Origin of the sequence: Sphingobium sp. RSMS (genome assembly GCF_005406185.4) — a bacterium.
GTDB classification, from domain to species: Bacteria; Pseudomonadota; Alphaproteobacteria; order Sphingomonadales; family Sphingomonadaceae; genus Sphingobium; species Sphingobium fuliginis.
Genome location: NZ_CM191258.1, coordinates 984,188 through 1,039,896 on the forward strand (window position 1 = coordinate 984,188; position 55,709 = coordinate 1,039,896).

At 65.7% G+C, this 55,709-nt stretch carries 54 protein-coding genes (2 of these 54 running past the window's edge); 27 read left to right on the top strand and 27 right to left on the bottom strand.

What is annotated here, in order from left to right; translation table 11 throughout:
• The 6 genes from EGM87_RS22435 to EGM87_RS22460 all read left to right on the top strand — a co-directional run.
• Positions 1-2,152 carry the 3' portion of an efflux RND transporter permease subunit gene (locus EGM87_RS22435; protein WP_137708758.1) on the top strand. It extends 1,061 nt beyond the left edge of the window, so the window shows 2,152 of its 3,213 coding nt (coding positions 1,062-3,213); the start codon falls outside the window, past its left edge; the stop codon is at positions 2,150-2,152.
• 53 nt (positions 2,153-2,205) lie between these two features.
• A complete protein-coding gene (locus EGM87_RS22440) occupies positions 2,206-2,445 on the top strand; it encodes a hypothetical protein (protein WP_025549459.1) in 240 nt (79 codons plus the stop codon).
• Complete coding sequence (locus EGM87_RS22445; protein ID WP_167706776.1) at positions 2,442-2,618, top strand: hypothetical protein; 177 nt, start codon at positions 2,442-2,444, stop codon at positions 2,616-2,618. The genes EGM87_RS22440 and EGM87_RS22445 overlap by 4 nt, the downstream gene beginning before the upstream one ends.
• Before the next feature lie 58 nt (positions 2,619-2,676).
• Positions 2,677-3,150, top strand: coding sequence for a YaiI/YqxD family protein (locus EGM87_RS22450; RefSeq protein WP_099187045.1), 474 nt, complete (start codon positions 2,677-2,679; stop codon positions 3,148-3,150).
• Between the two features lie 154 nt (positions 3,151-3,304).
• Entirely contained in the window at positions 3,305-3,529 is a 225-nt protein-coding gene (locus EGM87_RS22455) for a hypothetical protein (protein WP_229742647.1), read from the top strand.
• Between the two features lie 95 nt (positions 3,530-3,624).
• Entirely contained in the window at positions 3,625-6,954 is a 3,330-nt protein-coding gene (locus EGM87_RS22460) for a PAS-domain containing protein (protein ID WP_065846469.1), read from the top strand.
• On the opposite strand, the gene EGM87_RS22465 is transcribed toward EGM87_RS22460, so the two are convergent.
• Both EGM87_RS22465 and acs read right to left on the bottom strand, forming a co-directional pair.
• Complete coding sequence (locus EGM87_RS22465; protein WP_229742670.1) at positions 6,944-7,501, bottom strand: LuxR C-terminal-related transcriptional regulator; 558 nt, start codon at positions 7,499-7,501, stop codon at positions 6,944-6,946. The two genes, EGM87_RS22460 and EGM87_RS22465, sit on opposite strands and share 11 nt — an antisense overlap.
• A 59-nt stretch (positions 7,502-7,560) precedes the next feature.
• Entirely contained in the window at positions 7,561-9,513 is a 1,953-nt protein-coding gene (acs, locus tag EGM87_RS22470; protein WP_099186592.1) for an acetate--CoA ligase, read from the bottom strand.
• Positions 9,514-9,692: 179 nt separating this feature from the next.
• Between acs and EGM87_RS22475 the strand changes: the two genes are divergently transcribed.
• The 3 genes from EGM87_RS22475 to EGM87_RS22485 all read left to right on the top strand — a co-directional run bounded on the left by EGM87_RS22475 (position 9,693) and on the right by EGM87_RS22485 (position 13,583).
• Positions 9,693-11,135, top strand: a complete 1,443-nt coding sequence (locus EGM87_RS22475) for a DcaP family trimeric outer membrane transporter (RefSeq protein WP_025550014.1) — start codon at positions 9,693-9,695, stop codon at positions 11,133-11,135.
• 14 nt (positions 11,136-11,149) lie between these two features.
• Positions 11,150-12,898: an MFS transporter gene (locus tag EGM87_RS22480; protein WP_025550013.1), complete on the top strand. Its 1,749-nt coding sequence runs from the start codon at positions 11,150-11,152 to the stop codon at positions 12,896-12,898.
• A gap of 166 nt (positions 12,899-13,064) precedes the next feature.
• Entirely contained in the window at positions 13,065-13,583 is a 519-nt protein-coding gene (locus EGM87_RS22485; protein ID WP_044661061.1) for a GNAT family N-acetyltransferase, read from the top strand.
• Positions 13,584-13,643: 60 nt separating this feature from the next.
• Here the strand turns inward: EGM87_RS22485 and EGM87_RS22490 are convergent, their stop codons facing one another.
• The gene (locus EGM87_RS22490; protein ID WP_025550011.1) at positions 13,644-14,231 is read right to left on the bottom strand and encodes an outer membrane protein; all 588 of its coding nucleotides are present in this window, start codon (positions 14,229-14,231) and stop codon (positions 13,644-13,646) included.
• 285 nt (positions 14,232-14,516) lie between these two features.
• Positions 14,517-15,197: a spermine/spermidine synthase domain-containing protein gene (locus tag EGM87_RS22495; RefSeq protein WP_025550010.1), complete on the bottom strand. Its 681-nt coding sequence runs from the start codon at positions 15,195-15,197 to the stop codon at positions 14,517-14,519.
• A gap of 72 nt (positions 15,198-15,269) precedes the next feature.
• Here EGM87_RS22495 and EGM87_RS22500 point away from each other — a divergent pair, with 72 nt between their 5' ends.
• From EGM87_RS22500 to EGM87_RS22535, 8 genes are all read left to right on the top strand, one after another.
• A complete protein-coding gene (locus EGM87_RS22500; protein WP_007686433.1) occupies positions 15,270-15,722 on the top strand; it encodes a hypothetical protein in 453 nt (150 codons plus the stop codon).
• Between the two features lie 61 nt (positions 15,723-15,783).
• Positions 15,784-16,929 carry a cupin domain-containing protein gene (locus tag EGM87_RS22505; protein WP_025550009.1) on the top strand — a complete coding sequence of 382 codons (1,146 nt, stop codon included), beginning with the start codon at positions 15,784-15,786 and terminating at the stop codon, positions 16,927-16,929.
• 6 nt (positions 16,930-16,935) lie between these two features.
• Entirely contained in the window at positions 16,936-17,511 is a 576-nt protein-coding gene (locus EGM87_RS22510) for a pseudouridine synthase (protein ID WP_025550008.1), read from the top strand.
• Positions 17,512-17,597: 86 nt separating this feature from the next.
• Positions 17,598-18,014, top strand: coding sequence for an acyltransferase family protein (locus EGM87_RS22515; RefSeq protein ID WP_084694358.1), 417 nt, complete (start codon positions 17,598-17,600; stop codon positions 18,012-18,014).
• 72 nt (positions 18,015-18,086) lie between these two features.
• Positions 18,087-18,464: an acyltransferase family protein gene (locus EGM87_RS22520; RefSeq protein WP_044661060.1), complete on the top strand. Its 378-nt coding sequence runs from the start codon at positions 18,087-18,089 to the stop codon at positions 18,462-18,464.
• 671 nt (positions 18,465-19,135) lie between these two features.
• On the top strand, positions 19,136-19,282 hold the full coding sequence (locus EGM87_RS22525; protein WP_171407208.1) for a hypothetical protein: 147 nt from the start codon (positions 19,136-19,138) through the stop codon (positions 19,280-19,282).
• A 31-nt stretch (positions 19,283-19,313) separates the two neighbouring features.
• Positions 19,314-19,661: a hypothetical protein gene (locus EGM87_RS22530; protein WP_099186595.1), complete on the top strand. Its 348-nt coding sequence runs from the start codon at positions 19,314-19,316 to the stop codon at positions 19,659-19,661.
• 173 nt (positions 19,662-19,834) lie between these two features.
• Positions 19,835-20,725 (top strand): Ros/MucR family transcriptional regulator, encoded by an 891-nt coding sequence (locus EGM87_RS22535; RefSeq protein WP_099186596.1) that lies wholly within the window; start codon positions 19,835-19,837, stop codon positions 20,723-20,725.
• 85 nt (positions 20,726-20,810) lie between these two features.
• On the opposite strand, the gene yaaA is transcribed toward EGM87_RS22535, so the two are convergent.
• Positions 20,811-21,563 (bottom strand): peroxide stress protein YaaA, encoded by a 753-nt coding sequence (gene yaaA / locus EGM87_RS22540; RefSeq protein WP_099187046.1) that lies wholly within the window; start codon positions 21,561-21,563, stop codon positions 20,811-20,813.
• Between the two features lie 253 nt (positions 21,564-21,816).
• On the opposite strand from yaaA, the gene EGM87_RS22545 reads away from it, so the two are divergent.
• Complete coding sequence (locus EGM87_RS22545; protein WP_099186597.1) at positions 21,817-23,187, top strand: FAD/NAD(P)-binding protein; 1,371 nt, start codon at positions 21,817-21,819, stop codon at positions 23,185-23,187.
• 429 nt (positions 23,188-23,616) lie between these two features.
• Here EGM87_RS22545 and EGM87_RS22550 read toward each other — a convergent pair.
• A protein-coding gene (locus tag EGM87_RS22550; protein WP_137708757.1) for an IS5 family transposase occupies positions 23,617-24,374 on the bottom strand; the annotation gives its coding sequence in 2 pieces (ribosomal slippage) (positions 23,617-24,041 and positions 24,041-24,374; 759 coding nt in all).
• Between the two features lie 148 nt (positions 24,375-24,522).
• On the opposite strand from EGM87_RS22550, the gene EGM87_RS22555 reads away from it, so the two are divergent.
• From EGM87_RS22555 to EGM87_RS22590, 8 genes are all read left to right on the top strand, one after another.
• On the top strand, positions 24,523-24,852 hold the full coding sequence (locus EGM87_RS22555) for a hypothetical protein (RefSeq protein WP_061935063.1): 330 nt from the start codon (positions 24,523-24,525) through the stop codon (positions 24,850-24,852).
• The gene (locus tag EGM87_RS22560; protein ID WP_025550001.1) at positions 24,852-25,589 is read left to right on the top strand and encodes a cellulose synthase operon protein YhjQ/BcsQ; all 738 of its coding nucleotides are present in this window, start codon (positions 24,852-24,854) and stop codon (positions 25,587-25,589) included. Before EGM87_RS22555 ends, EGM87_RS22560 begins: the two co-directional genes overlap by 1 nt.
• Positions 25,589-29,914 carry a UDP-forming cellulose synthase catalytic subunit gene (bcsA, locus tag EGM87_RS22565; RefSeq protein WP_137708756.1) on the top strand — a complete coding sequence of 1,442 codons (4,326 nt, stop codon included), beginning with the start codon at positions 25,589-25,591 and terminating at the stop codon, positions 29,912-29,914. The genes EGM87_RS22560 and bcsA overlap by 1 nt, the downstream gene beginning before the upstream one ends.
• A gap of 2 nt (positions 29,915-29,916) precedes the next feature.
• A complete protein-coding gene (locus tag EGM87_RS22570; RefSeq protein ID WP_025550000.1) occupies positions 29,917-33,309 on the top strand; it encodes a cellulose biosynthesis protein BcsC in 3,393 nt (1,130 codons plus the stop codon).
• Complete coding sequence (bcsD, locus tag EGM87_RS22575) at positions 33,309-33,785, top strand: cellulose biosynthesis protein BcsD (protein ID WP_137708755.1); 477 nt, start codon at positions 33,309-33,311, stop codon at positions 33,783-33,785. The genes EGM87_RS22570 and bcsD overlap by 1 nt, the downstream gene beginning before the upstream one ends.
• Entirely contained in the window at positions 33,775-34,797 is a 1,023-nt protein-coding gene (locus EGM87_RS22580; protein ID WP_025549998.1) for a family 8 glycosyl hydrolase, read from the top strand. The genes bcsD and EGM87_RS22580 overlap by 11 nt, the downstream gene beginning before the upstream one ends.
• 203 nt (positions 34,798-35,000) lie before the next feature.
• Positions 35,001-35,390, top strand: a complete 390-nt coding sequence (locus tag EGM87_RS22585) for a nuclear transport factor 2 family protein (protein ID WP_137708754.1) — start codon at positions 35,001-35,003, stop codon at positions 35,388-35,390.
• Positions 35,391-35,474: 84 nt separating this feature from the next.
• Entirely contained in the window at positions 35,475-37,511 is a 2,037-nt protein-coding gene (locus EGM87_RS22590; RefSeq protein WP_103001545.1) for a M3 family metallopeptidase, read from the top strand.
• A 6-nt stretch (positions 37,512-37,517) separates the two neighbouring features.
• Here EGM87_RS22590 and EGM87_RS22595 read toward each other — a convergent pair whose 3' ends face one another.
• From EGM87_RS22595 to EGM87_RS22610, 4 genes are all read right to left on the bottom strand, one after another.
• Entirely contained in the window at positions 37,518-38,249 is a 732-nt protein-coding gene (locus EGM87_RS22595) for an SDR family oxidoreductase (RefSeq protein WP_137708753.1), read from the bottom strand.
• A 22-nt stretch (positions 38,250-38,271) separates the two neighbouring features.
• Positions 38,272-39,561, bottom strand: coding sequence for an MFS transporter (locus EGM87_RS22600; protein WP_025551318.1), 1,290 nt, complete (start codon positions 39,559-39,561; stop codon positions 38,272-38,274).
• A 120-nt stretch (positions 39,562-39,681) separates the two neighbouring features.
• Complete coding sequence (locus EGM87_RS22605) at positions 39,682-40,638, bottom strand: cation diffusion facilitator family transporter (protein WP_025551316.1); 957 nt, start codon at positions 40,636-40,638, stop codon at positions 39,682-39,684.
• Between the two features lie 6 nt (positions 40,639-40,644).
• On the bottom strand, positions 40,645-41,253 hold the full coding sequence (locus EGM87_RS22610) for a flavodoxin family protein (protein WP_025551314.1): 609 nt from the start codon (positions 41,251-41,253) through the stop codon (positions 40,645-40,647).
• Between the two features lie 96 nt (positions 41,254-41,349).
• On the opposite strand from EGM87_RS22610, the gene EGM87_RS22615 reads away from it, so the two are divergent.
• On the top strand, positions 41,350-42,201 hold the full coding sequence (locus EGM87_RS22615) for a glucose 1-dehydrogenase (protein WP_044661049.1): 852 nt from the start codon (positions 41,350-41,352) through the stop codon (positions 42,199-42,201).
• Positions 42,202-42,391: 190 nt separating this feature from the next.
• Here the strand turns inward: EGM87_RS22615 and EGM87_RS22620 are convergent, their stop codons facing one another.
• The 17 genes from EGM87_RS22620 to EGM87_RS22700 all read right to left on the bottom strand — a co-directional run.
• A complete protein-coding gene (locus EGM87_RS22620; RefSeq protein ID WP_025551311.1) occupies positions 42,392-44,509 on the bottom strand; it encodes a putative bifunctional diguanylate cyclase/phosphodiesterase in 2,118 nt (705 codons plus the stop codon).
• Between the two features lie 171 nt (positions 44,510-44,680).
• Entirely contained in the window at positions 44,681-46,873 is a 2,193-nt protein-coding gene (locus tag EGM87_RS22625; RefSeq protein WP_065846771.1) for a TonB-dependent receptor, read from the bottom strand.
• Between the two features lie 123 nt (positions 46,874-46,996).
• On the bottom strand, positions 46,997-48,019 hold the full coding sequence (locus tag EGM87_RS22630) for a tyrosine-type recombinase/integrase (protein ID WP_171009931.1): 1,023 nt from the start codon (positions 48,017-48,019) through the stop codon (positions 46,997-46,999).
• Positions 48,012-48,218, bottom strand: coding sequence for a helix-turn-helix transcriptional regulator (locus tag EGM87_RS22635; protein ID WP_171407221.1), 207 nt, complete (start codon positions 48,216-48,218; stop codon positions 48,012-48,014). Before EGM87_RS22635 ends, EGM87_RS22630 begins: the two co-directional genes overlap by 8 nt.
• A 34-nt stretch (positions 48,219-48,252) precedes the next feature.
• Positions 48,253-48,615, bottom strand: a complete 363-nt coding sequence (locus tag EGM87_RS22640) for a DUF4326 domain-containing protein (protein WP_171009930.1) — start codon at positions 48,613-48,615, stop codon at positions 48,253-48,255.
• Entirely contained in the window at positions 48,612-49,178 is a 567-nt protein-coding gene (locus EGM87_RS22645; RefSeq protein ID WP_137708750.1) for a hypothetical protein, read from the bottom strand. The genes EGM87_RS22640 and EGM87_RS22645 overlap by 4 nt, the downstream gene beginning before the upstream one ends.
• Complete coding sequence (locus tag EGM87_RS22650) at positions 49,168-49,425, bottom strand: hypothetical protein (RefSeq protein WP_137708749.1); 258 nt, start codon at positions 49,423-49,425, stop codon at positions 49,168-49,170. The genes EGM87_RS22645 and EGM87_RS22650 overlap by 11 nt, the downstream gene beginning before the upstream one ends.
• 2 nt (positions 49,426-49,427) lie before the next feature.
• Entirely contained in the window at positions 49,428-50,036 is a 609-nt protein-coding gene (locus EGM87_RS22655; protein ID WP_137708748.1) for a hypothetical protein, read from the bottom strand.
• Positions 50,033-50,575, bottom strand: coding sequence for a hypothetical protein (locus EGM87_RS22660; protein ID WP_137708747.1), 543 nt, complete (start codon positions 50,573-50,575; stop codon positions 50,033-50,035). Before EGM87_RS22660 ends, EGM87_RS22655 begins: the two co-directional genes overlap by 4 nt.
• Complete coding sequence (locus tag EGM87_RS22665) at positions 50,575-51,744, bottom strand: hypothetical protein (protein ID WP_137708746.1); 1,170 nt, start codon at positions 51,742-51,744, stop codon at positions 50,575-50,577. The genes EGM87_RS22660 and EGM87_RS22665 overlap by 1 nt, the downstream gene beginning before the upstream one ends.
• Positions 51,741-51,872, bottom strand: a complete 132-nt coding sequence (locus EGM87_RS22670) for a hypothetical protein (RefSeq protein ID WP_262857515.1) — start codon at positions 51,870-51,872, stop codon at positions 51,741-51,743. Before EGM87_RS22670 ends, EGM87_RS22665 begins: the two co-directional genes overlap by 4 nt.
• Entirely contained in the window at positions 51,869-52,627 is a 759-nt protein-coding gene (locus tag EGM87_RS22675; protein WP_137709091.1) for a DUF5131 family protein, read from the bottom strand. The genes EGM87_RS22670 and EGM87_RS22675 overlap by 4 nt, the downstream gene beginning before the upstream one ends.
• Before the next feature lie 53 nt (positions 52,628-52,680).
• Positions 52,681-53,076, bottom strand: a complete 396-nt coding sequence (locus EGM87_RS22680; protein ID WP_137708745.1) for a hypothetical protein — start codon at positions 53,074-53,076, stop codon at positions 52,681-52,683.
• 62 nt (positions 53,077-53,138) lie between these two features.
• Positions 53,139-54,299, bottom strand: coding sequence for a recombinase RecT (locus EGM87_RS22685; protein WP_137708744.1), 1,161 nt, complete (start codon positions 54,297-54,299; stop codon positions 53,139-53,141).
• Between the two features lie 18 nt (positions 54,300-54,317).
• Positions 54,318-54,560, bottom strand: a complete 243-nt coding sequence (locus EGM87_RS22690; protein WP_025772726.1) for a hypothetical protein — start codon at positions 54,558-54,560, stop codon at positions 54,318-54,320.
• A 12-nt stretch (positions 54,561-54,572) separates the two neighbouring features.
• Positions 54,573-55,331, bottom strand: coding sequence for a hypothetical protein (locus EGM87_RS22695; protein ID WP_137708743.1), 759 nt, complete (start codon positions 55,329-55,331; stop codon positions 54,573-54,575).
• 10 nt (positions 55,332-55,341) lie between these two features.
• Positions 55,342-55,709: the 3' portion of a hypothetical protein gene (locus tag EGM87_RS22700; protein WP_137708742.1), read on the bottom strand. Its footprint extends 16 nt past the window's final position; the window shows 368 of its 384 coding nt (coding positions 17-384); the start codon falls outside the window, past its right edge; the stop codon is at positions 55,342-55,344.

Below are 55,709 nucleotides of genomic sequence, written 5' to 3' on the forward strand. Positions count from 1 at the left end.
CACCGCGCTGGTCAACGCGACGATCGGCACGGTGGCGAAGAACCTGTCCGAAGGCGCGCTGCTCGTCATCGTCGTGCTGTTCGCCCTGCTCGGCAATTTCAGAGCCGCGCTGATCGCCGCGCTGGTCATCCCCATCACCATGCTGCTCACCAGCTTCGGCATGCTGCGCGGCGGTGTCTCGGCCAATCTCATGAGCCTGGGCGCGCTCGACTTCGGGCTCATTGTCGACGGGGCCGTCATCATCGTGGAAAATGCCCTGCGCCGGATCGCCGAGCACCAGCATGACAGTGGCCGGACGCTGAACCCTGAAGAAAGGCTGTCGGCCGTAGCCTTGGCCGCGCGCGAGATGATAGGCCCGTCCGTCTACGGCCAGGCGATCATCATCCTCGTCTATGTCCCGCTCCTCACGCTGGACGGGGTGGAGGGCAAGACCTTCACGCCGATGGCGATGACGGTCATCCTCGCGCTCGGCTTCGCCTTCATCCTCTCGCTGACCTTCGTTCCGGCCATGTTGGCCCTGCTGCTGTCGAAGCCGGTCGAGGAGAAGGAGGGGCGGATCATGTCCTGGCTGAACGCACGCTATCGGCCGGGGCTGGAAGCGGCGATGCGCCGGCCCAGCCGGACGATCGGAATCGGGGTCGCGGCATTTCTGGCGGCCATCGCCGGCTTTTCGATGCTGGGGCAGGAATTCCTGCCCCAGCTCGACGAGGGCGACATACTCGTCCAGGCGGTCCGCGTTCCGGGCACTTCGGTCGACCAGAGCCAGGCCATGCAGTTCGCGGTCGAACGCGTCGTCGCGGGCGAGCCCGAAGTCCGCTTCGTCTTTTCCAAGACGGGCACGGCCGAGCTTGCTTCGGACCCCATGCCGCCCAATGCGACCGACACCTTCGTCATCCTGAAGCCCCGCGCGCAATGGCCCGACCCCCGCCTCGCCAAGGCGGATCTGGTCGAACGGCTGGAGCAGCGGCTCGCGAAGCTGCCGGGCAACGCCTATGACATCACCCAACCGATCCAGATGCGCTTCAACGAGCTGATCGCGGGGGTGCGCGGCGACATCGCCATCAAGGTCTTCGGTGACGATGTCGACCAGATGAGCGGCACGGCGGATCGCATCGCCGCCGTGCTGCGGCGGACCCCGGGCGCCACCGACGTGCGGGTGGAACAGACCGAAGGCCTCCCCATTCTCGAGGTGCAACCCAATCGCGATGCGATGGCGCGGCTGGGCATCAGCGCGCGGGTGTTGCAGGACATATTGGCCGCCGCGGTGGGCGGGCGCGACGCGGGCATGATCTTCGAGGGCGACAGGCGCTTTGCCGTCACGATCCGGCTGGGCGAGGAGGCGCGAACCGATCTGGAGACGCTGGGCCAGGTGCCGGTGCCCACTCCGGCGGGTGCCTTCGTGCCGCTGGCAAGCGTCGCCCGAATCGCGCTGGTCGACGGCCCGAACCAGATCAGCCGCGAAAACGGCAAGCGCCGGATCGTCGTGCAGGCCAATGTGCGCGGGCGCGCCGTGTCCGGCGTCGTCGCGGATGTGCGGGCGGGGATCGCGCGGGACGTGCGGCTGCCCGCCGGCACCTATCTCCAATGGGGCGGCCAGTTCGAAAATCTGGCATCGGCGCGGGAACGGCTGCTGCTGGTCGTACCGGCCTGCTTCGCGCTCATTCTCCTGCTGCTCTACGGGGCGCTCGGCAGCGTGCGGGACGCCGTGATCGTCTTCACCGGCATCCCTCTCGCGCTGGTCGGCGGCGTTCTGGCGCTGGCGCTGCGCGGCATGCCTTTCTCGATCTCGGCCGCGGTGGGCTTCATCGCCCTGTCCGGCATCGCCGTGCTCAATGGGCTGGTCATGGTGACGTCGATCCAGGACCTGATGGCGCGCGGCATGGATCGCGGCAAGGCAGCCTGTGAAGGCGCCCGGGCGCGGCTGAGGCCGGTGGTCATGACGGCGCTGGTCGCCTCGCTCGGCTTCGTGCCGATGGCGCTGGCGACCGGCCCCGGGGCGGAGGTGCAAAAGCCGCTCGCCACCGTGGTCATCGGCGGCCTTGTTTCCGCAACCTTGCTGACCCTGTTCCTGTTGCCGACGCTCTATGCCCGCTTCGGCCGGCGGGGCGGGTCGGCTGCGCTGGGACAGGAGGAAATGGCGGCCATCTCCTGAAAGGGGAATGGCCCGCTCCCCCGGCTTGCTGCCGGGGGAGCGGGAGAGATTTCATGTCGCAGGTGGAATCCTTGGCACTTGCAGGCTCCGCCGCAGTTCCCAGCGATAAGGAGGATGCCGTGCCGGACCAGATCGTTTCCATTGGCCTGCTGACAGCGAAAGACCTTGAGCTTCTCGGTCAAGGATTCCGGCGGCACTTTCCCATACAGGATGACGACCTCTTCAAGGACCTGCTCGCGAAGCTGGATGAGCTGCCGGCGCGGCCCGAGCCCCGCGCCAAAGACAGGCGATGAGCGGGCGACGCAGAAGGCTTGGCCTGGGCCTGCTGCTGACGGCGATCCTGTTGAGCATTGTCGTCATCGTCGGCCTGATGATCCATTCAAGCATCGACGCGCCCGATCCGGCGTCGCGACCCCCCACGGGCGCCATGCCGCCGGAGGGCGAACCGATGCGCCCGGCGGATTAGATCACGCATTCATCCCGCCTTGCGCGGCGCCCATCAGGCGGTGCATGGAGCGGCAGCCATGTCCCAGACCAAAACGCCCAACATCCTTATCGATGCCGACGCCTGCCCGGTGAAGGAGGAGACCTACAAGGTCGCCTGGCGCCATGGCGTGCCGGTCATCGTCGTCAGCAACAGTCCCATCAGGGTGCCGGCGCATCCGCTCGTCTCCCGCATCGTTGTGGGCGAGGGCTTCGATGCGGCGGATGATTGGATCGCCGGGCATGTGGACGCCGGCTCGATCATCATCACCGCGGACATCCTGCTGGCCGACCGATGCCTGAAGGCTGGATGCGGTGCGGTGATCGCGCCCACGGGCAAGCCCTTCACCCATGCCTCCATCGGCAATGCCGTGGCGGTACGGGCGGTCAAGGCGGACTTGCGCGCCGGCATCCTGGCGGACGGCGTCGGCGGACCAGCGCCGTTCGCGAAGGCCGACCGGTCCCGCTTCCTGTCCGCCCTGGACGAAGCGGTCGTCCGATTGCGGCGGCGGTAAGACCAAGACCTGGAGCAGGGCCCGAAACCCGACCGCGCCCTAACCTGCGTCATCGATGGGACAGGATCGCCCGGCGCCCGGTCGCGTTTGATGAGGCGCAGGTCGGTGATCGGCTCGCGGGACGCTGGTGCGCATGCCAAGAGAGGAGGAAAGGATGGTCCGTATGCTTTTGATCGCAGGCAGCCTGCTTGCCGGGGCCTGTTCGGGCGAGACCCCGTCCGACCGGAATGCAGTCAACGGATCGGCCATCAACCGCGCGGACGATGCGCCGGGCAATGGCGCCGCAGGACCGCTGCCGACCAGCGGATCTGGCGAGGTGCCGCCCAACGCGCCGGGCGCGGATAATCAGGCGACGGGCTCCAATATCAGCGACCGATAAGGCGGAATTGCCGGAACCGGGCGCTCCGCGCACCGGCGGAAATACGACCTCTTCGGCGCATTGTTCCGGCGTCGTCGAGCCAGTAGAGATGGGCCATGAGTCTGCTTTCGGCGGCCCTTCTCGCGCTCGCGATCGTCCTGCTGCTGTTCGGGATCGCCACCATCGTCGAGAGGCGCGGCGGCCTTGCGCTCGGCCGTTATGACGTGCGCCACGGCGCCTATGCGCTGGCGCTGGGCGTCTATTGCTCAAGCTGGACCTTCTACGGCGCGGTCGGGAGCGCCGTGCGCGACGGCTGGCATTACCTCCCCATCTATCTCGCGCCGATCTGCCTGCTGATCGTCGCGCCCCGTTTCCTGCGCAGGCTGGCCGAGGCGGTGGCGGAGGAACAGGCAACCACCGTGTCCGACTTCATCGCCGCGCGTTTCGGTCACGATGTGGTCGTGGCCCGTCTGGTCACGGTCATCGCCTTGCTGGGAACAGTGCCCTATGTCGCGCTGCAATTCCGCTCCATCGGCAGCGCGATCTCCATCGTGACGGGCCGCCCCGTCGCGACGCTGACCATGCTGACCGCCGCCTGGCTGCTGGCGCTGTTCGCCATGCTGTTCGGCGCCCGCCGGTTCGAACTGGCGGGGCGCAGCGAAGGCCTGGTCTATGCGATCGGCATCGAATCCCTCCTCAAGATCGTCGCGCTGACCGCGGTGGCCGTCCTCGCCTTCGTCCTGCTGGGACAGGCGGACCCGACGGACCTCAGCCGCGGCGTCGCCATATTGTCCGCCAATTTCCGGCCGGAACGGTTGTCGATCGAGGTCGGCATCATCTTCCTCATCTCCGCCATGGCCGTCATCGTCCTGCCCCGGCAATTCTACATGGGCCTGGTTGAGGCGCGGGAACCGGGCGATCTTGTCGGCGCGCGCTGGGGACTGGCCGCCTATCTCGGCGCGATGGCGCTGATGGTGTTGCCCATCGCGCTGGCCGGCGCAAGCCTGCTGCGCGGCGCCCAACCCGATCTCTACATGCTGGCCCTGCCCGGAATGACCGGACAGGGCATCGTGCTTGCCCTGGCCCTGCTGGGCGGGATCGCGGCGGCGGCGTCGATGGTCGTGGTCGATTCGACCGCGCTCGCGACCATGGTCTCGAACGACCTCCTCTTCCCCACCCTGCTCGCGCGCGAGAACGGCGGGGAAGCGGGCGCCGGGGCGCTCGGCCGGCGCATGCTGCTCGTGCGGCGCCTCTCCATCCTCGCCATCATCGCGGCGGCGCTCGCCTGGGCGCTGCTGGTTTCGGCCGAACAGTCGCTCGCCTCGATCGGCCTTGTCGCCTTCGCCGCCATGGCGCAGTTCACGCCGCACCTGATCCTGGCCACCTATGCGCCGGGTCGCGATGCGCTGGCGGCGCGGGCAAGCCTTGCCGTCGGCCTTGTCATCTGGTTCTACACCCTCGCCCTGCCGCCCATATTGCCGCCCGCCTGGCTGGATGCGCTGGAGGGAAGCGCCGCCGATCCCCTGCGCCTCTTCGGCATCGGCGCCGCGTCGCCGCTGGTGCATGGCGTGGCGTGGAGCCTGGGCGCGAACCTTTTGGTCTTCGGCCTGGTCGCCGCGCGCAAGGTGAAGGCGCCCGTCCTGCCCCGCTTGGGCAGCCAGCGCCCGATCACCGACCTGGCCGAACTGGCGCAGCTCACCGCCAGCTTCATCGGTGAAGAGGAGGCTGCCCGCGAATTTCCGGCGGCCATGCGGGGCACGCCCATCGACAGGCGGTCGGCGCAGCGCGCCCGCACGCTCATCGCGCGCGTCGTCGGCGCTTCCTCCGCCCGCGCGCTGGTCGCCTCGGCACTGGCCGGGGGGCAGATGAGCCTTTCCGACGTTACCCGGCTGCTGGGAGAGCGCGGCCAGTCGCTTCGCTTCTCCCGCGAACTGCTCGCCGCGACCTTCGAGCATATCGATGCCGGCATCAGCGTGGTCGACGCCGACATGAACCTGATCGCATGGAACAGCCAATATCTCGACCTGTTCGACTTTCCTCCCGGCTTCCTGCGGGTGGGCGTGCCGATCGCGGAACTGATCCGCCATAATGGGCGGCTGGGCGATTTCGGCGACGAGGACATAGAATTCCACGTCAGGAAACGTCTTCGGCACATGCGCCGCGGCCTGCCCCACAGTTTCGAACGGCGGCGAAAGGACGGCCGCGTCATCAAGACCATCGGCGGGCCGATGCCCGGCGGCGGCTATGTCACCAGCTTCATCGACATCACCGAGGATGCACGCATCCGCGACGAGCTGGGCCGCACATTGGCGGAACTGGAAACCCGCGTCGCCGACCGCACACGCGAACTCAGCGAGACCAATTTGCGCCTGGCCGAGGCGACGAAGGACAAGACCCGATTCCTCGCCGCCGCCAGCCACGACCTGCTTCAGCCGCTCCACGCCGCGCGGCTGTTCACCGCCGCCCTGCAACGCGAGGTGGAAGGAACGCCGCACATCCTTGCCGAACGCATCGACAGCGCGATCATGGCGGCGGAAGGGCTGCTTCGCGCTCTCCTCGACATCAGCAAGCTCGATGCCGGCGGTGTCGAGCCCAGCCCGGAGCCGATCGACCTTACGCCGTTTCTCACCAGCCTTGCTGAAGGATTCGCGCCGATGGCGAAGGAGAAGGGGCTGCGCCTGCTGACCGGTCCCCTTTCCGGCCATCTCGATACCGACCCGGGACTGCTCCGCTCGGTCCTCCAGAATTTCGTCTCCAACGCCCTGCGCTACACGCAGCAGGGCGGGATATTACTGGGCGTCCGGCGCAGGGGTTCGATGATCCGGATCGACGTCGTCGATAGCGGCGTCGGCATCGCCGCCGACCAGATCGGGACGATCTTCGGAGAATTCACCCGGCTCGGCGCGCTGGACGTCGAGGGACTCGGCCTTGGCCTCGCCCTTGCACGCCGCATCGTCCGGCTGCTCGGCGGGCGGATCGAGGTGCGGTCCGTGCCCGGAAAGGGCAGCCGGTTCAGCCTGCTGATGCCTGCCGCAACCGGGCCAGCCGCGCCGGCACCGGCACCGGGGGCGCAGGCCCCCCTTCCGGCGGCGAGGGGTCTGGCCGTGCTGGTGGTCGATGACGATCCGATGATCGTAGCCGCGACCGAGGCGCTGCTGGCCAGCCTCGGCCATCGGCCGCTGGCCGCCGCCGAAGGCAGGACCGCCCGAAAGCTCGCGTCCGCAGCCGACGCCGCGCTGGTCGACTTCCAGCTTGGGACGCAAGAGGACGGCCTTGCCCTGATCGCGGCGCTGCGGCGGGAGCATCCGGGATTGCCCGCCGCGCTGGTCACGGCGGAGGACGATGCGAGCCTCGCCACCCGCGCCGCCATGCTCGACATCGCCTTCATCGCCAAGCCTGCGGCGCCGGAGGCGATCTCGGCCTTCCTGGCCCGCGTCAGTGGTTGAGATCGAGCCCCAGCGAGCGCGCGACCAGTGCCGCCTGCGTGCGGTTCTGCACATCCAGCTTGCGCATGATCGCGGTCATATGCGCCTTCACCGTCGCTTCGGTCACCATGAGGTCGTGCGCGATCTGCTTGTTCAGCTTGCCGTTCAGCACCTCCAGCAGGACCTTCAACTGGGTCGGCGTCAGGGATGCGATCTCCTTCTGGACCGCATCCTCGGGTCGCGGCGGAGCGGGCGGGAGCCGGTGGCCGCCCAACGCCCGCGCGATCGCCGCCTCGATCGCGGGCAGGTCGCTATCCTTGGAGAGGAAGCCGACGGCGCCCAGCGCCTGGGCTTCCTCCGCCGCCTTGGCCCCGTCCGCGCTTGAAACCACCAGGATCGGCACGTCCGGCTGTTCCGCATGCAACAGCGCTATGCCCGAATAGCCGACCGCGCCCGGCATCTTCAGGTCGAGCAGGATGAGGCGCAGGCCCGTGGCCCCGCTCGCCGCCTGAACGGCGCCGGCGAGCGTCCCCGCTTCGATGATGCTGGCCCGCGGAGCGACCTTCATCACCGCCACCGCCAGCGCCTGACGGAAAAGCGGGTGGTCGTCCGCGATGAGAATCGTTTCTATTGCGCCTCTTCCAACCGTGGTCTGTTCGCCAGCAGATTATCGACCACGGTGGGATCGGCAAGCGTCGACGTGTCGCCCAGGTTGGAAACGTCGTTTTCCGCGATCTTCCGCAATATGCGCCGCATGATCTTGCCCGAACGGGTCTTGGGCAGGCCGGGGGCGAACTGCACCACGTCCGGCGATGCGATGGGGCCTATTTCGCTGCGTACCCAGCGTATCAGCTCGCCGCGCAGGGCGTCGTCCGGCTCGACATCGGCATTGGTGGTGACATAGGCGTAGATGCCCTGCCCCTTGAGGTCGTGCGGCATGCCGACGACGGCGGCCTCGGCAACCTTGGGATGGGCGACGAGCGCGCTCTCGATCTCCGCCGTGCCCATGCGGTGGCCGGAAACGTTGATGACATCGTCGATGCGGCCGGTGATCCAATAATAGCCGTCCTCGTCGCGCCGGCATCCGTCGCCGGTGAAATAGCGCCCCGGAAAGGTCGTGAAATAGGTCTGGAAAAAGCGGTCATGATCGCCCCAGACGGTGCGCATCTGCCCCGGCCAGCTATCCGCGAGGACGAGGCAGCCTTCGCCCGCCCCCTCGATCAGCCGCCCGTCGCCATCGACCAGTTCGGGCCTGACCCCGAACATCGGCAACGTCGCTGAGCCCGGCTTGAGCGCGACAGCGCCGGGCAGCGGGCTGATCATCGCGCCGCCGGTCTCGGTCTGCCACCAGGTGTCGACGATGGGACAACGCCCTTCACCCACGACCTGATGATACCATTCCCACGCCTCCGGATTGATCGGTTCACCGACGCTGCCCAGCAGCCGCAGGGACTTGCGGCTGGTCTTGCGCACCCATTCGTCGCCCTCGCGCATCAGCGCGCGCAGGGCGGTGGGGGCGCCGTAGAAAATCTCCACGCCGAACTTGTCCACCACCTGCCAGAAGCGGGATGCATCCGGGAAATTGGGCACGCCCTCGAACATCACGGTCGTCGCGCCGTTCATCAGCGGCCCATAGACGACATAGCTGTGGCCCGTGACCCAGCCGATGTCGGCGGCGCACCAGTAGATCTGGCCGGGGCGATAATCGAACACATATTGGTGCGTCATCGCCGCCCAGACGGCATAGCCGCCGGTCGTGTGCAGCACGCCCTTCGGCTTGCCCGTCGAACCGGAGGTATAGAGGATGAAGAGCGGGTCTTCCGCGCCCATCTCCTCCGGCTCGCACTCCGCGGGCTGGGCTTCCACCGCCGTGGCCCAGTCGATGTCGCGCCCCCCGACCATCGCCACATCGGCGCCGGTGCGGCGCAGCACGATGACGGTATCGACATCCGCGCAATGGGCGAGGGCGGCGTCGACATTCGCCTTCAGCGGAACCTTCCTGCCGCCGCGCAGGCCCTCGTCGGCGGTGACGACGATGCGGCTCGCGCAATCCTCGATGCGGCCGGCAAGCGCTTCGGGCGAGAAGCCGGCGAAGACGATCGAGTGGATCGCGCCGATCCGCGCGCAGGCCAGCATCGCGACCGCCGCCTCCGGCACCATGGGAAGATAGAGGGTGACGCGGTCGCCCCGCCTGACGCCCCGCGCCTTCAGCAGATTGGCGAAGCGGCATACCGCCTCATGCAGCGCGCGATAGCTGATGCGCCGTTCGGGCTCTGCCGGATCGTCGGGCTCCCAGAGGATCGCGATGGCGTCGCCACGCTCCGCCAGATGGCGGTCGAGGCAATTGGCGGACAGGTTGAGCGTGCCGTCAGCGAACCAGCTTATGCCGAAATCCTCCGCCGAAAAACTGGTCGCCTTCACCTGGCTGAAAGGACGCATCCAGTCCAGGCGCTGCGCCTCCTCCGCCCAGAAGCCATCCGGATCGGTGATCGAGCGCGCATACATCTGCCGGTATCGCGCGGCGTCGACCAGCGCTTCGTTCGCCCAGTGGTTGGGAACGGGGTAAATGCCCTGGTCCATAGTCTCGCACTCCTCTCCTTGATCGCTACCGATCCGTGGGCGGCATCCTAATTGCCGCAGGCGCACATCGGACCCCCGACGAAGGTCGAACATGTCCGACCATGGTTCGGCTGTCGCGCCACGGCGGCATGCGCGATCCTGACCATAGCCGGAACACAAGCCGGATCCTGGAGAGGTCGATGCCAAAGCCGAACAGGCCATTATTGCGCGTGCTGCTGGGGGCGAGCGCGCTCGCCGCGCCCCAGTTGGCCGGCGCGCAGACCATGAAGGAGGCGGATCTCGCCGCGCGTCTGGAACGGATGGAGAGCGAGATCACCCAGCTCCGGACGGAACTCGCCGCCGCGCGCAGCCAGCAGGACGAAACCCGCGCCGCCGCCGCCGACGCCACCCGCAAGAGCCAGGAGGCTTCGGCGCAGATGAGCCGACTGGCGGACGGCACGCCCAGGCTTGGCTTCCGCTCTGGCAATAGCAATGTCGTCCTGTCCGGCTATGTGAAGCTGCTCGCGAGCAGCGCCCGCTACAGCGGCGGCGACGATCCGAGCAACACGCTGGGGCGCGACCTCTATCTGCCGCAGTCCATTCCCGTCTTCAATCCCGCCTCCCCGACTTCCCCCACCCATGTCACCGATTTCTCGGCCAAGCAGACGCGCTTCTGGGTGGATGCCACGACCAAGCTCGGCAAGCATGCGCTGAAGGCCTATATCGAATTCGACTTCCAGGCCGCGCCCGGCACGCCCCAGGCGCTGGGCCAGGGCACGCAGCGCACGACCAACGCCTATGACCTCGCCATGCGGCGCGCCTTCATCCAGCTCGATCGCTGGACCTTCGGGCAGGATTTCACCAATTTCTCCAACCCCGCGATCTTCCCGGAGAGCACCGACTATGTCGGGGGCGTGGACGGCCTGATCTTCGTGCGCCAGCCGATGGTGCGCTACAGCCTTCCGCTGGGCCACGGCCTCGCCTTCCATCTGGCGGCGGAAAATCCGGAAACGGCTTCCGCCACCGCCGGCGCACCCGCCCTCGTCGAAAATGGCGAGGACCATGCGCCCGACATAACCGGGCGGCTGGAATATGCGGGCGGGTTCGGTTTCCTCGACCTTGCGGTGCTGGGCCGCCAGTTGCGCGTCGACAATGCGAAAACGGGCGCAGCCCATATCGTCGATTCCCGCCTGGGATGGGGCATCAGCGCCGCCGGCAAGATCTTCCTGGACGACAGGCATGGCAGCGACATCCGGTTCCAGGCAAGCTATGGCGAAGGGATCGGCCGCTATCTCGGCCTGAACTTCGGCCCGGACGCGGTCCTCCAGGCCAATGGGGAACTTGCCCGCGTCCGCAACCTCGCATTGTTCGGCGCGGGCCGCTATGCGCTGGACGACCAATGGCGCGTCAACCTGATCGCCAGCTATCAGCGCATCTTCTACGCCGACGATCTCGATCCGGCGACGACTTCGGGCATAGCGATGTTCAATCGCCAGGCGTGGAGCGTCGCCGGCAACCTCTTCTATTCCCCGGTGAAGAACGTCGATCTCGGCATCGAGTACCGGCATGGCGAGCGCCGGCTCGTCAACGATCTCAACGGCCATGTCGACCGGTTCGACGTCGCGGCGAAATATAATTTCTGACAGGAGGGACGGTTATGGCTTCGACATATGACGGACTGCCAAAACATCATGAGGCGACGCGAAGCGAAAAGCTGATCATCACCGCCAGCTCGCTCGGCACCGTGTTCGAATGGTATGATTTCTACCTCTACGGGCTGCTGACCGCGATCATCGCGGCGCAGTTCCTGACGGGCCTCAACCCGACCACCTCCTTCATCATGGCGCTGCTGATCTTCGCGTCGGGGTTCATCGTCCGTCCCTTCGGCGCCCTCGTCTTCGGCCGCATCGGCGACCTGTTCGGGCGGCGCTACACCTTCATCATCACGCTGCTGGTCATGGGCCTGTCCACCTTCCTGGTCGGGTGCCTTCCCACCTACAAGTCGGTCGGCGTCGCCGCGCCGATCATGCTGGTGGTGCTGCGCATGTTCCAAGGGCTGGCGCTGGGCGGCGAATATGGCGGCGCGGCGACCTATGTCGCGGAGCATGCGCCCGACAACCGGCGGGGCTTCTACACGAGCTGGATTCAGATCACCGCGACCGCAGGGCTCGCCATGGCGCTGCTGATCGTGATCACCGTCCGATCGCCCATCACTGGCGTGGGCGAGGAAGCGTTCAAGGAATGGGGCTGGCGCATTCCCTATCTGGTCTCCGGCCTGTTCCTCGTCCTTGGCCTTTGGCTGCGCCTGAAGCTGCATGAATCGCCCGTTTTCCAGAAAATGAAGGCGGAGGGCACAGGCTCCAAGTCCCCGATCAAGGAAGCCTTCGGTGAGTGGAAGAACCTCAGGATCGTCTTCATCGCCTTTTTCGGCGCGATCGCGGGCCAGGCGGTGGTCTGGTATTGCGGCCAGCTCTACGCGCTGTTCTTCCTGGAGAAGATGCTGAAGATCGACGGCCTGACCGCCAACACACTCATCATCATCGCGCTCCTCATGGCAGCGCCCTTCTTCCTGTTCTTCGGCTGGCTGTCCGACCGCATCGGCCGCAAGCCCATCATCCTTTCGGGCTGCGCCCTGGCCGCGCTGACGCTGTTCCCGGTCTTCCACCTGCTCACCGACGCCGCCAATCCGGCGCTGGCCCGGGCACAGGCAGCCGCCCCGGTCACGGTCACGGCCGACCCGGCGGAATGTTCTTCCCAGTTCGATCCGGTCGGCGCGAACAAGTTCGACACGACAAGCTGCGACATCGTCAAGAACGCACTGGCCAAGGCGGGCGTCAACTACACCAACGTCGTCGCCGCGCCCGGCACAGTCGCAACGGTCGCGGTCGGCGGCAGGCGCTTCACGGCGCCCGACCCGTCCCGGCTTTCGGGCGACGCGAAGAAGGCGGCCATCGCGGCCTTCACCGCCCAACTGATCGGCGCGCCCGCCAGCCCGGCCAGGGCGGCGGAGGGCGACAAGCCTGCCGTCGCGGCGCGCCCTGCCGTCGAGGGTGAACTCGCCAGGGTCGGCTATCCCGGCAAGGCGAACCCGGCCGAGATCAACAAGCCGCTCGTCGTCGCCCTGCTCTTCTACCTCGTGCTGCTGGTGACGATGGTCTATGGTCCGATCGCCGCCATGCTGGTCGAACTGTTCCCCAGCCGCATCCGCTACTCCTCCATGTCGCTGCCCTATCACATCGGCAATGGCTGGCTGGGCGGGCTGCTTCCGGCGATCGGCTTCGCGATGGTCGCGGCGACCGGGGACATCTATTACGGTATCTGGTACCCGGTGGTGGTGGCGGCGGCGACCGTCGTCCTGGGAATGATCTTCCTGCCCGAAACCTTCCGGCGCAATATCGACGCCTAAGGCGTTTTCCCAGCAGACGGGATCATCTGCTGGCTTGGAAAACGCGGTAAAGCAAAGGCCTGGAGGTTCCCTGCCGGCGCACCCTGATCCTTCCAGATTGTCGAGGATCAAGGTGCGCCGTCGGTCCGACAGCTACTCTGGCGCCGTTGACAAGGGAGACAGTTTCATGACCGACGCCAAGACCATCCTCAGCCTGCCGACCCGGTCGGGCCTCCAGCTCCATGTCCGGCCTGCGGAGGAAAGCGACGAGACGCTGCTCGCGGCCTTTTTCGACAAGGTCAGCGACGAGGACCGACGCTTCCGCTTCTTTTCCGCCGTGCCCCATGTCGGTCATGAGCAACTCGACCCGCTGATCCATGCCGACCATTTCCGCAGCGAAAGCATCCTGGCGTTCGATGGCGCCACGGGCGAACTCGTCGCCTCCGGCATCCTGGCCTGCGACAATGCGATGGACACGGCCGAAGTCGCCGTATCGGTGCGCGGGGATTATAAGGGCCGGGGCGTCGGCTGGGCGGTGCTCGACCATCTGGCCGGCGAGGCGCAGAAGCGCGGCGTGCGGCGGGTGATCTCGATCGAGAGCCGCGACAATCACGGCACCATAGAATTGGAGCGGGAAAAGGGCTTTGCGGTCGAACCGGTGGAAGGCGATCCGACGCTGGTCATCCTCGCCAGATCATTTCGCTGAACGGGCAAACCAGATGCCGCGGGAGCGGCGTCCCGATGGGGCGCCGCTCCCGCGTCCAAGTCAGAAGCGATAGCCGACGACCAGCGCAGCCTGGTGGCGCTCGGGCTTCACGTCGAAGACGCGCTCATAGCTCGAATAGCGATATTCGAGGCGGGCAAGGAAACCCATCACATTGGTTTCGACGCCAGCGCCCAGACGATAGCCCTGAAGGTTGCCCGAGGCGGTCTGGATCGTGGCGCCGTTCTGATAGGAACCCTTGGCGCGGGCGTTGGTGTAGCCGCCCTTGGCATAGAGCATCACATTTTCGGCAACCTGGCCGCCGATGCGAATGCCGGCATAGAGATCGCGGCCGGTGCGCGCGCTGACGCGATCGCCGGCGACGAAGACGTCGGTGCTCGAATCCTTGGTGTCGGAATCGGCATATTCGCCTTCAATGCCGAACACCGCGCCCCGCAGGTTGATGTCATAGCCGATGACGCCGCCATAGAGCAGCCCGGTGTCATGCGCGTCCGCGCCGAGATCGGCATGGTCGGCACCCACGACGGCGCCGACATAGGGGCCGGAGAAGTTGGAGCGCACCGCGTCCTGCGCGAAGGCGGGAGAGGCGAAAGAAGCCGCGACGGCGGCGATGGCGATGATCTTCTTCAAGTCAATATCCTTCGAGAAGCTTCGAAATCCAGAGGGTGCCGCACTTAGAATTCGAATAGTCCCGCGTAAACCGCCGGTCGGTCTTCATTGGTCGCAACAGCTTGTCCTTGTTGCACAATTGCACCAGCGACGTCGCCGATAAGCCCGTATGACGGACGATCCTTCTCATCGGATCGTGAGGCCGGGATTTTTTTATGAGAGGACGGAACCATTATTGCTGTTGTTCGTGCAGGCGCATTCCCATGCCGCGCTGACCCTGTTCATGGGTCACCCCGGACGTTTGCGCTATCGGGACGCTCTTTTCGTGGCGAACCAGATGACGTGCCGTGGCCCCTTGCCGTTGCTGCGGGCGCGCACGGCAACCTCTTCGACCGTCAGGCCAGCGCGGGAAAGGCGGCGGGTGAAGCTCGCATCGGGAGCGGCGGACCAGATCGCCAATATGCCGCCGGGCCTGAGCGCGGCGATCGCAGCCGCGATCCCCTGCGCCGAATAGAGACGGTCGTTCGCCTGGCGCACTAAGCCGTCCGGCCCATTGTCGACGTCGAGCAGGATGGCGTCGTACAGCCCCCGCGCCGTGCCGATCAGATCGGCCACATCAGCCTGGACCAGCCGCACGCGCGGATCGTCCAGGCAACCCGCGGCCAGTTCCGCCATCGGCCCGCGCGCCCACTGGATGATCTCCGGCACCAGTTCCGCCACGGTGACGGTTGCCGTGCCGTCGAGCGCCGCCAGCGCCGCGCGCAACGTGAAGCCCATGCCATAGCCGCCGATCAGCAGATGCGGGCGCGCCCGGCCGCGCAGCCGTTCGCAGCTCAGATTGGCGAGCGCCTCTTCCGACCCGCTCATCCGGCTGCTCATCAGTTCGTTGCGGTCGAGCACGATCATGAAATCCCCGCCTCGGCGATAGAGGGTCAGTTCCTCCCCGCCGGGAACCTGCGCCGTTCCGATGAATTCGCGTGCCTGCATACCAACTACTCCCGGCGGGTCCGCCGCCAGCGGGGGCTTTACGGCAATGCGGCGCGGCGTCAAAGGAGCGAGATGCGATATTTCCTCGATACAGAATTCAACGGCTTCGGCGGCGACCTCATCAGCCTGGCGCTCGTCCCCGAAATTGGAGACCAGGATTTCTACGTCTCGCTTCCCCTGCCGGCCGAAATCCATCCCTGGGTGGAGAAGAATGTGATTCCCTATCTGCGCTTCGTGCCGCCGGGCGTCGACCATCAGTTGAACCGGGTGGAGGCCGCCCAGCATCTGGAAGCCTATCTGGCGCATGACCGCGATCCGCTTATCATCGCCGACTGGCCCGATGACCTCGCCCATTTCTGCGCCCTGCTCGTGACCGGCCCGGCCGAGATGATCAGGCTGGACGGGCTGCGCCTTGAACTCATCAACGGCGCGGGGTTCAGCGCCGCGTCCAACAGCCGGATGCCGCACAACGCCCTCCATGATGCGCACGCGCTCAAGGACTTCTACCTGAACTGGGCCGTCTGAACGGCGCGCTGGCGCGGTTCCTTTCTTTGACAGCGGGTGCAGGACGGCGCATGGGCGGGGCATGCACCTCGCCCGTTTCGACATTGACCTGTTCCTGCGCCACCATTGGCAGAAGCGCCCGCTGCTGATCCGCAACCCGTGGAGCGCGTGGCGCAACCCGCTGGAGCCGGACGAGCTGGCCGGCCTCGCCTGCGAGGAGGGCGTCGAATCGCGCCTCATCACCCGGCAGGCGGATAGGCTCGCCATGGAAAGCGGCCCGCTGCCGGAGGATCGTTTCACCGAACTCGGCGACGCCTGGACACTTCTGGTGCAGGCGGTCGACCATCATGTGCCCGATGTCGCGGCGTTGATCCAACCCTTCCGCTTCATACCCGACTGGCGCATCGACGATGTGATGGTCAGCTATGCTACCGACGGGGGCGGCGTCGGGCCGCATTTCGACCAATATGACGTGTTCCTGGTGCAGGGCCTGGGCAAGAGGCGCTGGCGCGTCGGCCCGCGATGCGATTCCGCAACGCCGCTGCTGCCGCATGACGACCTGCGCCTGATCCCCGATTTCGAGGCGACGGGGGACTATGTCCTCGAACCCGGAGACATTCTCTATGTCCCGCCCTGCTTCACGCATGACGGCGTGGCGGTGGGCGGGGACTGCATGACCTATTCCATCGGCTTCCGCGCGCCGTCCCGCGCCGAACTAATCGAAAACTGGTGCCGGCATCAGGCCGACGACATGGTGGACGAGGATCGCTATGCCGATCCCGACCTCATCATCCAGCCCAATGCCGGTGAGATCGCGGCGTCGGCCCTCGACCGGATGCATGCCATGGTGCTGGAGGCGCTGTCCGACCGCCGCGCCTTCGCCCGCTGGTTCGGCCTTTACAACAGCCTGCCCAAGTCGGCGGACATGGATTGGCGGCCGGATGAGCCGGCGGACGAAGCGACGGTGCGCGCCCTTCTGGCTCAGGGCGTGCCGCTCAGCCGCAATCCCGCCAGCCGCTTTTCCTTCATCCGCCAGGGAGAGCCGGAACTGCTGCTGTTCGTGGACGGCCATGGCTTCGATTGCGACGGCGACACGGCGCGACTGGCCGAGGGGCTGTGCATGGAACCGGCCATGGTCGTGGATGCGGAACTCGCGGCCTCCGCCGCCGTGGTCACGCTGGTTGCGGCGTTGATCGACCAGGGCAGCCTGGCGTTCGATGCGGACTGATCCGTCATGGCGCTGATCCTGTTCAACAAGCCTTATGGCGTGCTCTGCCAGTTCAGCGATGAACGGACGGGCCCGCCCCGTCCGACGCTGGCCGCCTATATCGACCGCCCCGGCTTCTATCCGGCGGGCCGGCTCGACCTCGACAGCGAGGGATTGTTGCTGCTGACCGACGACGGCCGCCTGCAGGCGCGGATAGCCGACCCGCGTTTCAAGATGCCCAAGACCTATCTCGTGCAGGTGGAGGGGGACCCGGACGGGGCGACGCTGGCGGCGCTGCGGCGTGGCGTGCGCCTGAAGGACGGCCTGACCCTGCCCGCGCAGGTCGAACGCATCGACGCGCCCCCCCTCTGGCCCCGCGATCCCCCGGTCCGGTTTCGCAAGAGCGTGCCGGATTGCTGGCTGAGCCTGACGATCCGCGAAGGACGCAACCGACAGGTCAGGCGCATGACGGCTGCCCTGGGGCACCCGACTTTGCGGCTGGTGCGGTGGCGGATCGGGGACTGGACGCTCAACGGCATCGCGCAGGGACAATGGCGCGAAGCGGCGGCAGAACAGGGCAGGGTCCGACCAGGCGCGCAGTAGAGTGTCCCGCCCATCCGATATAACCGGATCGCCGCGCCAGAGCATATTCCAAGCAGGAGCAATCCTCTGCCGACCCGGAAAAGGCGGTGAAAACACAGATCCAGAGCGGCCGAACCGACGGGTCGAAATCTGGTCTAGTTCAAGCTAAAGGGTATGCGCAACGTCGTGCGAATATCGCTGGCATCGTCGGTTGCGCCCACTTCGACCGTCCAGTTGATCATAGCTGGTCTCCAGACCCGTTGGTCCATTATTCGCTCAACGGCCCCTCCTGGAGCCTGTCCGACGAGCTGTTCTTCTATGCGCTTTTCCCATGGCTTTTGAAATGGCGCGAGCCGGTGCTGCGCGCGGTCTTCATCGCCGGCATGGTCCTGATCGTGGCGGGAAGCTGTTTTACAGCCCTTACGGTCGCGGGTTATTCGCCATGGGTGGACTGGATCTTCTATGTGTTCCCGCTTACCCGGCTGTTCGAATTCATCGCGGGCATCCTGCTGTGCCGGGCCTAGCGATCGGGCATCGGACGACGATGGGCGACGAGCGCAACGGAAGCGCTTGCGGCCATTTCGCTGCCGGCGACCATGGTCGCCGTGGAATGGTTCGCAGTTCCCCTCGCTTTTCGCTACCAGCTCATCTTCCTGCCGCCGATGGCTGTCCTGATATTGATATTCGCCCATGGTCAGGGCGCATTATCGCATCTGCTCCGCCAGCCTGGGCTGCAATCGCTGGGAGCGGCCTCCTTCGCTCTCTATCTCGTTCACCGGCCGATGATCACATTCATGGAAAGGTGGTCAGGCGCCGGGGCCGCAAGCGATATTGCCTTGGCGATCACCATGCTGCCGATGGCCATGCTTGCGTCCATCCCTGGCTTCGCCCTGCTGGACCGGCCGGTGCAGCATTGGCTCCGCCGTCGCGAGACATTCACGGTAAAGCGCAAGGCATTCGCCATTCGGCAATGAACAGGCTGCTGCGAGCATCGATGCCCCGCGGCTTGGCCAAGCGGTAAATCGTTCCTCATGGAATCGGGCCTCATCGATCTTTTTCCCATCGACTTAGGGAGACGTCGGACGAATAGTCGCAGGAACTGCAACGCAACCTCGATAGCGAGAGGAACAAGCTTGTCGTCGAGCCCTTCTACAGGCACGAGAAGATCGATGCTCCATCAAGAGCCCCTTCGACCTCCGCGCCGTGGGCGGCCCAGACCCGTTCATCCGGTGATTTAATTCGGATGGACGACTGAAGACTTCCCCCGCGTTTTGGCAGCGGGGCCGACACGCCTAGCTGCCACGCCATAAATGGTCGGACCATGCCCGAATAATATTTCTCATATAATATCATTGCTGAAAACAGGATGGAGGTGCAACAGCATCTTCGTCGACCTGTTCGGGCATGGTTCATAGCCTGACATGCTTCGTGGCAAACCCATCGAAAATTCGCGATACGCCGCAACAACTCAGCACCGCGCAGGTTCAACATCGGTCAAGGTGCGGGGCCGTTCCGCCATGACCGCGGCGGCCATTGTCCGCGACGCCCAAGGCGCAGCTTGATCTGGGTGATTCCTTTTGCGGTTGCCGGAAGCAAACAGCGCCCGCATAGCGGTTGCATGGACGAGAAGACGACGAATCTGATCATGGCTATTCTCAGTCGGGCGCCGCAATGGATCAGGCACGACCTGCTGTCCAAGGATGCGGGCGTCAAGCAGCGGGCGGAGGAGACGCTGGCCGCCATGATCGCCAACGCCCTCGCCACAGGAACCGACGACTCGACGGCGAGTTAGGGAGGAAGTCCGTTCCAACAAGGCTCCAGCAATGACATGCCGCTCTTTCCCCGGCGCCTTCATGCCGATGGCCGCCATAGTGGCGGCGGCCGCGACCCTCGCGCCGGCAGGCGCACAACGCCCGGACGCCGACATAGAGGTCCAGTGCGCCGCCGGACGGCGCTTTTCCGTCCGCGCCGATGCCGACCGCGCCACTGTCGTCTGGAAGGACGGGCAGCTCACGCTCAAACGCGGGGCAATATCGCTGGGCCGATATTATCGAAGCCCCCGGGCGGCCCTCATCATCGACGGCGACTATGTGTCTTTCGTGCCCAGGGGCGACCGGAACTGGCGCGACTGCCGCCTCATGCCCAGGACCGATGTCATTGAGAAGGATTGATGCCCGATCACGCACGCCGATTTGACGATCATGGAACGGGATCGACTTTCCGACATTGGATCGATTGCCGGCAAATACAGGCATAGAAGACCATTTACTGGAAATCCGACATTTACAATCTGTGTCGATTTGCGCAAATAGCGCTAACATCCTCCTGAAACGGGTTCGCTCACATGGCCGACGAAGACAAGAACGACATCACTGCCCTTACCGTCCAGTTGCTCAGCGCTTATGTCTCGCGAAACAGCGTTCCGAGCGAAAGCCTGGCCGATCTGATCAAGACCACCCGCACGGCGCTGACGGAAAATGCCACGGCGACCATTGCCGAGCCCGCTGCCGAAACCTTCACGCCTGCGGTTTCGGTGCGCAAGAGCCTCGCCTCGCCCGATCATATCCTCAGCCTGATCGACGGCAGGCCGTACAAGACCTTGAAGCGCCATCTGGCCGCCCATGGCCTGACGCCGGAACAATATCGGGAACGCTACAAGCTGCCCAGCACCTATCCGCTGGTGGCGCAAAGCTATTCGCAGGCGCGTCGCGCCGTCGCGGAAAAGGCCGGCCTGGGCCGTAAGCCGGTCGTCGCTACGAAGGCCGCAGCCCCTGCGAAGGCAGCGGCCACTCCGGCAAGCCCCGCCGCCGCGCCCAAGGCGGCAGCGCCCAAATCATCGGAAAGGGCTGCTCCCGGCGCCGGGTCCGATGCGCCGGCGAAGGCCGCGGCGCCTGCTAAGGCCGCAGCGCCAAAGACGAACAAGGCGAAGGATGGGCCCGCCCCCGTCATATCGAACCGCAGCAATCGCGCCGCGGCGCCGGCCTCCGCCAGGAAGGACAGGAAGGAGCCGCGCCAGCGCCTTTCGATCGCCGCCGCCAAGGGCGACAAGGCGGACGGCAAGGCTGCCGCCGCTTCCAAGGCCCCTGCGCAGGAAAAGGCCCCGGTAAAGAAGGCCGCTCCTGCGAAGGCCAATGGAACCGCCAAGCCCAAGTCGCTGAAGGCGGCATTGGAAGCAGCCAGTTCGCATCTGGGCGGCGAGGAAAAGACGTCCGAAGCCGCGACCGCCAAATCCTGATCATGGGTGGGAAGCGAGCGATCACGACCTCGCTTCCCATCCGGCCATCCGGGCGGTCGTAGCAACGGAACGGCGGCAAGCCCGCTCAGGCCCGAGTGAAGCGCCAGCGATCGGGCTCGCTCTCCCCGGCATCGAAGCGATAGCCGTCGCTGTCGAAGCCGCGCATCGCATCGACGTCGGTTATGCGATGCTCGCACATCCATCGGGCCATCATGCCCCGGGCGCGCTTGGCCTTGAAACTGACGAAGCGCGGTCCGTCGGGACCGGGCTCGCGAAAATCGACGTCGATGATGCGGATGCCCGCCAGCTTGCCTTCCACCGCCGCGAAATATTCCTGGCTGGCGAGGTTGAGGACCACGCCCGACCCCTCCTCCGCGATCTGCCCGCGGAGCAGTTCAGCGATGCGATCGCCCCACCAGTCGGTCAGCTTCTTGTGGCGCGGCGCCCAGCGCGTCCCCATCTCCAGCCGGTAGGGCCGGATCGCGTCCAGCGGCCGCAACAGGCCATAAAGGCCCGACAGCATCCGGACATGGTCCTGCGCGAAGGCGACCGCCGCTTCGTCCAGCGTACTGGCTTCGAAACCTGTATAGACATCGCCGGCGAAGGCGAACAAAGCCTGCCGTTCGGGCAAGTCGGCAAAATCGCGGAAGCGGTCGGCATTGAGCTTCGCCAGGCGCGGCGAGATATGCATCAACTCCGACAACCGCTTCTGCGAAAGGTTGGCGGCCGATCTGGCCAGGTCGCGCGCCTCTTCGGCGAAATGCGGGGTGGTGACGGGCAGGGGCGGCAGCGCGCGTTCGAAATCAAGCGTCTTGGCGGGGGATAGCAGTGCGATCATGCCAGCCTCCGTAGCGAGCGGCCGCCCATGCGTCAAAATGCCGTTGCACAGCATATTGCCGACGGCGTTCCATGACGCCGGATCGGCATTGCCGCGACCCTTGTCCACAATGGGGCTTGCCCCTATTGCCTGTCCGCTCCTAGGCTTGGGAAATGCGTTCGGGCGGAAGGGGTTGGGACAGTTGCGATCCTGCTTCTTCCATGGTCCGCCGCGCCATCCGGGCCAACCGCTGTTATGGAAAAATGCCTGATCCATGCTGAAGGTCGATCACGCCGCCATTATCGGAGGAGGGTTCAGCGGCACGCTGCTCGCCATCAACCTGCTTCGTCATGGTGCGTTGCGCGTGACGATGGTGGAGCGCCATGAAGAACGGATGGGCCGGGGCCTCGCCTATGGAGCGGCGCATGCCGGCCATGTTCTCAACGTGCGCGCCGCCAATATGAGCGCTTTGCCCGACAGCCCCGATCATTTCACCGACTGGCTGAAGCAGCAGGGACTGGGCCAGGAAGGCAGCTTCGCCACCCGGCGCGACTATGGCGCCTATCTCAGCGCCATGCTGGACCAGATGCGGGGGCAGGCCGCGGACAGGCTGACCATATTGAACGGCGATGCCGTCGACCTGCAGCTGCGCGACGACGGCATATGCGTCGTCCTGCGTTCCGGGGGCGGGATCGAAGCCGACATCGTGGCGCTGGCGCCCGGCAATCTGCCGCCGCACGACCTGCCCGCCTTTGCCGGATTGCGCGACAGGGACGGCCCCGAGAACGCCGTCTATGTGAACGATCCCTGGGCGGCGACCATCGCGGCGGGCTTGCAGGACAGCGATCGGGTGCTGCTGCTCGGCAGCGGGCTGACGGCGGTGGATTGCGCGCTCAGCCTGGATCGTGCCGGGTTCCGGGGGCGGATCGTCGCCCTATCCCGCCGTGGGCTGGCGCCACAAAGCCATGCGCCGGCACCCCCCTATGCGCCGCGCAGCGACCGGCCGAAGGGCGCCGCTTCCACGCTGGTCCGGACGCTGCGCAGGCGCAGCGCGGAAATCGGCTGGCGCAATGCCGTGGATGAACTTCGCCGCTTCACCCAGGATATGTGGCGGGCCGCCAGCGCGGAGGAGCGCAGCCGCTTCCTGCGCCACCTGCGCCCCTATTGGGACGTACACCGCCACCGCATCGCACCGCAGGTGGCGGAGCGGCTGGCGGCGATGCAGGCGGAAGGACGGCTGGAAATCCGCGCCGCGAAGGTCGTGCAGGCTGTTCCGGAGGGCGGCACGATCCATGTGCATCTGCGTCGTCGTGGCCGGGAAGAGGGCGAGACCGTCGCCTTCGCCAGGGTCGTCAATTGCACCGGCCCGCTGGGCGACCTGCGGCGCACCGACGATCCGTTGCTGCGTCGCCTGGCATCGCGGGGCGACATCCGCCCCGATCCGTTGGCGATCGGCATCGATGTCGACCGCCAATGCCATGCCATAGCCCGCGACGGATCGGCCCAGCCCCGCCTTTTCGTCGTCGGCCCGATGACCCGCGGCGCCCATTGGGAAATCGTCGCCGTTCCCGACATCCGCCGCCAGGTTTGGGAACTGGCGCGGGAGATCACTGGCGCCCATTGGGTCGAGGCCGAGGGTTTGTAGTAAAGCCCGATCCCCGTCTTGCGGGATCGGCCACCACTTCATGATATGGTCCTGATGAAGTCGCCTATCCGGCGATGATGCGCCAGTGATTCCAGCTTGTTTAACACTTGTCCGGGTCGCAAGGGAAATGACCGGCCTTTATCCGCCAGCCGCCCGATCATGATATTCCCTTTATAATCCAATCCGGTTCAGGTGGAAAAAATGCCATGAATCGAGCCGCACCTGTATCTCATTGGCACAAAACCGATCCTTGCTGCCCCGGATCGTTACGGATGAGACATGACGGAAAAGCCCGGTGGAATGTATTTGCCGACATATACCGTTCAGAAACAGTCTATTAGCGAAACGATCGGCATATCTTTCTTGATCCATATCAGCTTTCAGTTTTTTGTCGCATCCCACTGTCATTCTATTAGGGTTGAGACTCAATCACAGCCAGAAGGCCACGGCGGCTGCGAGGCTTACGGCTGACAGGAAGTTTCTGGCGAGCTTGTCGTAGCGGGTTGCGATACGGCGAAAATCCTTGAGGCGGCAGAACATGGCCTCGACCCTCCAACGGTCCTTGTAACGGCGTTCGTCATACTGGATCGGGCGCTTGCGGTTGCGTCGACCGGGGATCACGGGGATTGTGCCCTGTTCGCGCAAGGCGGCCCGGATGCGGTTGGCGTCGTAGCCCCGGTCGGCGATCACCCGCTTCATGCCGATGGTCTCGCCAATCAGTAGGTCTGCGCCCTTCACATCCGACGTGTTGCCGGGCGTCAGGACGAGGCGGAGTGGTCGCCCGAGGACATCGACGAGCGCGTGGATCTTCGTTGTCCTGCCGCCACGCGAAATGCCAATGGCATTGGCCCGCGCCCCCCTTTTGCACCACCGGCAGAGCGGTGGGCCTTGATGTAGCTGCTGTCGATCTGGCCAGTCTCCGCGATCCAGCCTTCCTCGGTCAGCGCCGCCAGGATACGGGTCCAGATGCCCCGGCGGCTCCACCGGTTCCAGCGATTGTAGACCGTCGTCGAAGGGCCGTATTCAGAAGGGCAATCCGCCCAGCGGCCACCGCACTTGAGCATGTGAATGATGCCCGAGATCACCCTGCGATCATCGACCCTTCGCGCTCCGGGCTGGTTCTTCGGCAAGTGCGGCTCAATCGCTGTCCACGCTTCATCCGACAACCAGAACAACGAACGCGACATTCCAAACAGCCTCCAGCTTCAGCGGAGACCCCCTGAATCAAAGTGAACGCAGATTTTCAATAGGCTGATTGGGTTTGGACCCTAAGAAAGATATAGTAAATTAGCTATAAGCAACAAACTACTTACCGTTCACGCATATGGGGGGCCAATGCGCCGCGATGCTCGCAAACTGCTGGAGAAGCTGAACCGCAAGGACTTCGCCTATCGCGAATTTGAGGACCGGTTCTCGGAAACGGAATTATGGCCCATTTTCGCGGCCGTGCTGGGCGACCAGAAGGTGGTGGGCGATGACGCCGCACGGCTGCCCGTCCGGCAGGTCCAGCAGGACGAACGGCCCGCCCCCGCCGCCAGGACATCGCAGCCCCAGGCCGCGCCGAATCAGATCTTCGCCCAATATGGCGCGCCCCAGCGGCGGGCGGCGCCGAAGAACAATGTCGACCTCAAGGAATTCTTCAACCGCTTCTCGGAGCTGGATTGATGGCCGTCATCCTGCTTCAATCGCCCAAGGGGGGCACCGGCACGACTTTCCTGGCGGCCCAGCTCGCCCTGCACCTTGCCGGCAAGGGCTATGAGGTCAACGCGCTCGACTGCACCTTCCAGGATTCGCTGAAGATGCATTTCGGCTTCATGCCGGCGCAGGCCGTGCCGGAATGGGGCGCGGGCGGCGGCGAACCGCTGGTGGCCTTCGGGGTCAGCGTCATGCAGGGCCATGGCCAGAGCCGCTCCGCCGCCTTCGCGGCGCGGGTGGACCGGGAGTTCGAGCGGATGTTCGATCCCGGCCATATCTGGATCGTCGATGTCGCATCGGAGGACCGGCACCTGCTGGAACTGCTGATGCCCCGCTGCGTGCTGCATATCTGTCCCCTTCTGCCCACCGCCGCGTCGCTCGCCACGCTCAACCGCCTGAGCGAGACGGCCCCGGCGATGAAGCTGGACCGCACCGTCTTCGTCCTCAACCAGCTGGACGACCGGCAGAAGCTGTCGCGCCACAGCCACAGCTTCGTTCGCGACCTGTTCGGGGACCAGTTGCTGGCCACCATCCGCCGCGACGAGGCCGTCAACGAAGCGCTCGCGCGGTTCGAACTCATCAGCAAATATGCGCCGCCGAGCGCCGCGTTGCAGGACCTGCGCCTGTTCGCCGACGCCGTGGAAGAGCGCATCGGACTGAAACCCGCCCCGGGAGAGGCGAACATCGAGGTTACAGGAGACGCCTGATGTCCCTCCCTTCCCAATTCGCCCCGCAGGCCCTTCTCAGGCTTGCGGCGGGGCTCTTCGTGGCTGCCGTCGTCATCGTCGTGGTGACGGTGCCGCTCGACCTGGAATCGCAGTGGATATTCGCGCTGACCACCATGGCGGGCGTGATCCTGTTCAACCGTTCGCCCGGCAAGCGGTCGACCATCGCCATCGGCATATTGTCGCTGCTGGTATCCACCCGCTATCTGTTCTGGCGCACGACGCACACGCTGGACTTCGACAGCCTGCCCGCGGCCCTGCTGGGCACCGGCCTTTATCTGGCGGAACTCTACGCCTGGGTCATCCTGGTCCTGGGCCTGTTGCAGACGAGCTGGCCGCTGGACCGCCCGGTCGTGGAGATCGAGGGCGAGCCCGATCAATGGCCGGTCATCGACGTCTATATCCCCACCTATAATGAGAGCCTGGCGATAGTCCAGAACACGGTTTTCGCGGCGATGGACATGGATTATCCGCGCGACCGCTTCCACGTCTATATCCTGGACGACGGCCGCCGCCCCGAATTCCGGGCCTTCGCGCGGCAGGCCGGCTGCGGCTACCTGACGCGGGCCGACAATCTGCACGCCAAGGCGGGCAATCTGAACGCCGCGATGAAGAAGACCGACGGGGAACTGATCGCGATCTTCGACTGCGACCACGTCCCCACCCGCGCCTTCCTGCAGATGACGGTCGGCTGGTTCCAGAAGGACGCGCGGCTGGCGCTGATGCAGACGCCGCACCATTTCTATTCGCCCGATCCGGTGCAGCGGAACCTGGGCAATGTGAAGGAACTGCCGGGCGAAGGCGACCTGTTCTACGGCGCGGTGCAGAAGGGCAACGACCTATGGAACGCGACCTTCTTCTGCGGGTCGTGCGCGGTCATCCGCCGATCCGCGCTGGAGCAGACCAACGGCTTTGCCGGCGAGACGGTGACGGAGGACGCGCATACCGCGCTGAAACTGCAGCGCATGGGCTGGAACACCGCCTATATCGGCATCCGCCTGTCGGCGGGCCTCGCGACCGAGCGGCTGGTGCTGCATGTCGGCCAGCGCATCCGCTGGGCGCGCGGCATGACGCAGATCATGCGGATCGACAATCCGCTGTTCGGGCCGGGCCTGAACTGGCACCAGCGGCTTTGCTACCTGAACGCGATGCTGCATTTCCAGTTTCCGCTGCCGCGCATCGTGTTCCTGACGTCGCCGCTCGCCTATCTGATCGGCGGACAGAACATCATCCATGCGTCGGCCGCGCTGATCTTCGCCTATGCGCTGCCGCACCTGTTCATCTCCACCATGTCGAGCGAGCGCATCCAGGGCGGCGACCGGCGGCCCTTCTGGGGCGAGATCTACGAAACGCTGCTCGCCTTCCATCTGGTGAAGCCGACGCTGTTCACGCTGCTGAACCCGCGCAAGGGCAAGTTCAACGTGACCGACAAGGGCGGCCTGCTGGACCAGACCTATTTCGACGGCACCACGGTGCGGCCGCATGTCATCACCGCGCTGCTGCTGGTGTTCGGCGTGATCTTCGGCTTCGTGAAGCTGAACTTCCCCCTCCTGTTCGACGCCCAGTGGGACACGGTGCTGCTGAACACCGCATGGGCGAGCTTCAGCCTGCTGATCCTGATCGCGGCGATTTCGGTCGCACGGGAACAGCGGCAGGTACGCGAGAATATCCGCATCACCGCGCAAATGCCCGTGACGCTCTATTTCGACGACGGCTATGTCGTGGACGGGACGACCGTGGACATTTCATTGGGCGGGCTGGCGGCGGAGCTGCCGGACGGTTTCGCGCTCCAGGGGCGCAAGGTCACGGACATCTCGCTGCCGATGGGCGACGAGACGCTGACCATTCCGGTCGACACGGTTCGCCTGGATAACGGCCGGGCCAAGCTGCGCTTCCAGCCGCTCGACATGGTGCATGCCCGTCATCTGGTGCGCGCCGTCATGGGCCGCGCCGATGCGTGGCAATCGGACAAGCCGCTGGCGCCGGTCGCCGGCCTCAAATCCATCAGGGATATTTTCAGCGTGGGCATCGACACGATCATCGACATATGGCGCCTGCCGCGCCGCCGGAAGAAGGCGATGCGCGCCATGGCCGCCGCCGCGGCCGCCGGGGCGCTCGCCACCACTTCCGCCAATGCGGTTCCCGCCGTGCCGGCGAGCACCCCCGCCGCGGCCACGCCGGTCCCGGCGGCGGGCGGCAAGCCGCAGCGGCTGCTGCTCAAGGACCTGCAGGTCAAGAACCCCATCCGCCTCGCCGGAACGCGCGGCGAATATGGCATTCCCTTCGGCCTGCGCAGCAATCAGGTCGTGACCGGCGCCTCTCTGACCCTGGCCTTCAACTTCTCGCCCTCGCTGCTGGGCGACCTCAGCCAGATCGTCGTCCTGCTGAACGGAGAAGTGGTCAACGCCCTGCCGCTTCGGCCTTCGGACGGCACGACGCAGACGGTGACCGTGCCGATCAACCCGGCGCTGTTCCTGCCGGGCGACAATTCGCTCAACCTGCGCTTCATCGGCCATTACACCCGCGACTGCGAAGACCCCTTCCACAGCTCGCTCTGGGCCAATGTCAGCAACACGCGGTCGGTGCTGAACATCACCACCCAGTCGCTGCCGCTGAAGCCCGACCTCGCGCGCCTGCCCGCGCCCTTTTTCGACCGCAACGAGAATGTGGCGCTGAAACTGCCCTTCGTCTTCGCGGGCAAGCCCACCAATGGCGAGCTGGAGGCGGCGGCCAGCACCGCATCCTGGTTCGGCGGCATGGCCAGCTATCGCGGCTATTCCTTCAAGCCCAGCTTTGGCCAGATCCCCGCCGGCAACGCCGTGCTGTTCGTGACGCCGGGCCGCCGCATTCCCGGCATCAACCTTCCCGGGGGGTCCGCCGCCACCATCATCACCAATCCGGTGGACAGCGAGGGCCAGTTGCTGATCGTCAGCGGCAGCGACGAGAAGCAGTTGAAGCAGGCGGCCGCGGCGCTCGCCATCGGACGGGGCATGCTGGGCGGGGCGAGCGCGTCGCTGGACGGCGTGCGCCTGCCCTCCTTCCCCCGCTATTCCGCGCCGCGCTGGCTGCGCACCGACCGGCCGGTGCGCCTGGGCGAGATCGTGCCGCGCTATGCCCTGCAGGGCATCGGCCTGCCGCCCGGCCCGCTCAGCGCCGGTTTCCATGTCGCGCCCGACCTGTTCTTCTGGCCGCGCCAGGGGGCCAAGCTCGACCTGCGCTACCGCTATCCGTCCGCCCCCTGGCTGGACAAGTCCCGCTCGCGCCTCGACCTGTCGATGAACGGCCAATATCTGACCACCCTGCCGCTGACCGGCGAACATTGGTGGGACAAATGGTTCGGCGGCGGACGGCCCACGGCCTATACGTCGCGCGCCGACGTCGTGCTGCCGCGCTACGACCTGTTCGGCCAGAACTCGCTGGTGTTCGACTATAATCTGCTGGTCCAGTCCAAGCAGCGCTGCGAGGGGATGTTGCCCGACAATGTGCGCGTCAGCATCTTGCCGGAAAGCTCGATCGACCTCGGCCACGCCTATCATGCGCTGCACATGCCCAATCTGGCGAGCTTCGCGGGCGGGGGCTATCCCTTCACCGTGCGGCCCGACATGGCGGAGACGGTCGTCCTGCTGCCCGGCGATCCGACGGCCGCCGTGGTCGAGGCCTTCCTGAACGTCATGGGCCGTTTCGGGGACGCGACCGGCGCACCCGCGATCCGGGCCAGCGTCACCCGGTCGGTCGATGCCGCGCGCATGGCGGGCAAGGACATATTGGTCATCGGCCCGGTCCAGATCGCCCAGTCGGAATCGCTCTTTTCCGGCGCGCCCGTCTTTTACCAGGACGGCCGGCTGCGCGTCACCGAACGCACGCCGGTGGAGCGGGCCTTCGACCTCTTCTCCCCCTATGAGCGCAGCGACAGCGGCACGGTCGACGGCTTCTTCTCCGGGTCCGACAGCTTCAGCGGCATCGTCGGCTTCCAGTCGCCCTTCGACACCGGCCGCAGCGTCGTCGCGCTGCTGGCCAGCGATCCCGAAGCGCTGCCGGCGCTGGTCAACGGCCTCAACGACACCAGGATCAACGCGCAGGTGCAGGGCGATCTTTCGGTGGTGGACGGCGAAGGCATGGCGAGCTTTGCGGTGGGGGACGGCTATTGGGTCGGATCGCTGCCGGTCTGGATGAAGATCGCCTATTGGATGAGCCAGCGGCCGTTCCTGATCGCCCTGGGTGGCCTGCTGGTCGCCTTCCTCATCTCCGCACCGGTCTATCTGCTGTTCAAGCGGCAGGAAACCAAGCGCCTCGAAGCGGTGAAATGATCATGAAGAAGACGATCTCCATCCTCGGCCTGCCGCTGCTGGCCATCGCGACGATGCCCCTGGCGCAGGCGGAGGTGCAGGGTGTCGCCCCGCTGCTCAAGCAGGCGCGCTACTGGCAGTCCAAGGGACGCGGCGACCTGGCGCGACAGGCCTATAACCGGGTGCTGGCCATCGATCCCGCCAATGCCGAAGCGCGGCGCGGCCTTGCCGGCAATGCGCCCCAGCCCAAGGCCGCGGCGAGGCCGCAGCCTGCGCAAGCCCCGCGCCCTGCCCCTCCTGCCCAGACGGCGGCGCCCGCCCCGGCGCGCACCGCGCCCGCGCGCCCCACCCGTACGGACCGGGGCGGCGACGCCCGTGCCGCCGGCTTCCGCGCGCTGGAGGCCGGACAGCTCGACGCCGCGGCCGCCCGCTTCCGCACGGCGCTATCCGCCAATCCCAACGACGCCGACGCGCTGGGCGGCATGGGGATCGTGCGGCTGCGCAAGTCCGAATTCGCGCAGGCCCGCGACCTGCTGACCCGCGCCTCGCGCATGGGGGGCGCGGGCAAATGGGCCGAGGCATTGCAGTCGGCGCGCTTCTATGCCGATTTGGACTCCGCCCGGACGGCGCTCGACAAGGGCGACCTCGCGCAGGCGGAGCGGCTCGCCACCGCGCTCAGCCAGTCGGACTTTCGCGACAAGGGGCCTGCGGTATCGGTGCTGGCCAGCGTCTATGAACGGCAGGGCCGCTATAATGAGGCGGCCGAACTCTACCGCCAGTTGGGCAAGGCCGGCGCTGGAGCCGCCACGGCCCAGGCCAGCGCCACCCGCAACGAGGCGCGCGCCGCCCTGGACGCAGGGGACAGCGCCCGCGCCGAACAGTTGCTGCGCGCCGCCATGGGCAATGCGCCCGACGATCCCTGGGTCGCCTACGATCTTGCCGGGCTGCTTCAGCAGCAGGGCCGCGTGGCGGAGCAGGACGCGCTGGTCCGCCAGCTTTCCTATTCCGACAAGCCCGAACCGCTTTACGCCGCCGCGCTGATCCTGGACCGCGCGGGACGCACCGGCGATGCGCAGGCCGTCGCCGCGCGCATTCCGGAAGGGCAGCGCACGGCGGAGATGCGCAACTTCATCGCCGGCCTCGGCATATCCGCCACCATCGCCCAGGCGAAGGCCGCTGGGGCACGGGGCGCGCAGGGCCAGGGGCTCGCCATGTTGCGCCAGGCGTCGGAGATGCGCGGCCTGTCCGCCGACCGCATGGGGGCGCTGGCGCAGGGCATGCTGGAACTGGGCGATGCGCGCGGCGCGGGCCAGCTGGCGGCGCAGGCGCTGGACGCCCCCGCCAATGATGCCGGCGCCTATGACGCGGCGGTGCGGGTGCTGGCGCAAACCGGACAGGACGGCATCGCCATGAGCGCCGTGCAGAAGGCGTCGGCGCTGGCCGGCCCCTCGCTTCAGGGCCAGCGCAGCCTCGGCAATCTGAAGGCGACGCTGGCGGCCGCGCAGGCGGACCGGATGCGGCAGGCGGGGCAGTTCGCCCCGGCCTTCGACATGTTGCAGGCGGCATGGAACGATGCGCCGGGCAATGAGGAAATCCTTTCCGCCCTGGCGCGGCTGTACCAATCGGGCGGCCTCAACGCGCAGGCGGCGCAGACCTTCCGCATGCTGCTGGCGCAGAAGCCGGCGGATCGCGACGCGATGGTGGGCCTAATCGACACGGCCAGCGCATCGGGCGACATGGAAACGGCGCGCGCCGTCACCCAGCAGGCGATCCAGATGCATCCGGCCGATTACCGGGTCTATATGGCAGCCGCCCGCATGGCCCGCACGCGCGGCAATGACGGGGACGCGGCGCGTTACCTCAAGACCGCCCGGGCGCTCTACATGCGCGAAACCGGCATGGCGCCTGGCGCCGTCATGGCGAACGGCAATCCCTTCGCGGCGGCGCCCCAATCGGCCAACCCCTTCCGCGCCATGGTCGCGCCGCAGCCGGTCAATCCGTTCGCGCTCGGCAGCAATCCCGCGGCCCTGTCGGCGCCCTATGCGCCGCCCATGGGCTTTGCCCCTCAGCCGCCCGTGGGGTCAGGCTTTGGCGTGCCCGCCCCGGCTGCCATGCCCGCCTACCCGCCCGCGCCGGGCTATGCCGCCCCCGCCGGCTTTCCCGGAATGGCGGCCCCGGCGCCTTCCTACGGCAACCCGGTCTATGCCGATCAGGCCTATGCCGATCGGAACAGCGGCGTAACGAACGTCCCCGCAGATCCGGTGCTGGCGGAGATCGACCAGCAATTGCAGCAATCGGCCGACGAAAGCGGCCCGCGCGTCGACGTCGACACAGGCTATCGGTCGCGCTCGGGCGAAACGGGCCTCAGCAAATTGCGCGAAATGACTGGCAGCGCTTCCCTCTCCGCACCCGTCGCGGGGGGCCGGGTCGGCGTCAAGGCAACGGCGGTCGTGCTGGATTCGGGCCGCCCGACCGGGTCGGGCCTCGCCCGCTTCGGCACCAACGCCACGCCCGAGGCGCAGGGGATCGTGGACGAGCAGCCGTCCCAGCTCACCAGCGCCGAAACGCAGCATCAGTCAGGCGTCGCCGTCACCGCCAGCTATGTCAGCAAGCTGCTGAAGCTGGAAGCGGGCGTCACGCCGCTGGGTTTCCCCAAGGAGCATGTCACCGGCAGGATCGAGGTGACGCCCCGCCTGTCCACCAACGCCACCGCCCGCATCTGGGCCGACCGCAAGCCCGTGACCGACAGCATCATCGCCTATGCTGGCACGGACGACCCACGCACCGGCGCCTTCTGGGGCGCTGTGATGAAGAGCGGCGGCGGCCTGTCCCTGTCCTATGACCGCAACGGCAATGGCGTCTATGCCGACGGCTCCTTCTATCATTATGACGGCACGGCGGTGCGCGACAATGACAGCGTGGAGATCAATGCCGGCGGCTATTTGCGGGCGTGGCAGAATGCGCGCTCGGGCGTTTCCGTGGGCTTCAACGTCAATTACCAGAATTACGACAACAACCAGAATTACTTCACCTACGGCCATGGCGGCTATTTCAGCCCGCAGAGCTTCCTCAGCGTCAATTTCCCGATCCGTTACTGGACGAATGACGGCCCGATGAGCATCCAGGCCAGCGTCGCGCCCGGCTATCAGAGCTACGATCAGCAGGGTGAGCCCGTCTATCCGACGGAGCCGGGCGCGCAGGGCGTGCTGGATTTCCTCAAGAGCCAGAACAGCGACGTCCGTTCCCGTTATGACAGCATCAGCAAGACCGGCTTCGGCCTGTCGGCGGCCGGCGCGATTTCCTATCGGGTCAGCCCGAACACGCGGCTGGGCGGGGAACTGAATATCAACACTTTCGGTGAATATAAGGAGTTCAAGACACTGATCGGGCTCAAGCAGAATATCGGAGGCAATTGATGTTGTTCGTGAAGGATTTCCCGATGGCGGGCAATCAGGACATCGCCATGCTCGCATCCGGCGGGGAGGCTGCACAGCGCTTCGTCAGCCTGATCCTCGGCGAAATCGCCTCCGCCGCCTCGGCGGAACAGATGCAGGGCTTTTTCCGCGCGGTCGGCGCGCGGCTTGCCAAAAGCCATCCGATCGTCAATGCCAAGGATATGGACAGGCTGACCCAGCACGGCAACATGGTCTGGGACAGGCTGCATTGGGGCAGCGTCCGATTCGAACTGGACGATGAAGGAATCGACATCTTCCATGACGGCCTGCCCGAAAGGCTGGAGGGTGATGCCGACGGCATATGGGCCGGAGTCGCCCCCTTCATCCTGGAGGGAGCCTATGACGCATGGTTCCGGCAGATGGGCAGCGGCGAACGGCTCAGCACCCGGATTTCACGCAGCCAGGGCGGGCATATCGAACTGCGTCATGGGATTTGAACGGCGGACGGTCCTGACCGCCCTCGCCTTTGCCCTGACGACCGGCTGCGCCCGCGCCAAGTCCTCCGCCAAATCCATGGACGGCCTGATGCTCGATCCCGCGCTCTGGCAGGGCTACAAGGCCCGCTTCCTGGCGCCAGAAGGCCGGATCGTCGACAATGGCAATGGCGGCGTCAGCCATAGCGAGGGTCAGGGCTATGGCATGGCGCTGGCGCAGGCGGCGGGCGACAGCGCGGCCTTCGACGTCATGGCGCGCTGGACCGCCCAGACGCTGTTGCGCAAGGACATGGCGCTGCATAGCTGGCGCTACACGCCCGGCCGCGCCGATCCGGTGGCCGATCCCAACAATGCGACCGACGGCGACCTGCTGATCGCCTGGGCGCTGCTGATGGCGGGTCGCCGCTGGGGCAAGGCGGATTATCTGCAGCAGTCGGCAGCGGTCCGGGGCGCGGTCGCGCAGAAGCTGATCGTGCAGCGCCACGGCTTCACCCTGCTGCTGCCCGGCCTTGTCGGCTTCGCCAAGGCGGATCGAGTGATCGTCAACCCCTCTTATTATGTCTGGCCGGCGATCGACGCCTTCGCCCGGCTGGAACCGCGCGTCTGGGGTCCGTTGGCCGCCGATGGGCTGAAGATCCTGAAGGCCGCGCGCTTCGGCCCCTCCGGCCTTCCCGCCGACTGGCTCGACATCAAGGGCAAGGGCGTGGTCGAACCGGCGGAGGGACGCGATCCGGTCTTCGGCTTCGAAGGCATCCGCGTGCCGCTCTACTGCCTGATGAGCGGGCGGCGGAGCGCTTGCGACTCGATCGCGCGCTATTGGCTCGCCCTCGTGCGCGCGGGCAGGCCGCTGCCCGCCTGGGTGAATGTGGTCACGGGCGAAACCGCGCCCTATGCGCTCTCCGCCGGCGCCACCGCCATCGCCGGACGCCTGCTGAACCGCAACCTGCCGGCCGCCGCCGCCGATCAGGACTATTATGCCGCGACGCTGGGACTGATGAACCAGATGCGGATTTGAGCGGTTTTCCGGGGTGGATTGCGGACATTCCCCCTCCCGCAGGCGGGAGGGGGCTAGGGGGTGGGCTGGCGCGGCATCAGCGTGAGTTTTCAACGGCTAAGCTGGAAGCTCGCTGCGCTCGCACCCACCCCTAACCCCTCCCGCCTGCGGGAGGGGAATGTCTTAAACTGGCCATTTCCGGTCAAGAATCCTAAAGCCGCCCGATGACGACACCCCCCGACCTTGCCATCCGCATGCGCCGCGCCGATTTCAACCGCGCCCTGGCGGAGGCGGACCTGAATGCCATCGGCCCCCTGCTCGCGCCCCAGGCCATGCTCGTCACCGGATCGGACAGCACGGTGATCTCCGGCCGCAAGGCGCAGCTTCAGGCGTGGAAGCGGGAATTCGCCGCAGCGGAGCGCACCGTCTACACCCGCACGCCGGAGCATATCGTCGCCTCGCCGGTCGAACCCATCGCGATGGAGCATGGCCGATGGCAGGGCGTGACCGCCGGTTCGGACCGTCCCCTCGCATCCGGCACCTACAGCGCCAAATGGCGGCAGGTCGGCGCGGACTGGGTCATCGAAGCGGAAATCTATCTGACGCTCGCCTGACCGGAAACGCTTGAACAGCCGCTCGCCCGCGCCCAATTAGAGGCTGTTCCTCCTGCCACGGAGGCCCGCAAGCCACGAGTAGCCATGACCACCGCCAATCCCCTTCTTGCCGACAGCGACCTGCCCGATTTCGCCGCCATCCGGCCTGCCCATGTCGTCCCCGCCATGGAGGAAGCGATCGCGGCCCACCGCGCGGCCATCGAAGGGATCACCGCCAGCGGGAAGGATGATTTCGACGCGGTCATCCTGGCCGCCGAGCGCGCCGATTTCCTGCTGTCGCGGGTCTGGTCGCCGGTGGGGCATCTCGCCTCCGTCGCTGACACGCCCGAATTGCGGGAAGCGCACGCCGCAGCGCAGGCGCTGATGACCGCCTATCTGATGGAGGCGGGCCAGAACCGGGCCCATCACGATGCCGTCGCCCGCCTCGCCGCCCGCCCCGATTTCGCCAGCCTGCCGCCCGCCGCGCAGCGGGCCGTCGATCTCGCCCTGCGTGGCTTCCGTCTGGCGGGCGTCGCGCTGGAGGGTGAGGCGCGGCAGCGTTTCCTGGACATCGGTGTGGAGTTGAGCGACCTCAGCACCAAATTCGGCAATGCGGTGCTCGACGCCACCGAGGCCTGGAGCGAGCATGTCACCGACGAGGCGGCGCTGGCGGGCGTTCCGGACAGCGACAGGGCGATCCTGGCCGCCTATGCGCAGGAAAAGGGGCTGACCGGCTGGCTGATCACGCTGCGCCAGCCGAGCGTGCTGGCGATCCTCTATCATGCGCAGGACCGGGCGCTGCGGGAGCGGGTCTATCGCGCCTACAACAGCCGCGCCTCCGATCAGGCGGAGGACAGGAGCCACGACAATAGCGAACGGATCGACGCGATCATGGCGCTGCGTCATGAAGCCGCGCAGATATTGGGCTTTGCCGATTCCGCCGCCCATTCGCTGGAGACCAAGATGGCCGCCGACGCGGACGAAGCGCTGGCGTTCCTGGCCGACCTCGCCCGGCGGGCGCGGCCGGTCGGGGAACGCGAACTGGCGGAGGCGCGCGCCTTCGCGGCCGAGCATCTGGAGCTGGACGATGTGCAGCCATGGGACCTTTCCTATGTGGCCGAAGCAATGCGCCGCACGCTGCATGGCGTGGATCAGGAGGCGCTGAAGGCCTATTTTCCCCTGCCCCGCGTGCTTGCGGGAACGCAGGCGCTGATCGAGCGGCTGTTCGGCGTCCGCCTCGTCGCCCGGCAGGGCGTGCCGACCTGGCATCCGGACGTGCTGTTCTACGACGTGCTGGACGCGGACGACAGCGTGGTGGCGGGCGTCTATCTCGACCTGTTCGCGCGGGCGGGCAAAAGGGGCGGGGCGTGGATGGACGTGTGCCGTTCGCGCTTCCGCGATGCCGACCGGCTGCATCTGCCCATCGCCTACCTCACCACCAATTTCGCGCCGCCCGCGGGCGACCGGCCTTCGCTGGCGACGCATAATGACGTGGTGACGCTGTTCCACGAATTCGGCCATGTGCTGCATCACCTGCTGACCGAGGTGGACCTGCCGTCGATCGGCGGCATCAGCGGCGTGGAATGGGACGCGGTGGAACTGCCCAGCCAGTTCATGGAGAATTTCGCCTGGGACGGGGACACGCTGATCGGCCTGTCCGGCCATGTCGACAGCGGCGAGCCGCTGCCGCAGGCGATGTTCGACCGGCTGCTGGCGGCGCGCCAGTTCCAGGCGGGCCTTGCCATATTGCGGCAGATCGAATTCGCGACCTTCGACCTGCTGCTCCACCGCGACTATGACCCGGCACAGGGCGCGCGGGTCAACGCCGTGCTGGATCAGGTGCGCAAGGCGGTGGCCGTGGTGCATCCGCCGGAATGGAACCGCTTTGCCCATGCGTTCAGCCATATCTTCGCGGGCGGCTATGCGGCGGGCTATTATTCCTATCTCTGGGCGGAACTGCTGTCGGCCGACGCGTTCGAGATTTTCGCCCATGCCGACATTCCGGGCGGCGGGGCGACCGCTTTCCGGCGTGAAATCCTTGCCGCCGGGGCGAGCCGCCCCGCCGCCGAGAATTTCCGGGCTTTCGCCGGGCGCGCGCCGGAGGTCGACGCGCTGCTGCGGATGCGGGGGTTGGCCGCCTGAATCGCTTCAGAAGTGGGCGGTGTAGCCGCCGTCCACCGCCAGCACCTGTCCGGTGACGTAGGATGCCGCGTCTGACGCCAGGAACAGAACCGGGCCGACAATCTCCTCCGGCCGGCCCCATCGCCCCAGCGACGTGCGGCGGGCGAGGTGATCCGCTATGGCGGGGTCGGCGGTCATCTCCTCATTGGCCTCGGTCGCGAAATAGCCGGGGGCGACGGCGTTCACGGTGATGCCGCGACTGCCCAGTTCCGCCGCCAGCGCCCGCGTCAGCGCGTCCAGCCCGCCCTTCGCCATGGTGTAGGCCGCGTCGCCGGACCGGGCGATCTGGCCCGCGATGGACGTGACGTTGACGATCCGCCCGCCCTCCTTCATCCCGGCCGCGATGGTGCGGGCGAGGTCGAAGGGCGCGACCAGATTGACCTCCAGCATCCGCCGCACCGCGGGCCGGTCCAGTTCTCCAATCGGCCTGCGGTCGCGTTGGCCTGCATTGTTGACCAATATGTCGATCGGGCCGCAGGGGCCGAGCGCCGCCCGCAGCGCTTCGCCATCCTGCAGGTCGAAGATCAGCGGCGCGCTCGTCCCGCCCGAGGCGGCGATGGCGGCGGCGGTCGCCTCAAGCTGCTCGACATTTCGGCCATGGAGCAGGACATGCGCGCCGGCCCCGGCCAGGCCCAGCGCGATCTCGCGTCCCAGGCCGCGTCCGGCTCCGGTGACGAGGGCGATTTTTCCTTGCAGCATCCAAGCCTCTCCACACAGCCGGTCAGGCGAGGACGAAGGTCTTGCTCCGCCCGCGATTGATCAGCAGCACCAGCCCCGCCCCGATCAGGCACAATATCCCCGCCGCGACGAAGGCGGGCATATAGCTTTGCCAGACGGTGCGCGAAAGGCCGCCCGCCAGCGCCGCGCTCGCCGCGCCGAGCTGATGCCCGGCGAAGATCCAGCCGAACACGACATTGGCCCGCTCCGGTCCGAAACGCTGCGCCGTCAGCTTGACCGTCGGCGGCACGGTCGCGACCCAGTCGAGGCCGTAGAACATCGCGAAGACCGACAGGCTGTAGAACGAGAAGTCGCTAAACGGCAGATAGAGCAGCGAAAGGCCGCGCAGCCCATAATACCAGAACAGCAGCCAGCGATTGTCGAACCGGTCCGACAGCCAGCCCGACGCCAGCGTGCCCGCGAAATCGAACAGCCCCATCATCGCCAGCATCGACGCCGCGCCCACCGCCGCCAGCCCATAGTCGCCGCAAAGCGCGATGAAATGCGTCTGGACCAGCCCGTTGGTGCTGGCACCGCAGATGTAGAAGGAAAAGAACAATATCCAGAAGCTGGGCACCCGCGCGGCATCGGCCAAGATGCGGAGCGGGCTCATCAACAGGGCGCCGAAGCTGGCGGGCTGCGGCGGGGCGGGATGCACCTCGCTCTCGCCATAGGGCGGCAGGCCGAGGTCGGCGGGACGGTCGCGCATCAGCAGCAGCACGACCATCGCCGCCAGCAGGATCGCGCCGCACACCAGCAGGACCGAGGCGCGCCAGCCGAACCGCTCCGTCAGCGCGGCGAGCAGCGGCAGGAAGGCCAGCTGACCCGTGGCGGTGCTGGCCGACAGCAGCCCCATGACCAGCCCGCGCCTGTGCGCGAACCAGCGCGTGGCGACGGTGGCGCCCAGCACCATGGCGGTGAGCCCGGTGCCGATGCCGATGACGACGCCCCACAGCAGGACGAGATGCCACAATCGGGTCATGCCCATCGACAGCAGCAGTCCGCCGACGATGATGGACAGCGAGATCAGCATCATCCGCCGCACGCCGAAGCGGTTCATGAAGGCGGCGGCGAACGGGCCCATCCCGCCGAACAGCAGGAAACGGATCGCCAGCGCCCCGGAAATATCCGCCGAACTCCAGCCGAATTCCTTTTGCAGGGGGATGATGAACACGCCGGGCGCGCCCACGGCGCCGGCGACGACCAGCATGGTGAAGAAGGTCGCGGCCAGCACGGCCCATCCATAATGGATTTGCCGCGTGCCCATTTGGCGGGCGAGAGTCGCTGACAGCATGAAGGCCTTCCTCCCGGATCGATCGACCGGCGTTAGATGACGATCGTCATCAGATGGTCAAGGGGCCAATTGACGGAATATGGACGTGGAAGGCCGCGAACAGGCGGGGCGGGCCGGCCGTCAGGCGGAAGCGCGCGGCTGGACCAGGGCGTCCTCCCGCTTTTCCGGACGGATATAGATGGAGGTGAGTTCGGGAATCGCCCGCTTCATCTCGCTTTCCATCTCCTCGATCAGGCTTTCGGCCCGGCCCATGCGCAGATCGTCGGCGAAATCGGCGCTGATCGCCACGAACACCGCGTCGGGCGCGGTGTGGATGGTGCGGATGTGATTGACGGCGGTGATCTCCGGCCGCCGGTCGAGCAGCGCCCAGACCGCGTCGATGATGGCCCGGTCGGCGCTCTCCCCGATAAGCAGGCCCTTGGCCTCCCGCGCCAGCAGCACCGCCACCGCGCCCAGCACCAGCCCGATGACGATGGAGGCGACGCCGTCCAGCCGCGCATTGCCGAAATAATGGCTGGCCCAGACGCCGATGGCCGCCACGATCAGCCCGATCAGCGCGGCGCTGTCCTCGAACAGGACGATGAAGCCGGCCGGGTCCTTCGACCGGCGGATCGATTGCCACCAACTGCTGGGGCCGCGCTTGCGTCCGAATTCCCGCACGGCGATGGTCCAGGATGCGCCCTCCATCAGGAAGGCGATGGCCAGGACGATGTAGTTGACGGCGGGGTCGCGCAGCGGCTCCGGCTGCCGAATATGGAGCCAGCCTTCATAAATGGATACGCCCGCGCCGACCGCGAAGATCAGGATGGCGACGACGAAGGCCCAGAAATACAGCTCCCGCCCATAGCCGAAGGGATGGGCGGCGTCGGCGGGCTTCTTCGCCCTGGCCTGACCATAGAGCAGCAGCAACTGGTTGCCGCTGTCGACCATCGAATGCACCCCCTCCGTCAGCATGGAGGAGGAGCCGGTCAGGGCCGAGGCGACGAACTTGGCGACCGCAATGCCGATATTGGCCAGCAGCGCGCCGTAAAGGACGATATTTTCCCGGATGTGCGCGACGCGGCCGGTTTTCGCCACCTGGGTTCAGCCCGGATAGGGGGAGGACCGGAGCAGGCCGGCCAGATGCGCCGCATTGCCCGCCACCATCTTCGCGGTCTTCTCCACCTTCTCCGGCACCTCCCCCAGATCCTTGAAATCGATCGAGCCCATAGCTTCCCCCACCCAATAGCAGGCGGCCGTGGCCGGAATCGTCCAGCCGACATCGTTCAGCGCCTGAAACCATTGCGCGGTCGAAAAATGCGCCCCGTCTTCATTGCCGACAATCGCCGCGACCGCAACCTTGCCATAGCTCGGCATGCGGCCCCGCTCGTCTGCCTCGCCCAGAAAGGCGTCCATGCGTTCCAGCACCCGCTTGGCGACGCTGCTGATCTGCCCCAGCCAGATCGGGCCGCCGAAGATCACTATGTCATGGTCCAATATCCTGCGGCGCAACGCCGGCCAGGCGTCGCCCTCTCCTTCATCGGACGTCACGCCGGGCCTGATGTCGAGCGCCGCGACCCGCACCGTGCCGGTGAGTTCGACGTCATGGGCGGCAAGGGCCTTCGCCAGCACCGCGATCATCGCGTCGGTCGAGCTGGATTCGCCGTCCCCCGCCTTGAGGCTGCAGTTGAGGGCCAGGGCTTTCAGAACCATCGCATGTCTCCATCCGCCCCATCCACGCGCCGAACCGGGCTCCAGCCAATGAACTCCCCAGCAGGCAATGTGTTCTTCGGGGAAAGGAGATTTGCGATGCCCGATACCGAAGAGATGATCCATGAGGATGGCCTGCCCGGCCATGAAAGCCGGCTGGAGCCCAAGCCCGAATGGGAACCGCGCTATCCCGGCTCCGGCCGGCTGGCGGGCAAGGTGGCGATCGTCACCGGCGCCGACAGCGGAATCGGGCGGGCGGTCGCGGCGCTCTATGCCCGCGAAGGGGCCGATGTCGCGATCTTCTACCTCTGCGAACATGACGACGCGGAAAAGACCGCCGGGATCGTTAGGGCGGAAGGGCGGCGGGCGCTCACGATCGCGGGCGACCTGGGCGACCGGGACTTCTGCCAGCGGGCCGTGGCGCAGGTGGTCGAGCAGTTCGGGCGGATCGACATCCTCGTCAACAATGCGGGCGAGCAGCACCCGGACAGCGACATCACCGACATCAGCGAGGAACAGCTGCGCCGCACCTTCCAGACCAACATCTTCGCCATGTTCTTCCTGACGCAGGCGGTCCGCCCGCATCTGAAGCGCGGGGCGGCGATCGTCAACTGCACCTCCGTCACCATGTATCAGGGGTCGAAGGAACTGCTCGACTATTCCAGCACCAAGGGGGCGATCACCGCCTTCACCCGGTCGCTGTCCGAAAATCTGGTGGGGGACGGCATCAGGGTGAACGCCGTCGCGCCGGGTCCGATCTGGACCCCGCTCAACCCCAGCGGCGGGGCAAGTCCGGAAAAGCTGGAGCATTTCGGGGAAAGCACGCCCATGGGCAGGCCGGGCCAGCCCAATGAAGTCGCCCCGTCCTTCCTCTTCCTCGCCTGCGATGACGCCAGCTACATGTCGGGGCAGGTGCTGCATCCCAATGGGGGCACCATCGTCAACGGCTAGAGCCAATCGTGCGGAAAAGCTGCCCTGAGCCTGCCGACGGGCGGGAACCGGTTTTCCGCCTGAAAGGATCGGACAACAGAAAGCTGGAGCACGCGACCCGCGTCCGATCTGGCGCAGCGTGCTCCAGGCGCGAGCGGATTGAAGCCGCATCACGTCGCTGCGCCTCACCTGACCGGGATCCGGTCTTCCCTCAGGCGGTCAGCGAGTCCGCGCGGCCTTCCCCGCGCATCCCGCGCGGAGACCAGGGCGCGGCCCGCCGGTTCAGGGTGATGATGGCGCTATTCTCGCTCCACGACTGGATCAGCGCGGGAATATTCTCCGACGGCGCGGGGCGGCCGAAATAGAAACCCTGGGCATAGTCGCAGCCCAGTTCGCGCAGCTTGACCGACTGGTCCGCTTCCTCGACGCCTTCCGCCACCACCTTCATGTTGAGCGCGCGGCCCAGCGTGATCAGCGCGGAAACGATGGCGGCATCGCTTTCGCGCGCCGTCACGCCGCTGACGAAGGAACGGTCGATCTTCAGCGTGCTGACGGGCAGCGACCGCAAATGGGAAAGCGAGGCGAAGCCGGTCCCGAAATCGTCCAGCGCCAGCGGGATGTTGCACATGTGCAGTTCGTCGATGGAACGGCGCACCGTGTCCGACCCCGCGCCCAGGAACACCCCTTCGGTGATCTCGATCTCTATGGAATCGGGCGCGATGGAGAAGCGGTCCATGGTCTCGATCAAGCGTCCGGCAAAGCGTTCCCGCCGCAATTCGGCCGAGGACACGTTGATGGCGACATGCCCCAGCGTCAGCCCGCGCGCGCGCCATGCGGCCATGTCGGCGAACACCTGGCTGGTCATCGTCTGGCCGATCATGTCGGCGACGTCATGATCGTCGAACGCCGCGTAGATTTCGGCGGGCGAGCGGATGGTGCCGCAACTGTCGCGCCACCGCAGCAGCGCTTCGAACCCGACCAGTTCGCCCGTCTGCAACGACACCTTGGGCTGATAATAGCTGATGATCGTGCCGTCGCGCACGGCGGTCCGCGCCCGGTTGATCATGGCCACGCGCTCCTGCATGTCCTCCAGCAGCGACTGCTCGAACATCTGCATGCGCCCCCGGCCCAGCGACTTGGCGCGATAAAGCGCCAGGTCGGCATGGCGCAGCAGTTCCGTCGCGACCCGGCCATCCTCGGGGAATGCGGCCACGCCGATGCTGCCGCGGCATTCGAGCGAGCGCCCGGCGGCGAACAGCGTCTCCCGAATGGTGAGGACGCGATTGGCGAGATCGGCAAGCTGCTGTCGGCTTTCGACATTCTCGATCAATATGGCGAACTCGTCGCCGCCCAGCCGCGCCACCACCCCGTCGCCGGCGAAGATTTCCTTGAGGCGGGAGGCAAAGCTCTTCAACAGCTCGTCACCGGCATGATGGCCCATCAGGTCGTTGACGTCCTTGAAATTGTCGATGTCGAGCAGGAAGACGCCGACCTTCTTGAAGTCGGTCATGGCGCTCGCCAGCGCCTTGTCCAGGCAGGCGTTGAACATCGCCCGGTTGGGCAGTTGCGTCAGCGAATCATGCTCGGCGTTCCAGCGTATCTGCTCCTCGATCAGCACGCTTTCATGGATGTCCTCGGTATAGCCGTACCAGCGGATGATCCGGCCTTCCTCGTCGCGCCGGGGATAGGCCTGCGCCCGCATCCAGCGATACTGGTCGTTGACCATCAGCCGCACGCGCACGTCGAAGGGCTCGCCGGTGGTCAGCGAATGGGTGATCCGGTGGGTCAGCGGGCCGATGTCATCCGGATGCGTCGCCGCAAGCCAGCCATTGCCCTCCGCCTCCTCCCGGTCCAGGCCGGAACTTTCCAGCCAGCGATCGGTGAAGTCGATGATCCGGCCGTCGGGATCGGCCAGCCAGGGAAGCTGAGGATTATATTCGACGATCAGGCGCAGATTTTCCGTGCTGCGGCGCAGCCGTCCGATTTCGGCATGTTCGGTCGTGACGTCGATCATCACCAGGTCGGCCGCCGGCCGGCCCGCCCCGTCACGACGGATGCGCGCGACGACACGCATATTCCTCATGACGCCTTCACGATCCTCCAGCGTCAGCGTCGCTTCGGCCCTGCCCATGCGCAGAACGGCGCGGGCAAGCTGGAGCACGGGCTTGCGAAAGATCCGGTGCACGCCGCGGAACCAGCGAAGCAGCGGCTGGCCGTCCCGCACGCCGAAACGGCTCGCGGTGGCGGCATCGGGATGGCATAGCCCATCCCCGTCAACCGACCACCGCAAGACCCCTGCCGACGCCAGTATCTGCTGGTCGCCATCCATCGGGTCCTGCCTGCCTTGAAATTCATCAGGTGACCGCGATGAAATCTGGTCCGCCATTCTACTCCTGCTGTCCCGGCGCCGCGGCCCTTAAGAAGGTTTCACCATTTGCTGGCTAAGATTTCCTTAATGGCCGCCATATGGGCCATAGCCAGCACGCCCAAGCGCAACGTCCTAAAATGCCGCCGAAAGGCTGACGCCATAGGTGCGCGGCGGCCCGTATGCCGCCGTTCGGTACACGCCCAGACCGGACCGGTCGTCGGCATAGGTCTTGTAGATCCTGTCGGTCAGGTTCTGGACCCAGGCGGCGATGTCCCACTGCCCGCGACGCAGGCCGAAACGCAGGTTGACCAGCGTGCGCGGCCCGGCCTTGAAGGCGTCCGAATTGGTCGGCTCGAAATAGACGGTCGACCGGTGATCCACATCCGCGCGGGCGAAGATCGTGCCGATCCGCACCGGAACCTCATAGCTGACGGCGCCATAGCCGGTGAAATGGGGCGCCAGGACCAGGTCGTTGCCGGTGCAGTCGGTGCTGGGGCTGCCGACAGAGGGAATGACCGATGCGGGAACGCCGCAATTGTCGAACCTCTTATAATGTGCGTCCAGAATGGCGGCATTCCCCTCCAGCCGCAGCCGGGACGTCAGTTGCAGCGACAGCTCGCCTTCCACGCCCTCCACCTGCGCGCGGCCGGCATTGGTGAGCGCCAGCCCGCTGCCCAGCACCTGCGACACCTGCAACCGGTCGTAATCGGTGTGGAACGCGGCAAGGTTCAGCCGCATCCGCCGGTCCAGCGTCAGCATCTTGAAGCCGACCTCATAGCTGGTCGCCTTTTCCGGGCTGGCGGTCAGCCCGCCCAGCGAAGAGGCGAGGTCGACATTGTAAGCCGCGCTCTTGAAGCCGCGGGAGAAGCGCGCATAGACATTGGCGTCCGGCACGACCTCATAGGAAATGGTCGCGCTGGGCGACAGGTCGTCATCGGTCGACCGGCCGTCGAAGGTGAGGTTCGGGAAGCCCAGATAGGTGAAGATACCCGTCCCGCTGGCGTCATCCTGGACGAAATGGGCGCGCTTCTTCTCCCTGGTGTAGCGCAGGCCGGCGGAAAGCGACAGGCGATCGGTCAGTTCATAGTCGAGCCGCCCGAACAGCGCCCCGCTCTCCGTCTTGACGCTGCCCTTGGTGGTCAGCATCGGTTCGCCCGGCACGCCCGTATCGGCGCCCAGACCCAGGCCCCGGTCGGTGCGCACCATCTGGTCGAAATAATAGGCGCCCAGCAGATAGCGCAGCTTGCCGGTGCCGCCCGCCAGCCGCAGTTCCTGGCTGAAGAAATGGGAATCGTCGCTGAAATTGTCCGCGGAGACGAAGTCGACCTGCTCCTGATCGTCGTCCAGCGAGGCATGATAGGAGGAATCGCGATAGGCGGTGATGGCCGTCAGCGTGATCGCGTCCGATGCCCATTCCGTCCTCAGCGAAATGCCCTGGCTGTCGCGGTGCAACCGGTTGGGCCGGTTGTTGTTGATGTGCAGCGGCTCCCGCGAAGGGAAATCCGCCGGATAGCCGGCCAGCGCGTCCGCCTGGAAGAAGGCGGGCGTGCCGCGGTCGCGCAGCCCCTCCCACCGGGCGATGAAGGACAGTTGGTCGGTCGGCGCATATTTGGCCGACAGCCGCCAGGTCAGCAGGTCGGTCGATCCCGCATCCCTGCCGCCGGACAGATGCTTGTAGAAGCCGTCCTGCCGGGCATAGGCCACCGCGCCGCGCACCGAAAGCCGTTCGTTGAGGCGCGTGCCCAGCACCGCCTCGCCCCGCCTGTAATCGTAATTGCCCGCGTCCAGCCGGATGGAGGCGCCGGGATCGGCGTCGGGCTGCTTCGTCTGGACGTTGACGACGCCGGCGATGGTGTTCTTGCCATATTCCGTCCCTTGCGGGCCGCGCACGATTTCCACCCGGTCGACATCCAGAAGATGCTGGACGAAATTTTCCGGCCGGCCGACATAGACATCGTCCACATAGATGCCGACGCCGGTTTCCAGCCCGATATTGCGGACCAGGGTGGAGATGCCGCGGATCGAGATCTGCCCCTGCAACTGGCCTGCAATGCCCCCGCCGATGTCGACATTGGGGGCCATGCGGGTCAGGTCGGTGATGGTCTGCAACCCCGCCGCCACGATCGAATCGCCCGAAATGCTGGTGACCGCCAGCGGCGCCTTCAGCAGCGGTTCCGGCACCTTGCGCGCCGTCACCGTGATGTCGGCGCGCATGTCCGCATCGGCCGGGGCCTGCGCCCGGGCCGTGCCGGAAGCTGCCAGTTCGATCGTCGCGGAAACCAGAAGTGCCCACTTCCATCGCCGCCTGTACCCAAAATTCGTCATCGCCCACGAAACCCGCTATATTTTTTCAATCCGCCGATCATAGGCGGACTTGGTAAACCGCTGGTTAAATCTGACGCAAGCGGGCCGGGCCGCGGGGGTTTGGTTTTGCTTTGGTTTGAATAATCACCCTCCGTTCTCCCACTTCGCAATCGCGCCTTTTGCCAGCCTTTTTTGGTCTCTTTGCTTGGCGTAATGCTCGACCATCTGGAGGGTCTGTCCACTGATGGCCGCGGTCTGGGCCACCGTGCAGTCGGCCTCCAGCAGGGCCATCACGGCGTTCTTCCGCAGCCCATGGGGCACTATCTCTTTCCCGCGGGTCTTCGCCCATTTTTGCAAGCGCCCGCGGAGAAATGCGACACTGACCGGCTTGCCGCGGTCGTTGATCAGGATCGGGCCAATCTGGCGCCCTGATTTCGCCAGTTCCGCAGCGAGGCTCTTGTGCACCGGAATGTCCAGTTCCTTGCCCGTCTTTTGCTGACGGACGAACAGTGAGCCTTCCTTGATGTCGCCAAACTTCATCGCGACGACATCGCCTATGCGTTGAGCGGTGAAATAGAGAAGGTGCACCGCCAATCGAACCTGCGGATCGTCGGCTGCAAGCGCTTCTGCCAGCAGATCATCAGGCCATGGCTGATGCTCACCAAGGTCGTTCAGGTCTATGTCTGTGCATGGGTCCGCGGTGACGTGTCCGCGGCTGCGCGCCCATTTGAACATCGCCCTTGTGACCTTGAGAAGCATGTTGGCCGCCGCGGGCTGATCGGCGCGCTTGTCCACCATCAGCACAATATCGCCGCGGGTGATTTCGTTCGCCGGCCCCATGCCGAGCATCCGCTCCAGTTCGGATAAATATATGTCGTAGATGCGCTTCGACCCCGCGGCCAAGCTGGTGTATCGCTGGCTCTTCCGATAAAGCGCGATAACGTTGGCCAAGGTGAGCGCCCCCGCGGCGTTCATTCTACGGGTGCGGTGGCCCAGCATGGCAGCATAGGCCGTACCGAAAGCCGCCTTGTCGCTGATGCTGGGAAGCCGGGCGAACACCTTCTTCCCGCGGGCGTCGAGAGTACCAGTGTCGAAATACCAGTAGCGATGCCCCTTGCTGGTCGTGGTCTTGACGTAAAGAAGACCCGATTTGGACTTTCTAGCCATTGTATAACGGGCTGGCCTTTCTCCAGTCATTCGCCACCGCGGCGCCAGTGAGGCGGTCGATATGTTCGTCAAGCTGGGAACGGCTCCAATGCTCGGTGTTGCCCAGCTTGATCGGGTGCGGCAAATGTCCCGCGGCTATCTCCCGCTCGAACTCCGCGGAGGACAAATCGAGATAGGCACAGGCCGTCGCCCTCTTCATCATGCGCGGCCAGAATGGAATATGCGCCCCCACCCTACCCCTCCCCATCCAGTGCTGCGGGCGCGTTCGCTAACTCCAGCAGCGCATCAGCGTGGCACGGCTGATCGAGCGGGCACCAGCAGGCTAGGTTCTTGCCACGCAGTTCCGCTATGTTCCCAGCTACCGCGAGTGCGTAGTTCATCGGCGGTGAATCTGGCCATGGGGCCGTCTTTGCGGGCCTTCCTTGTGTCAAAAGGAACCGGTGACAGTCCACCGCATGCTGATGATCGCAATGGACGCCAGCGCGGTATGGATTGCCCCATTTCGTGGTCCGGTCGACCTTCACAGTGTTCTCAGGCATCCGCCAGCCCTTCCTGCGAGATAGCTGCACGCGCCTTGGCTTCTCCACCACGCTCATGATCCGCGCCCTTCAAGTGCTGTGCGGGCGAGGATCGCTTTCATGATCTGCTTGACGGTATCCCAAGGCACGTAGACCTTCTCGACATACTCGTCGCCGCAATCATCGATGCGGTGCAGATTGAATGAGAACTCACCGTGATATGCGGCCTTGGTCGATCCGCTCGGGGTAAGCGCCTCCCTCAGCCGCTTTATCTCCTCTTCCAGCGCTGCCGCTCGTGCAGCTTCTTCCGATCCTGCCTTGATGTATCGCTCAACATCGTGGATCAGGCCGGTGATTTGCTCTTCCAGCGCGGCGGTGGACTGCTCATGGGCTTCCACGATTCGACACGCCAACCACCCAAGGCCGCTGTCAGCCATATTCGCCTCCAGCCACAGAGCAATGTGGTCGGCGTTCTTGATGTTAAGGTCGCGCGCCAGCCGGTCGGTTTCCTTAGACGCCGCGAGGCATGCCGCCTTGAACTGCCGGATTCCCTCGGCCTGATCTGCGAACGGAACACCGCCCTTTGTAACGATCAGGTCTGGCAATGCCTGCTCGACCGTCACGGGTGCTTTATCGGTCATGGGTGGATCTCGTTCTCTCTGCTATGGCGCGGGCCTGCTCTCTGCGGTTCAAGCGGCGCAGGTTGCGACGTGCGGTTTTCATGGACGAGCGGAGGCTTTCCATCCGGTCCTCAATGCAGTCGATGGCGTGGAGCCACGCTTCGCGCTCCTGATCGTCTTCGAACACGGTGCCGGGGTGCGTCGGGATATATGCGGACTGGCCCACATCGATCCCGCCCAGGTCGTTCAGTTCAACCAGCCAGACCATCTTTAGCCCTCCCCGGAAGGAGCAGAGGGGAGCGGCGTCCTGACGGTCTCAGCACGCACCAGCCGGACAGGGCCATCTTGCGAATAGACCAAACAATAGTGCCGTGCCTCCGCTTCATCGGTGCTGCTGGCGACCATCATGTCACCTTGCCAGACTTCGAAGGTGGTTTCGCGCTCCTGCCCCAACGCCTGTAGTGCGGATGGGGTGCGGGCCATCAAAGCGCGCAGAGCAATCTGGACGCCGTGCTGGTGGTCAAGATCACCGCGCAGGCACTTTTCTCGCTCGCCAAGCGCAACGCTATCGCCTTTAGCGGCGGCGACCTCTTCCATATACTGCCAGTAGATTTCGCGGGCACGGTGCAATAGATCACCGCATGTTAGCCCCTCCCCGCCCGCGTCATTCTGGGGAGGGGAGGAAGCGGGGCGGGCGAAAAGAAGGGAGTAAACACGCTCCTTAGCCAAGGCTCTGCGCTCGTCATCGGGATGCGTCATCATTATAGCCGTCTCTGCGAAGATTGTGCGAACAGCCTCATCTCGCGGATCGGCGTCCAAGTGCGGATTTTTGCACGGTTTCAGTTCATCGCTCTTCGCGGTATCGGTGGGGTGGGTCATGCTGCCTCCGAGTTGATTTTGGAGAGATAGATTTCCGCCCACGAGCGGGGCAGGCAGTCGGCGGCCGTTCCGCCAATTGCTTTCAGCAGCCAGTTCCAGCGGATATGCCCCCAGGAACAGCCGCCATCATATTCGATCGCGGGCCAGTCCTCCCTCGTTTCGTAGTCGGGGCGACATGTGCAGCAGGAGTCGAGGCAGTTTTCGCAGTAAGGCTCGATGTCATGCCCCGCCTGGCCGCATTCATCCTCGATCGCATCGATGATTTCATCAATATGTTCGCCAACGGTTTCGCCGTCATGCCAGTTGGATTCGTTCCATCCGCTGTCGACGCGCACGACATGGTAATTCGGGCGCTGGTTCATGGTGCTGATCGTCAGTAGATGGAGGCCATCGCCAAAGCTGGCTTCGCAGACGTAGGGCGTCATCGGGCCGCTATCACCATCGACCCAGAGCGAACCGATGAACTCGACCTCTATGACGTCCTTCAACATCTGGAGGTTCAGGAGGTCTCCAATGACCATTTCGCGGTATCCGCCCATCACCGCCCCCGCTCGGTTGAGGTTGCCACGCCTGCGACCTCATGGCGCAACACCTTCAATTCGCTGATGCTGAATTCCAGCGGGGCGAATAGATGATCTGGCAGGCAATGGGCATAGCGCTTCTTGGCGTCCGCGATCTTCCCTTCCATGTCGGGGATGATGCGGGACAGGTCGCGGTGCGCATCCACTTCATACCACGGCTTGGCCACCGCCTCCTGATCGGCCGCAGGGGGTGATGAAAGGGCCTCACCGTAGCCCGCGAGAAATGCGCCATCGTCATAGATCACGCCAAGGCCGCCGCACTCCCGGCAACCGGAGCCGGGCTGGCATTTGAAGATCGCGCTGTAAGGATAATCCCGCGCTGATACGCAGCCGTCCACGCTTTCCTGACAGCCGGAACATGCGCGCCAGCAACCGCCGTCCTCTTCAACGACTTCGGCAATGCGCCGGGTCAGCCAATCAACCTCCCGCCCATTGCCCGCAGGCTCTACCGGTGAGAGGGCGGCCTTAGCTTGCGTACCGGCGGCATGGAGGACGGACACAGTGTCGCCGCCCACCCTTTTGACTTCAATCAAAAGTGCGTTGATGAGAGCGACAAACTCCTTCTCCCGCACCTCCCGCCCATTGCCCGCAGGCTCTACCGATGGGGCTGCTGGCTCTGCTAGGGCTGCATTGCGCTTAGATGGCGGCAAATAGTTATCCTCGGCGTCACAGCAGGGGGAGCAGCCAATCGCCCCGGCATTTGGGTGGCACCAACAATAACAGTGTCCGCCTTCTTCCCGCCCATTGCCCGCAGGCTCTACCGATGGGGCTGCTGGCTCTGCTAGGGCTGCATGGGATTGCGGGAAATCTGCGCGGCGACTGAACCAGCGGTTGAAAAAGTCGATCCCGCATCCCTTGTGCATTGTGTCGTAGAAATTGCCTCCCTCATCGGACCAGTAGACGCCGCTCGGAATGCCTTCCACGCTCTGCGATGTTACCGCAGGCTCCCGCACCTCCTGACCTGCGGGCGAAGTTGAGAGGGCTTTCTCGACGGCGGTATAAGCATCACAGACAGCCGTTTCCGGGTCCGTCGCATCAACCCACCACAGGTTATCTGACGAACGCTGCTTGATGCAGGCGATCAGGTCGCGAGACGCCTCCAGCGCCGCTATTATGTCGGCTGTCATGCTGATTTCCTCACGAAGCCGTCGCGGGTCTGCTCCCATTCACCTGGCTTCTTCTCGGTGGGCTGAAACGGTGGCCAGTCACGACTGCGGCGCCGCGTGTAGAACGGGCCTTTCTGGGATTCGGTCATGCGGCGAGCCTTTCGATCTGGGGTCGGGCGAAATAAGTCTGGCCGTCCAGTTCATGGCCGCCCTTGTCGGCCGACTTGCCGCCAACCTGCTTGAAGTTGAAAACCCGTCCCAGCGCTGCCGACTGGTCACGCAGATCACGTGCCCATTGAATGTCCATCGGACGTGCGTTGCGTCCGCTTTCGCCGCCGACGATGATCCAATCTGGTGCATTGCTATCGAGGATCACTGGCCCTAGCAGCGGCTCAAAGCTGCCGAAGGTGAACAGCGCGCCTAGCGCATTGCCAGCATTTTTCAGTTTAATCCTGTCGCGGTCATATTCGGCCTGATTGCCGAACGTCGCGCCCAGTGCCGCATTGGGCGGGAATCCACCGCACTCAATCGCCATTTCGATGGCATTGCCGATCCGCTTGGACAGGTAGAGCATGACAAGGTTCGGGCATTCCCGGGCTCGGTCGAACGCCTCCCGTCTCCAAGCCATCGGCACCCGATTGTCCCAGATGTCGCCCAGGCTGAGCGAAAACACGAAGGCCCGCGTTCCTGCCGCAGCAGCCTGACGGTTCCATTTGCGCAGCTGCGCCCATGTTGATCCGGAAGTGCGGACACGATCGCCATCGTTGCCCCAGACCACACGTCCATAGCGGCGGTCCATGAGGTCTTCGGCATAGCAGTTATCGCACGGCGCGCCGACCTTGGTGCAGCCGATCCACGGGTTCCATGTATGGTCCGCCCATTCGATCTTCGTGTTCTCTGCCATCGAAATTTCCGGGCCGTGCTTATTGGGCAACGGCCCGTCCCTTGGTGAATGGTTTACCCCGCCGTCCGCGCGCCCATCTGGCGCTTGAACTGGTCGAGGATGATCTGCTTTGCTTCGGCGGCCGGGATGCGCTTGACCTTGACCAGGTGCCGGTATTCGGTGCGCAGGCCGTGCGGGATGTCCCGGAGCCGAAAGGACCGGATGGACTCCGAGCGCTTGGCGTTCGTCTCCGGCGACTGCGTTTTTTCGACCACATCGGGGCAGGTCAGGACGTCGCGGTAGAGGCGCTTGCCATGCTCGCGCAGCCAGTCCTGATGCTCCGGTGTGGCCCGGACCTTTTCCATGGTCCGGCGCAGGATTTCCCGCTTCGCCAGCAGCGTGCCGGGCTGGGCGAGATACCGGCGCAGACCTTCACGGCGGCGCTGCTTGATCTCAGGATCAGTCGCCATGTGCTTGGCGGCGCAGGAGCGGCAGCGCACCGCTCCCTTGCTCCGGGGGTGAGTGCAGTCGGTCACTTCTTCGGCGCCTTCAGCGTCTCGATGCGGTCCATAGCGTGCGTGCGCAGCAGATCCGCGTCTTCCTCGCTCAGCTCGCCAAGCAGTGCGCCGGCCTTGGCGTTGACGTCCGCGACCAGTTCGCAGGCATCGATCTGGGCCTTGGCGTCTTCGAGCGTGATGACGGCGGCAGCCCCTTCGTGCTGGTCCTGCCAGCCCTCGGTCTGCGCGTCGAGCTGGCGGGCGGTCTCTTCGTCCTGGGCACCGTTCTCGAGGATCTCGCCAGTTGCCGGATCGAAATTCTCGCCGGTCTCGTCCCGCGTCGGCGGAGCAAGGGCCGTGGGAGCATCAGGCTCGATCGTCATCGCCAAGGTGGCCGACCGCGCCGCCAAAGCCTCGTCCATCGCCTCCATGTCGATGATGTCGCCCGACATGGGCAGCGTCTTCGAGTGGCGGCGCATGACAGTCTTCCGCGCCATCTCCGAGAACCAGTCCACCCAAGGCCCCTTGGGCGGGATCGGGTTGCCCTGCCGATCGGTCTTGCCCAGCGCGCCGGTCTGGCTCGCCTGGCGCACCTTGTTGATGTCGCGGCGCGGCATGACCTCGAAGGTCTTGGTGCCGTCCTTCAACGTCGCCACCGAATAGGCGGCAGCGATGTCGTCGTCGCTGGGGTCGAAGGTCGGATCGAGGTTGGGCTTGTGCCGCAGCATCCGCTCCGTGCCCTCCTCATAGATGAACAGCCCGGCCTCGATCTCCTGCCGATAGACGACGGCGGTCTGAATGTCGGCGACCTCGCCGGACTGGAGGATCTTCTTTCGCAGGCCGTAAACCATCGGCATATACTGGACCTGCTTCACGCTGGTCCATTTGCCCTGCCCGTCCTTGACGCGGGTGTTGAACGTCACCAGCGCGGCCTCGCGTCCATCGGGGAGCAGGCCGTCTTGGGCCGACTTCATGCAGGACGTGATCAGGGTCGCCCGGTCAGCCTTCAGGATGTCCGGGTTCGACTGCGCCGCGGTCATGATCGTGCGCTGGAACTTCTCGGGCGTGATATGCGCCGGCAGCGCCATCTTGAACTCGTCCGCCCGCTTCGAGAGCTGGAAGCGCAGATGGTCATAGGGATTGTCGTTCATGCGCTGGACGGCGCCGCCGTTCTCGCGCTGGGCGATAGCGTTCATCAGAAATTCTCCGGTGGATTAGTCGGTTTCGCCGAGATCGAGCGCAGGCGCGTCGGGCTCGATCTTGCCGAGAATGGGCTTGGTATCGAAGGCGGGCATCTCATCGCCCACGGCAACGACATGGACGCGCTGCCAGCCATCATCGCTGCGACCGGCGATCTTCACTTCGTCGCCGACGGCAACAGGCTCGCCGTCATTGTGATAGGTATAGCTGCGCTTGTCGTCGGGGCGGAATTTGCAGGCGACATATTGACGGGACATGGGCTTTGCTCCTCAGCGGATGGTCGTGCCGGTTTCGGGGAAGATGCGGACGCCCTTCATCTCGCGCGTCCCGCCGCGCACCTGGGCGGCGATGACCTTGTCGATCGCTTCGACCACCTTGGCGTGCTTCAGAATGGCGTCGGGCAGTTGCCGGACGCTGATGATTTCGTGTTTCCACGTCGTGGTGCGGACCACCTTGGCGCCGAAGTCGCCCTGCACGGGCGCGGGTGCGACTTCCTCGACAGGCTCCGGTTCGACATGCACGGCATCGGCCTCGCGGTTTTCGGCGGCGGCGCGATCGTCCTCGATCTTCTGGAGGCGCTGACGTTCGGCCTCTGCGGCGGCGGCAGCTTCCTGCTGGCGCTGGCGCTCCTTCGCCAGCTCCTCGTCGTCGAACTTCTTGACCTTGGCCCTGGCGGTGCGCTCGGCATCCTGCAGCGGCGCGACGATCGCGTCCGCCCTGCCCTTCAACGCGCGCTGCGCGGTCAGCAGCGGCCGGTTCAGCTTTTCGCGTTCTCCCTCGACAGCTTTGCCGGCGGCGACCATCTGCTTAATCATGTCGGCATAGCGGCCGGCGATCTCGCGGCTGGTGATCTCCGGAGCGCGCGCGGCGCTGCCGAGCAGGTCGAAAATGCGCTTCGTGATGCCCTCGGTCGCCAGCGCCTCGGCCAGGTCGATGACAACCTGTTCCTCCAGCGGCGGATTGTTGTGCCCCATCGGCGCGGCGGCCTGGGCGGCAGGAAACGGCTTGATGTCAGGAAAAGCGTTCATGTCGGCTCCTTCAGAACAACAGGGGGGTGGTAAGGGGGTCGGCCTTGCGGCGCGGGTCAGCGAGGGCGCTGTCCGGGGCATGCTGCTGGGCCCAGGTCTGGGTGCGGCAGTAATGGCGGTATTCGGCATCAGTGATAGGATCGGCGGCACAGCGCGGCCAAACCCGTTCGATCTCGACCGGATCGTCATTCACCAGCGCCTGCCAGCGCGGGCTGCGATCCAATTCCTCGCCGGTCACAGGATCGTGCGGCGCGCCGTGCCAGATACGGACGCCGCAAAGGGCGCCGCCGGAGCGCATACGGAAGCGGTAGAAGCCAGCGACCGGCAGGTCGGGATCGAAGCCGACGCCGCGGAAGTCGCTGCCGTCCGAATAATCGA

What these genes read in the sequence shown, in the direction of transcription:
- EGM87_RS22450 (WP_099187045.1), top strand. Translation starts at nt 2,677, where the DNA reads ATGTCCCAGACCAAAACGCCCAACATCCTTATCGATGCCGACGCCTGC.
- EGM87_RS22645 (WP_137708750.1), bottom strand. Translation starts at nt 49,178, where the DNA reads ATGACCGATAAAGCACCCGTGACGGTCGAGCAGGCATTGCCAGACCTG.
- EGM87_RS22525 (WP_171407208.1), top strand. Translation starts at nt 19,136, where the DNA reads ATGGCTATTCTCAGTCGGGCGCCGCAATGGATCAGGCACGACCTGCTG.
- bcsA (WP_137708756.1), top strand. Translation starts at nt 25,589, where the DNA reads ATGTCCCTCCCTTCCCAATTCGCCCCGCAGGCCCTTCTCAGGCTTGCG.
- EGM87_RS22510 (WP_025550008.1), top strand. Translation starts at nt 16,936, where the DNA reads ATGGCGCTGATCCTGTTCAACAAGCCTTATGGCGTGCTCTGCCAGTTC.
- EGM87_RS22530 (WP_099186595.1), top strand. Translation starts at nt 19,314, where the DNA reads ATGACATGCCGCTCTTTCCCCGGCGCCTTCATGCCGATGGCCGCCATA.
- EGM87_RS22480 (WP_025550013.1), top strand. Translation starts at nt 11,150, where the DNA reads ATGGCTTCGACATATGACGGACTGCCAAAACATCATGAGGCGACGCGA.
- EGM87_RS22650 (WP_137708749.1), bottom strand. Translation starts at nt 49,425, where the DNA reads ATGGTCTGGCTGGTTGAACTGAACGACCTGGGCGGGATCGATGTGGGC.
- EGM87_RS22590 (WP_103001545.1), top strand. Translation starts at nt 35,475, where the DNA reads ATGACCACCGCCAATCCCCTTCTTGCCGACAGCGACCTGCCCGATTTC.
- EGM87_RS22560 (WP_025550001.1), top strand. Translation starts at nt 24,852, where the DNA reads ATGGCCGTCATCCTGCTTCAATCGCCCAAGGGGGGCACCGGCACGACT.
- EGM87_RS22690 (WP_025772726.1), bottom strand. Translation starts at nt 54,560, where the DNA reads ATGTCCCGTCAATATGTCGCCTGCAAATTCCGCCCCGACGACAAGCGC.
- EGM87_RS22670 (WP_262857515.1), bottom strand. Translation starts at nt 51,872, where the DNA reads ATGACCGAATCCCAGAAAGGCCCGTTCTACACGCGGCGCCGCAGTCGT.
- acs (WP_099186592.1), bottom strand. Translation starts at nt 9,513, where the DNA reads ATGGACCAGGGCATTTACCCCGTTCCCAACCACTGGGCGAACGAAGCG.
- EGM87_RS22485 (WP_044661061.1), top strand. Translation starts at nt 13,065, where the DNA reads ATGACCGACGCCAAGACCATCCTCAGCCTGCCGACCCGGTCGGGCCTC.
- EGM87_RS22625 (WP_065846771.1), bottom strand. Translation starts at nt 46,873, where the DNA reads ATGACGAATTTTGGGTACAGGCGGCGATGGAAGTGGGCACTTCTGGTT.
- EGM87_RS22615 (WP_044661049.1), top strand. Translation starts at nt 41,350, where the DNA reads ATGCCCGATACCGAAGAGATGATCCATGAGGATGGCCTGCCCGGCCAT.
- EGM87_RS22665 (WP_137708746.1), bottom strand. Translation starts at nt 51,744, where the DNA reads ATGACAGCCGACATAATAGCGGCGCTGGAGGCGTCTCGCGACCTGATC.
- EGM87_RS22495 (WP_025550010.1), bottom strand. Translation starts at nt 15,197, where the DNA reads ATGCAGGCACGCGAATTCATCGGAACGGCGCAGGTTCCCGGCGGGGAG.
- EGM87_RS22445 (WP_167706776.1), top strand. Translation starts at nt 2,442, where the DNA reads ATGAGCGGGCGACGCAGAAGGCTTGGCCTGGGCCTGCTGCTGACGGCG.
- EGM87_RS22600 (WP_025551318.1), bottom strand. Translation starts at nt 39,561, where the DNA reads ATGCTGTCAGCGACTCTCGCCCGCCAAATGGGCACGCGGCAAATCCAT.
- EGM87_RS22570 (WP_025550000.1), top strand. Translation starts at nt 29,917, where the DNA reads ATGAAGAAGACGATCTCCATCCTCGGCCTGCCGCTGCTGGCCATCGCG.
- EGM87_RS22460 (WP_065846469.1), top strand. Translation starts at nt 3,625, where the DNA reads ATGAGTCTGCTTTCGGCGGCCCTTCTCGCGCTCGCGATCGTCCTGCTG.
- EGM87_RS22675 (WP_137709091.1), bottom strand. Translation starts at nt 52,627, where the DNA reads ATGGCAGAGAACACGAAGATCGAATGGGCGGACCATACATGGAACCCG.
- EGM87_RS22465 (WP_229742670.1), bottom strand. Translation starts at nt 7,501, where the DNA reads ATGAAGGTCGCTCCGCGGGCCAGCATCATCGAAGCGGGGACGCTCGCC.
- EGM87_RS22695 (WP_137708743.1), bottom strand. Translation starts at nt 55,331, where the DNA reads ATGAACGCTTTTCCTGACATCAAGCCGTTTCCTGCCGCCCAGGCCGCC.
- bcsD (WP_137708755.1), top strand. Translation starts at nt 33,309, where the DNA reads ATGTTGTTCGTGAAGGATTTCCCGATGGCGGGCAATCAGGACATCGCC.
- EGM87_RS22535 (WP_099186596.1), top strand. Translation starts at nt 19,835, where the DNA reads ATGGCCGACGAAGACAAGAACGACATCACTGCCCTTACCGTCCAGTTG.
- yaaA (WP_099187046.1), bottom strand. Translation starts at nt 21,563, where the DNA reads ATGATCGCACTGCTATCCCCCGCCAAGACGCTTGATTTCGAACGCGCG.
- EGM87_RS22505 (WP_025550009.1), top strand. Translation starts at nt 15,784, where the DNA reads ATGCACCTCGCCCGTTTCGACATTGACCTGTTCCTGCGCCACCATTGG.
- EGM87_RS22620 (WP_025551311.1), bottom strand. Translation starts at nt 44,509, where the DNA reads ATGGATGGCGACCAGCAGATACTGGCGTCGGCAGGGGTCTTGCGGTGG.
- EGM87_RS22680 (WP_137708745.1), bottom strand. Translation starts at nt 53,076, where the DNA reads ATGGCGACTGATCCTGAGATCAAGCAGCGCCGCCGTGAAGGTCTGCGC.
- EGM87_RS22640 (WP_171009930.1), bottom strand. Translation starts at nt 48,615, where the DNA reads ATGAGCGTGGTGGAGAAGCCAAGGCGCGTGCAGCTATCTCGCAGGAAG.
- EGM87_RS22660 (WP_137708747.1), bottom strand. Translation starts at nt 50,575, where the DNA reads ATGGGCGGATACCGCGAAATGGTCATTGGAGACCTCCTGAACCTCCAG.
- EGM87_RS22545 (WP_099186597.1), top strand. Translation starts at nt 21,817, where the DNA reads ATGCTGAAGGTCGATCACGCCGCCATTATCGGAGGAGGGTTCAGCGGC.
- EGM87_RS22555 (WP_061935063.1), top strand. Translation starts at nt 24,523, where the DNA reads ATGCGCCGCGATGCTCGCAAACTGCTGGAGAAGCTGAACCGCAAGGAC.
- EGM87_RS22520 (WP_044661060.1), top strand. Translation starts at nt 18,087, where the DNA reads ATGGTCGCCGTGGAATGGTTCGCAGTTCCCCTCGCTTTTCGCTACCAG.
- EGM87_RS22585 (WP_137708754.1), top strand. Translation starts at nt 35,001, where the DNA reads ATGACGACACCCCCCGACCTTGCCATCCGCATGCGCCGCGCCGATTTC.
- EGM87_RS22580 (WP_025549998.1), top strand. Translation starts at nt 33,775, where the DNA reads ATGGGATTTGAACGGCGGACGGTCCTGACCGCCCTCGCCTTTGCCCTG.
- EGM87_RS22685 (WP_137708744.1), bottom strand. Translation starts at nt 54,299, where the DNA reads ATGAACGCTATCGCCCAGCGCGAGAACGGCGGCGCCGTCCAGCGCATG.
- EGM87_RS22630 (WP_171009931.1), bottom strand. Translation starts at nt 48,019, where the DNA reads ATGGCTAGAAAGTCCAAATCGGGTCTTCTTTACGTCAAGACCACGACC.
- EGM87_RS22610 (WP_025551314.1), bottom strand. Translation starts at nt 41,253, where the DNA reads ATGGTTCTGAAAGCCCTGGCCCTCAACTGCAGCCTCAAGGCGGGGGAC.
- EGM87_RS22500 (WP_007686433.1), top strand. Translation starts at nt 15,270, where the DNA reads ATGCGATATTTCCTCGATACAGAATTCAACGGCTTCGGCGGCGACCTC.
- EGM87_RS22655 (WP_137708748.1), bottom strand. Translation starts at nt 50,036, where the DNA reads ATGACCCACCCCACCGATACCGCGAAGAGCGATGAACTGAAACCGTGC.
- EGM87_RS22635 (WP_171407221.1), bottom strand. Translation starts at nt 48,218, where the DNA reads ATGAAGAGGGCGACGGCCTGTGCCTATCTCGATTTGTCCTCCGCGGAG.
- EGM87_RS22455 (WP_229742647.1), top strand. Translation starts at nt 3,305, where the DNA reads ATGGTCCGTATGCTTTTGATCGCAGGCAGCCTGCTTGCCGGGGCCTGT.
- EGM87_RS22475 (WP_025550014.1), top strand. Translation starts at nt 9,693, where the DNA reads ATGCCAAAGCCGAACAGGCCATTATTGCGCGTGCTGCTGGGGGCGAGC.
- EGM87_RS22595 (WP_137708753.1), bottom strand. Translation starts at nt 38,249, where the DNA reads ATGCTGCAAGGAAAAATCGCCCTCGTCACCGGAGCCGGACGCGGCCTG.
- EGM87_RS22440 (WP_025549459.1), top strand. Translation starts at nt 2,206, where the DNA reads ATGTCGCAGGTGGAATCCTTGGCACTTGCAGGCTCCGCCGCAGTTCCC.